Below are 55,524 nucleotides of genomic sequence, written 5' to 3'. Positions count from 1 at the left end.
ATCGTTGAATTGACCGATGGCGGCGTTGACTACAGCTTTGAGTGCATCGGCAACGTCAACCTGATGCGCGCGGCCCTCGAGTGCTGCCATAAAGGCTGGGGCGAGTCGGTGATCATCGGCGTGGCGCCGTCGGGTCAGGAAATCGCTACCCGTCCATTCCAGCTGGTGACCGGTCGGGTCTGGCGCGGTTCGGCATTCGGTGGCGTGCGTGGCCGTACCGAGCTGCCTAGCTATGTGGAAAAAGCCCAGAACGGCGAAATCCCTCTGGATACTTTCATTACCCACACCATGGGCCTGGAAGATATCAACAAGGCATTCGACCTGATGCACGAAGGCAAAAGCATTCGTTCTGTCATTCACTTCTAAGAGCAGCGGCTAGCTACAAGCGGCAAGCTGCAAGTGGGGATGACCGATTGCAGCTTGAAGCTCGTAGCTTGAAGCTGGGAGTCCACGACCATGTCTTTGGAAAATATTTCCTGCCAGAAAAGCTTCGGCGGCTGGCAGAAGCGCTACAAGCATCGCTCCGACGTGCTCGGCTGCGACATGGTGTTTGCCGTCTATCTGCCACCGCAGGCAGAGCAGGGCGAGAAGCTGCCGGTGCTGTATTGGCTGTCAGGCCTGACCTGTACCGATGAAAACTTCATGCAGAAGGCTGGCGTGCAGCGCATTGCCGCTGAGCTTGGCATCATCATCGTCGCTCCTGACACCAGCCCACGCGGGCCGGATGTGCCCGGTGATCCGGATAACGCCTGGGACTTCGGTCTCGGTGCCGGTTTCTACCTGAACGCTACGGCACAGCCTTGGGCCAAGCATTACCGCATGCATGATTATGTGGTCAGCGAGCTGCCGGCCCTGGTCGAGGCGCATTTCCCTGCATCCGATGTGCGTGGCGTCAGCGGTCATTCCATGGGCGGCCACGGTGCTCTGGTCTGCGCGTTGCGCAATCCGGGCCGCTACAAGTCGGTGTCAGCGTTTTCGCCGATCAGCAATCCGATGGATTGCCCGTGGGGGCAAAAGGCTTTCTCCCGTTATCTGGGTGAAGACCGTGCCCGCTGGCGCGAATGGGATGCCAGTGTGCTGATCAGCGAAGCGACGGAAAAACTGCCGATCCTCGTCGATCAGGGCGATCGTGACGACTTCCTGGCCAATCAGCTCAAGCCTGAGGCGCTGGTCCAGGCGGCGAAAGCGGCAGAGCATCCACTGACCTTGAGAATGCAGCCGGGTTACGACCACAGCTATTTCTTCATCGCCAGTTTCATGGAAGATCATCTGCGACATCACGCACTCGCCTTGAAAGCCTAATAAGTAGGTAGAATCACGCCCTGACTTTTTTCAGGGCGTTTTTTTATGCGTATTGGCCATGGCTACGATGTGCACCGTTTCGCCGAGGGCGACTTCATTACCCTGGGCGGCGTGCGCATTGCACACAGGTTCGGCCTGCTGGCCCATTCTGATGGCGATGTGCTGTTGCATGCCTTGAGCGATGCCCTGCTCGGCGCCGCTGCGCTGGGTGATATCGGCAAGCATTTCCCCGATACCGATCCCCAATTCAAGGGTGCCGACAGCCGAGTGCTGCTGCGCCATGTGCTGGGCCTGATCCATGCCAAGGGCTGGAAGGTCGGCAATGTCGACGCCACCATCGTCGCCCAGGCGCCGAAAATGGCCCCGCATATCGATTCGATGCGCGCCTTGATTGCCGCGGATCTTCAAGTTGAGCTCGATCAAGTGAACGTAAAAGCCACCACCACGGAAAAGCTCGGCTTCACCGGCCGCGAAGAAGGCATTGCCGTGCACGCTGTTGCCCTGTTGCTGCGCCCATGACTGAACTCGAACTGCTGGGCCCGCGTGCCTATGGCCAATCCCTGGGCAGCGCCGTGCTCAAAGCCACAGCTGAAGACTTTCAGGTTGATGAAGTGCTGGATATCCCGTTGTCCGGCGACGGTGAGCACCTTTGGCTGTGGGTCGAGAAGCGCGGCCTGAATACCGAAGAGGCCGCCCGGCGCCTGGCCCGTGCTGCCGGTGTGCAATTGCGCACAGTCAGCTACGCGGGGCTCAAGGACCGTCAGGCTCTGACCCGGCAATGGTTCAGCATTCAGTTGCCCGGCAAGGCCGATCCGGACCTGAGCGGTGCGCAAAACGACACGCTGAAGATCCTCAAGAGTGGTCGGCACAAGCGCAAGTTGCAGCGCGGCGCCCATGCCGCCAACGGCTTCACCCTGCGCCTGACCGGTCTTGCGGCAGACAAGGCCGCCCTGGACCTGCGCCTGCAGGCTATCGCCGCTCAGGGCATCCCCAATTACTTCGGCGCCCAGCGCTTCGGCTTTGACGGCGGTAACCTCGGCGAGGCTCGCGATTATGCCGCCCGCCAGGCCCTGCCGGAGCAGCGGAATGTGCGTTCGCGCCTGCTTTCTACCGCACGCAGCTACGTATTCAACCAGGTCCTGGCGGCACGGGTTGCCGACGGCAGCTGGCAGCGCGCCCAGGTTGGCGATCTGTTGGCATTTACCGACAGCCGCAGTTTTTTTCCTGCCGGTGAAGCCGAATGCAGCGACCCGCGCCTGACCATTCTCGACTTGCACCCGACCGGGCCGCAGTGGGGTCAAGGCCCTTCGCCAGCTCAGGGCGTCACCGCCGAGCTGGAAAACAGCGTCGCCCAACGTGAGTCAGTGCTTTGCGATTGGCTGATCAGGGCGGGAATGGAACACGAACGTCGCATCCTGCGGCTGCCCATTGGCCGGTTGACGTGGCATTATCCCGAGTCTGACATTCTGCAACTGGAATTCGTCCTTCCGGCCGGATGCTTCGCCACCGTACTGGTGCGTGAACTCGTCGATCTGGTGCCGGTTGGGCAGACGGACAGCCCATGCGTATTCTGATTTCAAATGATGATGGGGTAATGGCCCCCGGTCTTGCTGCGCTGCATTCGGCGTTGGCGGATTACTGTGAGTGCGTGATTGTCGCGCCTGATCAGGACCGAAGCGGCGCCAGCAGCTCACTGACCCTGGACCGGCCATTGCACCCGCATGTGCTGAGCAACGGTTATATCAGCGTCAACGGCTCGCCCACCGACTGCGTGCACTTGGGCCTCAATGGCCTGTTGGAGCAGGAGCCGGACATGGTGGTCTCGGGCATCAACCTGGGCGCTAACCTGGGGGATGACGTGCTGTATTCCGGCACCGTCGGCGCGGCGCTGGAAGGACGCTTCCTGGAGCGGCCGTCCTTTGCCTTTTCATTTCTGTCGCGTCAGCCCGATAACCTGGCGACGGCGGCGCATTACGCCCGCCTACTGGTCGAGGCCCATGAACAACTGGACCTGCCGCCGCGCACGGTATTGAACGTCAATATTCCGAATCTGCCGCTCGAGAACATTCGCGGCATACAACTGACCCGTCTAGGCCATCGCGCCCGTGCGGCAGCCCCGGTCAAGGTGGTCGACCCCCGCGGTCGCGCCGGTTACTGGATCGCCGCCGCCGGAGATGCCGAAGACGGCGGGGCAGGCACGGACTTTCACGCAGTCATGCAGGGCTTCGTCTCGATTACGCCCTTGCAGCTTGATCGTACCTATCAAGGAGGCTTCAGCAGCCTGAACCGTTGGCTGGAGGGGCTGGGTTGATGTCACGCGAGCAAGATGATCTGTTACGACGCGGGATTGGCATGACCTCCCAGCGCACCCGTGAGCGTTTGATCCAGCGCTTGTACGAGGAGGGGTTGTCCAACGCCCAGGTACTGGAGGTGATTCGCAAGACACCGCGCCACCTGTTCGTCGATGAGGCCCTGGCGCATCGGGCCTACGAAGACACGGCGCTGCCGATCGGCCATAACCAGACCATTTCCCAACCGTATATGGTGGCGCGCATGAGCGAGCTGCTGTTGGCGGCAGGGCCGCTGGACAAGGTGCTGGAGATCGGCACCGGTTCGGGCTACCAGACCGCGGTGCTGGCGCAGTTGGTCGAGCGAGTGTTCTCGGTGGAGCGAATCAAGGTTTTGCAGGATCGCGCCAAAGAGCGTCTGATCGAGCTGAATTTACGTAACGTAGTGTTTCGCTGGGGCGATGGCTGGGAAGGCTGGCCTGCGCTGGCACCGTACAACGGCATCATTGTCACGGCAGTGGCCACGGATGTGCCACAGGCCTTGCTCGATCAACTGGCCCCGGGTGGGCGACTGGTCATACCGGTCGGCTCCGGAGAGGTACAGCAACTGATGCTGATCATTCGTGAAGAGAACGGTTTTTCCCGACACGTGCTGGGGGCTGTCCGTTTCGTGCCTTTGCTCAATGGCCCCCTGGCCTGAGCTTTTGCATCGCCGCTGAATTCTGTCAGGCACTGCGGGTCTATCTCCTGTCTTTCTCTGGTACAGGAACCCGGTAGGTGTTTACTCAGTGCGGCGCGCGAATTTTGACATCGTTTAGCAATAACTGCCTGCCGTTAATACGGCACAATAGGCACCTTTCAAATTCAGTCACCGGTAAAGGGAGTGGCGGGTGAGTCGCACAGTCATTCGGCAGCGTATGTCTTCAATAAGTTTTCAGCGGCTGATGATTGGCATTGCCCTCAGTATCCTGTTGGTAGGCTGTTCCAGCAGTCCGTCGGGCGGTGTGCGGGTGGTCGATCGCAATGGCAGCGCGGCGACGCCTCAGCGCCCTGCGGTGACCACCGGGCAATACGTGGTCAAGCGGGGCGATACGCTGTTCTCCATCGCCTTCCGCTACGGTTGGGACTACAAGGCCCTGGCTGCACGTAACCAGATTCCCGAGCCCTATACCATTCATCCGGGACGCACGATTCGCTTCGACGGTGTTTCCAGCCAGCCGTCCGCGTCGACACCTGTAGCGGTTGTCGGCACGCCGACCGCACCGCCGCGTTCGGGCACCACGACGAGCACCACCACCAGCCCTTCGGGCTCGCTCAAGACCACGGTTATCTCCAAGCCGGTCGGGGTTGTACCGGTGGTAATACCGCCTTCCGGCGGCGCTCCGGCCGATGATGGTGGACGTTCTCCAAGTGGCTGGACCTGGCCGTCGGCCGGTGTTTTGATCGGTAAATTCTCTTCAAACGGTAGTTTGAATAAAGGAATTGATATCGCCGGGGATTTGGGACAGCCTGTTTTAGCTGCGTCTGATGGTTCGGTTGTTTACGCCGGGAGTGGCTTGCGGGGCTACGGCGAATTGGTAATCATCAAACACAGCGATACCTACGTCAGTGCCTATGGTCATAACCGTAGGCTGTTGGTACGGGAGGGGCAACAGGTCAAGGCTGGGCAGACAATTGCCGAGATGGGTTCAACTGGAACTGACCGGGTGAAGCTGCATTTTGAGATTCGCCGCCAGGGTAAGCCAGTCGATCCGCTGCAATTCTTGCCACGTCGTTGATTGTTGCCAGCCTGTTCCTTGCGTAGAGGGACAGGCTCACGCATTGCCACGGAAATCAGGCGATGCTGGAGCTTGAGGTCGAACTCACCAAAGGACTAAAAAATGGCTCTCATCAACGAAGCGCCGGAGTTTGACATAGATGATGAGGTTCTCCTGATGGAGGCCGGCATCATTCTGGAACCCGCACCGAAGGAAAAGCAGAAACCTGCTTCCTCGGCTCGGGCCAAGGCCAAAAACTCCACCGCACTCAAGCAGCACAAGTACATTGATTACACCCGGGCGCTTGATGCGACTCAGTTGTATCTCAATGAAATTGGTTTCTCTCCTCTGCTCTCCCCGGAAGAAGAAGTGCACTTTGCGCGGTTGTCGCAAAGTGGTGATCCGGCCGGGCGCAAACGCATGATTGAAAGCAATCTGCGGCTGGTGGTGAAAATTGCCAGGCGCTATGTCAATCGTGGGTTGTCATTGCTCGACCTGATCGAGGAGGGCAATCTGGGCCTGATCCGGGCTGTCGAGAAATTTGACCCTGAACGTGGGTTCCGCTTCTCGACCTATGCCACCTGGTGGATTCGCCAGACCATCGAACGCGCCATCATGAATCAGACCCGCACCATTCGTCTGCCGATTCATGTGGTCAAAGAGCTCAATGTCTATCTGCGTGCCGCTCGCGAGCTGACGCAGAAACTCGACCACGAGCCTTCCCCTGAAGAAATCGCCAACCTGCTCGAGAAACCGGTCTGTGAGGTCAAGCGCATGCTTGGTCTCAATGAGCGTGTGTCTTCGGTCGATGTGTCCCTTGGGCCGGACTCGGACAAGACGCTGCTCGACACCTTGACCGACGACCGGCCTACGGACCCCTGTGAGCTGCTGCAGGACGATGATCTGTCCCAGAGCATTGACCAGTGGCTGTCGGAGCTGACCGACAAGCAGCGTGAGGTTGTAGTACGCCGCTTTGGCCTGCGCGGGCATGAGAGCAGTACACTGGAGGATGTAGGGCTGGAAATCGGTTTGACCCGTGAGCGGGTCAGGCAGATCCAGGTTGAGGGTCTCAAGCGCTTGCGTGAGATCCTCGAAAAGAACGGCTTGTCGAGTGAGTCGCTGTTTCAATAAAGGCGTTCACTCTTTACAGTTTTAGACGCACACAAGAACACTCCGCATGGGGTGTTTTTGTTTTTCTGGTCTATGGCGACTCACCGGAAAAATATGATGATATTAATAAGATGGTTCATTTAAGAAGGTCGGGATTATTCATGTCAGCCTTTACTTACGAGGGCTGTAAGCTTTTGGCTGAGTGTCTTGAGGTTATTACGATCGTGATGCGTAAATTAATTTTAACTTATTGATTTGCAAGAATTATAAAATGATATGTGCGTTACATAAAGTATGGTTTTTACCCGTCCGCATAGTTGCTCTCTGCTGAGAAATCACTAATATCAGAACTGTGCCAAGGGATAGGCACAGGCCGTCAAGGATGACAGTCAAGGACATCGCAGGATGCGATTCATCAGGATGATGAAAAGGATTAAAGGGACTAGGGAAAAATGTGGGCGGTTCACTCCGCCCCTTCTCTCTTTCGGGAGATCGCTTGCAGAGGATCTCCCGAATACAAAAAAGGCCCGTTTTACGGGCCTTTTTTCATGGCGACGCCAATCAGCGTTCCAGGTCGGCAATCTTGCCTGGCTTGCCATCCCATTGCGCGGCATCGGGCAGCATTTCTTTCTTTTCAGTGATGTTGGGCCAGATATCAGCCAGTTCGGCGTTGAGCTCGATGAAGTTCTCCATGCCCGCAGGTATTTCATCTTCGGAGAAGATCGCGTTGGCAGGGCATTCAGGCTCGCAGAGCGCACAATCGATGCACTCGTCCGGGTGAATCACCAGGAAGTTCGGGCCTTCGTAGAAGCAGTCCACCGGACAGACTTCTACGCAGTCGGTGTACTTGCACTTGATGCAGTTGTCGGTGACGACGAAGGTCATTTCTAATTCTCTCCTCAGGCGGCGGCAGCAAGCCCCTACGGATGGGGCTGCTAGATTCGGGAGTCCCCGTACCGTATGAAAAACAGGCTTTTGGCCAGCGCTATTGCGCCACACCCTTGGTTCGCCCGCTCATCACGCGGCTTGGATCATCTGCTCAGCCAGGCTAAAAGCTGTCAGCTTCCCAAACCGCGCGGGATTCTAACAGCTTGTAACCGGTTGCGTCACAGGCGAGTTTGTAATGTGTACAACAACTCTAGTGCCTGACGCGGCGTGAGGTCGTCGAGTTTGACCTTGCTCAAGTCCTCCAGCACCGGGTGCGGCAGGCTGGCGAACAGATCGCTTTGTTGCGGAACTGCCGGTTTCCCTGGCTTGGCTTTCGGCTGCTCGTGGGGCAGGCTGGTGGTTTCCAGGCGTTGCAGATGTTCCTTGGCGCGACCGATGACCCGGGTTGGAACCCCCGCAAGCTGTGCCACGGCCAAGCCGTAGCTCTGGCTGGCCGGGCCCGGCAGTACCCGGTGCAGGAAGACGATACGTTCGTTGTGTTCGGTGGCATTGAGATGGACGTTGGCCACCAGGGGCTCGCTTTCCGGCAGAACCGTTAGCTCGAAATAGTGAGTTGCGAACAAGGTATAGGCCCGCAACTGGGCGAGACATTCCGCCGCAGCCCAGGCCAGGGACAAACCGTCAAAGGTACTGGTGCCGCGGCCGACTTCGTCCATCAGCACCAGGCTTTTATCCGTGGCATTGTGCAGGATATTGGCGGTTTCACTCATTTCCACCATGAAGGTCGAACGCCCGCCGGCCAGATCGTCACTGGAGCCGATACGGGTGAAGATGCGATCCACCAGTGACAGCTCGCAACTGGCGGCCGGAACGAAGCTGCCGATATGGGCAAGCAATACGATCAGAGCGGTCTGGCGCATGTAGGTGGATTTACCGCCCATGTTGGGACCTGTGATCACCAACATGCGGGTGCTGTCGTCCAGGGCCAGATCATTGGCCACGAAAGGCGTGGTCAGGACCTGCTCGACTACCGGATGACGGCCCTGGTCGATGCGCATGCACGGCTCGTCGACGAAGTGCGGGCAATTGAGATCCAGGTTCAGGGCGCGTTCGGCCAGGTTGGCCAGTACATCCAGCTCGGCCAGGGCGCCTGCTGTGTCCTGTAAGGGCGCCAGATGGCCGATCAGGTCTTCCAGCAATGCTTCGTAAAGCATTTTCTCCCGGGCCAGAGCACGGCTCTTGGCGGACAGTGCCTTGTCTTCGAACTCCTTCAGCTCAGGGGTAATGAAGCGCTCCGCGCCTTTGAGGGTCTGGCGGCGGATGTAATCAGCAGGTGCTTGTTCGGCCTGCTTGCTCGGCAGCTCGATGAAATAGCCGTGGATGCGGTTGTAGCCGACTTTCAGGTTAGCCAGGCCGGTGCGGGCCTTTTCCCGGGTTTCCAGGTCGATCAGGAACTGTCCGGCGTTTTCGCTCAGGGACTGCAGATCGTCCAGTTCGGCGTCGTAGCCGGTTTTCAGCACGCCACCATCGCGAATCACCGCAGGCGGGTTGTCGATGATCGCGCGTTGCAGCAGGTCCGCCAATTCCGGATAGGTGCTGGTGGTGGCCGCCAGTTGTTGCAAATGCGGGGCGTCCAGTTCGGTCATGCCCACTTGCAGCACGGGCAGGGCACTTAGGGCATCGCGCAGGCGCGCCAGGTCCCGGGGCCGGGCATTGCGCAGGCCGATCCTGGCAAGGATCCGCTCGATATCGCCAATTTCCTTGAGCTGCGGTTGCAGCTTTTCGAAGCGGTAGCTTTCCAGCAGGCAGCGGATCGAACTCTGCCGCGCCAGCAGGATGTTCAGGTCGCGCAAAGGACGGTTCAACCAACGGGTCAGCAGGCGCGTGCCCATGGCGGTCTGGCAACGATCCATCACCGATTGCAGAGTGTTGTCGCGGCCACCGGCCAGGTTGGTGTCCAGTTCCAGGTTACGGCGGCTGGCGCCATCGAGGATGACGGTATCGTCCATGCGCTCGTGGCGCAGGCTGCGCAAGTGCGGCAGGGCAGTGCGCTGGGTTTCCTTGGCATAGGCCAGCAAGCAGCCGGCAGCACCGATAGCCAGGGTCAGATTTTCGCAGCCGAAGCCTTTCAGGTCCTGGGTGGCGAATTGCTGGCAAAGACTTTTATGGGCCGAGTCACGCTCGAAGTCCCAGGGCGCACGACGCCGTGAGCCGCGACGTTTCTCGGCGGGCAAACCCTGAGGCCAGTCATCCGGGATCAACAGCTCGACCGGATTGGTCCGCTCCAGTTCGGCCAGCAGGTTCTCCCAGCCCTTGATTTCCTGGACGCTGAAATGTCCGCTATTAATATCCAGCACGGCCAGGCCGAACAGGCGCTCGTCACCCAGTACGGCGGCGATCAGGTTGTCGCGACGTTCGTCGAGCAATGCTTCATCGCTGACGGTGCCGGGCGTGATGATACGTACTACCTGGCGTTCAACCGGGCCTTTGCTGGTTGCAGGGTCGCCGATCTGCTCGCAGATCACCACAGACTCGCCGAGCTTGACCAGCTTGGCCAGGTAGCCTTCGGCGGCGTGGTAGGGAATGCCGCACATGGGGATGCTCTGCCCGGCGGACTGGCCACGCGCGGTCAGGGTGATATCCAGCAATTTGGCGGCTTTCTTCGCGTCTTCGTAGAAAATTTCGTAGAAGTCGCCCATGCGATAGAACATCAACTGATCAGGATGCTGATTCTTCAGCCGCCAGTATTGCTGCATCATGGGGGTGTGCGACGAAAGATCAGAAATAGCTTTATTCATCAGAGGCTTATGAGTTTTCGTTAGAAGGGGGAGGCAAATTTTTCGGACAGGCCAGGCGACTCCATCCGTAGGATGAGTCCGGGTGGTCCGATTGCGATGGGCGCAAGATTACCATGCACGTCTGGCCTGCGCAGGCCCGGTTATGCGTTGGCTTTTTTCATGACCGAAGTTTTCGTCGGCGTCCAATCGGTTGCGTGTCTGTATAGACTCCGGACTGTTGTTGATTATCGAGTCTGCCATCGAAAAGGAGCTTTTATGGCCAAGGTAAACAAACGGGGAAGGGATTCCGTCACTGGGCGCTTCATTACAATTGAAGAAGCCAAGAGCAGGCCCAGGGAAACTACGGTCGTGACGATCAGGAAGCCATGTCCGAAAGGCCAGGGCAAACAAAGCAAGACCGAAGAGCCGTAGTTGCGCTTCGACGGGCGGCTGCTTCTGCGGCCGCCTCTCTGTAACGATCAGTGTCTATATGAGGACAAGAGCGTGGATGAACTTACCCAGCTTGCCGCCGACCTCGGCAAGCGCTTGCAGGCTTTGCAGCATCAGGTGAGCACGGCCGAGTCCTGCACCGGTGGCGGTATCGCCGAGGCGATCACCCGTATTCCCGGTAGCTCTGCCTGGTTCGAAGCGGGTTATGTCACCTATTCCAATGCCCAGAAGACTCGCCAGCTGCAGGTGCCGCAGGCACTGTTTGGCCGCGTCGGCGCCGTCAGTCGGGAAGTGGTAGAGGCGATGGTCGAGGGTGCGCAACACCAAAGCGGCGCCCATTTTGCCGTAGCCGTCAGTGGCGTGGCCGGGCCCGACGGCGGCTCGGCGGACAAGCCGGTCGGCACCGTCTGGATATGCTGGGGCGCGGGCGAGCAGATGGTTGCCCGGCGCCATCAGTTCGACGGCGATCGCGATGAGGTCCGCCGACAAACGGTAAAGGCCGCGCTAGAGGGCCTGATACAACTCTCTGACGGAGAAATCCCGATTCAGGGGTAGGCGCGCGCTCGGCGCTGTGGAATAATACTGTCTACTTATACAGGTATTGCGGCCGCTTCGGCCCTTCAATGAATTTGATTACGTGAGGACTTCAATGGACGACAACAAGAAGAAAGCCTTGGCTGCGGCCTTGGGTCAGATCGAGCGTCAATTCGGCAAAGGTGCCGTAATGCGCATGGGTGACCATGATCGCCAGGCGATCCCTTCTATTTCCACCGGTTCCCTCGGGCTGGACATCGCTCTGGGCATCGGCGGCTTGCCAAAAGGCCGGATCGTCGAAATCTACGGTCCGGAATCTTCCGGTAAAACCACGCTGACCCTGTCGGTCATCGCCCAGGCCCAGAAAATGGGTGCCACCTGCGCTTTCGTCGATGCCGAGCACGCACTGGACCCGGAGTACGCCGGCAAGCTTGGCGTCAACGTCGACGACCTGCTGGTTTCCCAGCCGGACACTGGTGAGCAGGCCCTGGAAATCACCGACATGCTGGTGCGCTCCAATGCCATCGACGTGATCGTCGTCGACTCCGTGGCGGCCCTGGTGCCCAAGGCCGAGATCGAAGGCGAGATGGGCGACATGCACGTGGGCCTGCAGGCTCGCCTGATGTCCCAGGCGCTGCGCAAGATCACTGGTAACATCAAGAACGCCAACTGCCTGGTGATCTTCATCAACCAGATTCGTATGAAGATCGGCGTGATGTTCGGTAGCCCGGAAACCACCACCGGTGGTAACGCCCTGAAATTCTACGCCTCTGTACGTCTGGACATCCGTCGTACCGGCGCGGTGAAGGAAGGCGACGAAGTAGTAGGCAGCGAAACCCGCGTCAAGATCGTCAAGAACAAGGTGGCCCCGCCATTCCGTCAGGCCGAGTTCCAGATCCTCTACGGCAAGGGCATCTACCTGAATGGCGAGATCATCGACCTGGCCGTACTGCACGGTTTCGTCGAGAAGTCCGGCGCCTGGTACAGCTACCAGGGCAGCAAGATCGGTCAGGGCAAGGCCAATTCGGCCAAGTTTCTGGCGGATAACCCGGAAATCGGTGCAGCCCTCGAGAAGCAGATTCGCGACAAGTTGCTGACCCCTGGTGTTGACACCAAGGCTGAAGGTTCGCGTCCTGCTGCTGTCGTGGCTGACGATGTGGCTGAAGTCGAAGCTGATTCCGACTTCTGATAGCCGCCATGTCCGCCGTGCTCGATACACCTGTCGCCGTACGGCGTACTGCCATGGACCTGCTCGCGCGACGCGAGCACGGTCGAGTCGAGCTGACGCGAAAATTGCGTCAGCGCGGCGCCACCGATGAACTCATCACACCCGCTCTCGATCGTCTGACCGAGGAAGGGCTCCTTTCCGAATCCCGCTATCTCGAAAGTTTCGTCTCTTACCGTGCCCGTTCCGGCTACGGCCCTATGCGTATCCGCGAAGAACTGGGCCAACGCGGCCTGCAACGTGCCGATATTGAATTGGCATTGCGCGAGTGCGGCATCGATTGGCGCGAGCAGATGCAGGAAACCTGGCAGCGTAAATTCGCCGGGCAATTACCTGTAGATGCGAAGGAACGGGCTCGACAAGGGCGCTTCCTGAGTTATCGGGGTTTTTCCATGGAGATGATCGGCCGCTTGCTAAGCGGTCGAGACGGCGACGATTAGTTTTCAATCGTTGAGAAGAGGTTCGCGGCTTTCGGGCTGCGTCTGCTGCGGACCCTCGACCCAGTTCTCTGGCAGGTTGATGTAGTCCACCAGTTCGCGCAGACGTCCATTACCGCGCCCATTGAAGGCAAAGGCCAGGCGGCTTAGATGGCTGAACTGCGCCTCGTCGTGCTCTTCGCCTTGATAGGCATGCTGATGAAAGTCGTCGCTCAGGCGCAGGTCGGCAAAGGCCTCCTGTATATGTGCCAGCGCGCTGTCGTTAAGCGGGTGGTGCATGCGGATCACGAACTGATTCTTCAACCAGCGGGTCGAGTGGAAGTTGCTATAGAAACGGTTGATCTCCTCGACTGCTTCGTCGCTGCTGTAGACCAGGCGCATCAACTTCGTGTCGGCGGGCAGGATGTAATGATTGTCCTGCAGTTGGTTCTGGAAGAAATCCAGAGCGCCTTGCCAGAAGCGGCCACCCGGTACATCGAGCAAGACGACCGGCACCAGCGGGCTTTTGCCGGTCTGGATCAGGGTCAGGACTTCCAGTGCTTCGTCCAGGGTGCCGAAGCCGCCAGGGCAGAGCACCAGGGCATCGGCTTCCTTGACGAAGAACAGCTTGCGGGTGAAGAAGAAGTGGAAAGGCAGCAAATGCTCGCTGCCATCGATAATCGCGTTGGCATGCTGTTCGAAAGGCAGGGTGATGTTGAAGCCCAGGCTGTGTTCACGACCCGCGCCTTCATGGGCAGCTGCCATGATGCCGCCACCGCCACCGGTAATCACCATCAGGTCGGCGCTCGCCAGTTGCGCTCCGAGTTCACGGGCCAGGGCATACAACGGATGTTCCAGAGGCGTACGGGCCGAGCCGAATACCGTGACCTTGCGACGGCCCTTGAAGCGCTCCAGTACCCGGAAAGCGTTATCCAGTTCGCGCAGGGTCTGCAGGGTTATCTTGGCGTTCCAGCGATTGCGATCGTCCTGGGCCATGCGCAGGACGGTCAGCATCATGTCGCGATACAGCGGCAGATTTGGACTGTCGGTCGAAACCTGCTGCAACAGCTCGTCGACCTTGGTGATGACATCGATCCCTTCGTCCTGGAAATGGCGAGACAAGACATCACTGGGTTTGTACGGCATTCAAACTCTCCTTGAGCAGCATCGTCCTTCGATTCTGCCGTGTCCCTATCCTAAGTCAAAATGAAAGGCGCATGTAGTCGGGGAGAGTGATGTCAGATTGTTACTTTTTAACCTGGCAATCGCTGGCCTTGAAGGTCTGCACGATGACGCCGCGATTGGTCTTGTACTCGGTGAATGAGTACTTGAGCGTCGCGCCCTTGTCCATCAACTGGCGGAAGCCGGTGTTGTGGCACACGCTGGTGCCGAGTTGATAGCGCACAGCGTCAGGGTTGGCGCGCATCTGCTGGGCCTGACTTTCGCGCACGCTCAGGTGGTTGACCAGTTCCTTGCCGTTGACGGTGTAGCCCTGATCGAGAATGTCTTCGTTGATGGCACGCGGAGTACCAACGCTGCTTTCCTTCGCGACTTTTTCCAGCATCTGGCTCAGTTCGTAGTCCTGCTTGGAGGCGGCCTGGGCGCAGAATGGGGTGATGAGCAGCAAGGTGAGAGTCGGGGCGATGAGGCGCAGCATTAAAATCTCCTGATTCGATGGGCCTGATTCGATGGTTGGCCGTTGGACCGGTGAGCCGGTCTTGCGTTCACCGTCGGCGCTGTAGCAATGGCGCCGCAGTATACAGGACCGGACGTCTATTCAGGCGGCGGAGGGGCGGGCTCTGATAAACTGCACGGCTTTCCTCCTGCCGAGTTCTTGCTGTGTTCATGCTCCCCCGTCGCTGGCGTCGTGTGTAATGACCCATGCCGTTTCCCGCCTGCGCGATGAGCGCCTGGCCCGTAGCACCAAACCCTTCGTCGCGCGCGGTTCGCGGGCGCCGCGCTGCCCCGATTGCCGGGTGATTTTCAGCTATTGCCTGTGTGCCTGGCGGCCTAGTGTCGAGGCGAATTCGGCCATGTGCCTGCTGATGTACGACACCGAGCCGCTAAAGCCGACCAATACCGGCTGGCTGATTGCCGATGTGATCAAGGATACCTACGCCTTTGGCTGGTCGCGCCTTGAAGTCGATCCGGAGCTGCTGGCGTTGCTCGATGACCCGCAATGGCAGCCATATATCGTCTTTCCTGGCGAGTTCGTTGCCAAGGAACGGGTGGTTACCCAAGTCCGTTGCGATGATGGCAAGCGCCCACTGTTTATTCTGCTGGACGCGACCTGGACCGAAGCCCGCAAGATGTTTCGCAAGAGTCCGTACCTTGAGCGTTTCCCGGTGCTGAGCCTTGAGCCGGAGCAGATTTCCCGCTATCGCCTGCGTCGCTCTCGGCGTGACGATCATTTCTGCACCGCAGAAGTCGCCGCGTTGTGCCTGGAACTGGCGGACGACAGTCAGGCCAGCAGTGTGCTCGACGCCTATCTGGATGTGTTCAGCGCCCATTACCTTGGTGCGAAGTTTCAGAACCCGATTGATCCGGACGATACCGCCCATACCCAGCTCAAGGCTTTTCTATAAAAGCTATTGTGGGACCAGCTTTAGCCGGGAGGGCTATCTAGCAGCTAAAGCCGCTCCTACGAGATCTGCCAGGAGAGGATCCCCCTAGTGGCTCTATAATGGTACATAGCGCCACACCCGCATTTGTCTGTAAGACCTATCGCTAACAGGCATCAGGTTTAGCTGCTTGACCACCCCGGCTTCGCTGGGCATGCTTGGCGCCGCTCAGGCGCTGGTCGTCGGGATTCGCTGCGCTGGCAGCCACGGCGCATAGTGAACTGCCAATATTCACGGATGCCCCGATGAGTGCTCGAACGGATCGACGCTCACCTATAGAAGAACAGGATCAAGAAATGACCTATGAAATCCTGATAGCCGATGACCACCCGCTGTTTCGCAGTGCCCTGCATCAAGCCCTCAGTATCGGTCTGGGCCCCGGCGCACGCCTGGTCGAGGCGGATAGCATCGCCCAACTGGAAACCCATCTTACTGCCAAGGCCGACTGGGATCTGGTACTGCTGGATCTGAACATGCCAGGCGCCTACGGATTCTCCGGGCTGGTGTTACTGCGCGGGCAATATCCGCAAATTCCCGTGGTCATGGTCTCAGCGCAGGAGGAAGCGTCCATCGTCGTTCGCTCCCGTGAGTTCGGCGCCAGCGGTTTCATTCCAAAATCAAGCTCCCTGGAAACCATTCAGCAAGCGGTACGCACCGTGCTGGATGGCGATGTCTGGTGGCCGCCACAGGTCAATGAGCCGGTCAGTGTTTCGGCTGACGCCAAGGCCGCGAGTGCCGGGTTGGCTAGCCTGACACCCCAACAGTTCCGCGTCCTGACCATGGTCTGTGAGGGCCTGTTGAACAAGCAGATCGCTTACGAGCTGAGCGTTTCGGAAGCGACGATCAAGGCCCACGTGACGGCGATTTTCCGCAAGCTTGGGGTACGCACCCGGACTCAGGCCGCACTGCTGCTGCAACAATTGGAATCGATTTCCGCCGGGTAAACCGGGCAAAACTGCTGATCTTTCACGCTTTTTTGACTCATTTTGAATTAGCTTTCTTTTCTTTTTATAAGCAGTTGCCCACCTATGTCTCCTTTCAAAGGCCAGACCGGCCTGAAGCGTATCCTCAATGCCGCAGGTTATTCCGTTGATGGTCTGAAAGCCGCATTCAAAGGCGAAGCTGCCTTTCGCCAGTTGGTGTTGCTCAATGTGATCCTGATTCCGTTGTCGTTTCTGTTCCACGTCAGTCGTGGCGAGCGGGCGATCTTGATCGCGGTGTGCCTGCTGGCGTTGATCGTTGAGTTGCTGAACTCGGCGGTGGAAGCGGCAATCGACCGGATTTCCCTGGACCTGCATCCGCTGTCCAAGAATGCCAAGGACATGGGCAGCGCCGCGCAGTTCGTGGCGCTGAGCATGATTGGCGTAGTCTGGGCATTAATCCTGCTGGGTTAGTACACGCTCGGCAGGACAATCTCATCGCTGCGCTGCACGCCCTCAGTGAACGAGCGGCACAGTTCGAGAAACTCGCGGATGGCCGAAGTCTGGTACTTCTGTTTGTGCCAGATGAAGTAGAACTGTCGCACCAGATCCAGCTCCGGCGTTTCTACGGCCACAAGACTGCCGCGGCGAAAGGCATCGCGCAGGGCCAGGCGGGAAATACAGCCGATGCCCAGACCCGACTCCACCGCGCGCTTGATCGCCTCGGTGTGTTCCAGCTCCAGTCTTACGTTCAACGCATTGCGATGATGGCGCATGGCCTGGTCGAAGGTCAGGCGCGTGCCGGAGCCCTGTTCGCGCAGGATCCAGGCCTCCCGGGTCAATTCGTCCATGGTCGCCTGTCCGCGCTTGGCCAACGGATGCTGGGGTGCGCAGAACACTACCAGTTCGTCTTCGACCCAGGTTTGCACTTCGATATCCGGATGGCTGCAGTCGCCTTCGATCAGACCCAGATCAATTTCGTAGTGCGCCACTTGTTGCACGATATGAGCCGTATTCTGTACATGCAGCTTGACCTGGCTTTCCGGGTGGCGCTGCATGAAACTGCCGATCAGCAACGTCGCCAGATAATTGCCGATGGTCAGGGTCGCACCTACTGCCAGCGAGCCGAAACCGGACTTGCCGTTGAGCAGGTCTTCGATTTCCTTGGCCTGGTCGAGCAACGCCACAGCCTGAGGCAGCAGTTGTCGCCCGGTGGCGTTGAGGCTCAGGCGTTTGCCGGCGCGGTCGAACAGCTGGCAGCTGGATTGGCGTTCCAGTTCGGTAATAGAGGTGCTGGCCGCCGATTGCGAAAGGGCCAATTGCACAGCAGCGCGCGAAACGCTCTCCTGCTGGGCGACGGCGACGAAAACCTGGAGTTGACGCAAAGTAAATCGCATATCTATATAACCGATAACCTATATCTTGATAATCCATTTAACAGATATTGTGTCTGCCACTAGAATGTCGCGCAATAGCGCTTTCACATCAGGCGCAGGCGATATTTTCAGGAGTCTCCACTTACATGAGCAACATGAACCACGAGCGTGTCCTCAGCGTCCACCACTGGAATGACACCCTCTTCAGTTTCAAGTGCACCCGTGATCCAGGTCTGCGCTTCGAGAACGGTCAGTTCGTCATGATCGGTCTGCAGCAGCCTAACGGGCGCCCGCTCATGCGTGCCTACTCGATCGCCAGCCCGAACTGGGAAGAGCATCTGGAATTCTTCAGCATCAAGGTGCCGGACGGTCCGCTGACTTCGCAGTTGCAGCACCTCAAGGAAGGCGACGAGATCATTATCAGCAAGAAGCCTACGGGCACGCTGGTTCTCGACGACCTCAAGCCGGGCAAGCATCTGTACCTGCTCAGCACCGGTACGGGCCTGGCGCCGTTCATGAGTGTGATCCAGGATCCGGAAACCTACGAGCGTTTCGAGAAAGTGATTCTCTGCCACGGCGTACGCTACGTGAACGAAGTCGCCTACCGCGAGTTCATCACCGAGCATCTGCCGCAGAACGAATTCTTCGGCGAGTCGCTGCGTGACAAGCTGATTTACTACCCCACCGTGACCCGTGAGCCTTTCGAGAATCAGGGCCGCCTGACCGACCTGATGCGCAGCGGCAAGCTGTTCACTGATATCGGCCTGCCGCCGATCAACCCGCAGGACGACCGCGCCATGCTGTGCGGCAGCCCGAGCATGCTCGACGAAACCAGCGAAGTGCTCAACAGCTTCGGCCTGACCGTTTCGCCGCGTATGCGCGAGCCGGGGGATTACCTGATCGAGCGTGCTTTCGTCGAGAAGTAAGCTTCGGCGATTGGCCAGCACATCCAACACCCCGCGAGAGCTGAGCTTTCGCGGGGTGTTTTGTTTGTGGGACCGGCTTTCGCCGGGAATTCGCTTTCCCGGCTAAAGCCGGTCCCACAAGAGGGGCGCATGCATCAACCTGCCGCTGGCACAACCTCCAACACCCTTATCAGACCGATCTCGGGGTAATGCCAACGCACATCCAGATCCCAGAACTGTGCGCCGTAGCGACGCTCAGGCGGCGGTATCTGGTAGGCCGGACGCGGATCCTGGGCCAGGCATTGCTCGATCAGCTCCACCAGCGGTTCTGCCAGACGTTGGCCGTGCTCGCGGGCCTGAATCAGCGCGTCGTCCGCCCATTGCACCGCAATCAGCTGCGGCGGTGCACTGGCCATCAGGTTACTGGCGTTATCGATGCAGTCGGCATAGGGCACATAAGGCTTGATATCCAGCACGGGCGTGCCGTCGAGCAGGTCGATGCCGGACAGCCACAGGCGCCCGGGCTCGACTTTTTCCAGGCGGACCACGGACTGGCCGATGCCATTGGGCCTGTGGGTCGCCCGAGTGGCAAAGACGCCCATGGACTGATTGCCGCCCAGGCGCGGCGGGCGCACTTTGAGCCGTGGCTTGTCTTCCAGGGCCTGATGAAACAGGAACAGCAGCCAGACATGGCTGACCTGCTCAAGACCCTGTACCGCCTCGCCCTGATCGAAAGGCGCAACCAGTTCCAGTACGCCCCGCGCGGCGGGAGCCAGCTGTGGCTGGCGGGGGATGGCGAACTTCTCCTTGAAGCAGGAGCGCACGAACCCCACCGGCGTGACGTTGTAGCTCATGGACGGCTCAGGCACGTACGCGCAGGGTCAGGCCCTTGAGGAAGTTGCGCAGCAACTGGTCGCCGCACGGGCGGTAGTTGTTGTGGCCGACCTTGCGGAACAGCGCGCTCAGTTCAGGCTTGGAAACCGGGAATTGCGCGGCGCTGAGGATGGCATGCATGTCGTCTTCTTTCAGTTCAAAGGCGACCCGCAGCTTTTTCAGGACGATGTTGTTGGTGATCGGCAGCTCGATGGGCTGCGCCGGACGGCTTTCGTCCTTGCCGCGCTTGAAGAACACCAAACCGTCGAGAAAGTGGGCCATGATTTCATCGCTGCAATCCTGATAGCCTTCTTCTTCGTCCTTTTTCATAAAGGCGATCACGTCGGTCTTGCTGATTTCCAGGCCGCCGAGTGCGGTGATCTCGGCCACTTTGCCGTCACTGATATCCAGCATGTAGCGCACGCTGCGCAAAACGTCGTTGTTCATCATGGTGCTTGAATCCTGATCAGGTGCTGATGACGCGGCAACAGGTCGTGCCGCATCAGCGAAATTAAGAGAGGGTGCGGGGCCTTAGAACTTTTCCTTGGCCGTCATATAGCGCCACTGGCCTTCCGGCAGCTTGCCCATGGACACGCCGCCAATGCGGATGCGGCGCATCCACACGACTTTCAGGCCGACGGCGGTGCACAGCTGCACGATGACCCCCGGCTGCGGGTTCTTCATGGCGAAGCGCAGACGGTTTTCGTTCTGCCAGCTGGCTTTGACGGCGGGCAGTTCCTTGCCCTTGTAGGTCAGGCCGTGGTTCAGGCGGTTAAGGCCGTGATCGACCATGTCGCCGGATACCTCAACCACGTATTCCTGTTCGATCTTGCTGCGATCGTCGGTGAGCTTGCGCAGGATCTTCCAGTCCTGGCTGAACACCGTCAGGCCGCTGGCATCGTCCTGCAGCGATGAAGACGATTCCAGGCGCAGAAAGTGGCCGCGCAGCGGACGTTTGCCGAAGCTGTGTTCCTCCGACAGGGTGCCGGCCGTGATCGACCCCAGGGCAGCGTCCAGAGACAGCTGCGCCGGTTTGTGCAGGATCAGGGTGACCGGCTCGGGTGCGTCGGCCCGGGCCTGGGCGCTCAGCTCGACGATTTGCGTATCGACCTTGAACTGCGGCTCATCGATGACCTGGCCATCCACGGTGACCCAGCCGCCTTCGATAAACAGTTCGGCCTCGCGGCGCGAGCAGCCGACCAGTTCGATAAGGCGTTTGGATAGGCGAATGGGGTCTGTCATGAAAAAAAGCCGTTGCTTGGAGAAGAGGGCGCACATTGTACCTGTGCGGGCCGGGTTAATCGCTTACTCATTGAAATCAACGCTGACAATCAGGGTTCGCGGGCAAGCCTCGCCCCAGCGGTGTGTGTTTTGATCATTCGTCATCCTCCAGACGCATGCGCAGGATCGGAAAGGGCTGACCCAGGCCGTCCTCTTCGGTACGCCCGACCACCTCGAAGCCCTGCTTGAGGTAGAACCCCACGGCCTGAGTGTTCTGTTCGTTGACGTCCAGTTCCCGGGCGTCGAAGTTTTCCAGGGCATAGTCCAGCAACAGTTTGCCCAGGCCCTGGCCACGATATTCGGGGCCGAGAAAAAGCATTTCCAGTTTGCCCAGGCTGGCCCCGGCGAAACCGCTGATCTTCTGGTTCGGGCCGCGGATGCAGAAAAGGCTGACGGCGTCCAGATACTGGGTCAGCAGCAGGTGCTTGAGAATCTCGATGTAGGAATCGGGCAGGAAATCATGGGTGGCGCGAACCGATTCCTCCCAGACTTCGATGATTTGCGGGTAGTCGCCGGGCTTGGGCATGAAGATGCATTGCGGCTGCAACATGTCGACGGATTCCCTGTTGGCTGATTTCGATTATCTGAGCAAGTCTGGACCGCTCGCGTCAGGGTGCAAATTTTTGCCAAAAAAAAGCCCCGCCCTTGTGCAAGGGCGGGGCTTTGTTCACGGGATTGACGACTTAGATCGTCTCAGCCCACAGGTCGTACTCGTCGGCATCGGTGACGCGGCACATGACCTTGTCGCCCGGCTTGAGGTCCTTGTCGCTGTCGATGAACACGTTACCGTCGATTTCCGGAGCATCGAAGAAGCAACGGCCAACCGCGCCCTGTTCGTCGACTTCGTCGATCAGCACTTCGATTTCCTTGCCAATCTTCATTTGCAGACGGGCCGCGCTGATGGCCTGTTGATGGGCCATGAAGCGGTCCCAGCGATCCTGCTTGACGTCATCGGGCACGATGGCCGCATCCAGCAGGTTCGCTGGCGCGCCTTCGACCGGCGAATACTGGAAGCAGCCGACGCGATCCAGCTGTGCTTCGGTCAGCCAGTCCAGCAGGTACTGGAAATCTTCTTCGGTTTCGCCGGGGAAGCCGACGATGAAGGTCGAGCGGATGATCAGGTCCGGGCATTGCTCGCGCCAGTTCTTGATCCGCGCCAGGGTCTTGTCTTCGAACGCCGGGCGCTTCATCAGCTTGAGGATGCGCGGGCTGGCGTGCTGGAACGGGATGTCCAGGTACGGCAGGATTTTTCCTGCGGCCATCAGCGGGATCAGCTCGTCGACGTGCGGGTACGGATACACGTAGTGCAGGCGTACCCAGACGCCCAGGGAACTGAGAGCCTGGCACAGTTCGGTCATGCGCGTCTTGACCGGCGCGCCATTCCAGAAACCGGTGCGGTATTTGACGTCAACGCCGTAAGCGCTGGTGTCCTGGGAGATCACCAACAGCTCCTTGACCCCGGCCTTGACCAGACGCTGGGCTTCGTCCAGAACATCGCCCACCGGACGGCTGACCAGCTTGCCGCGCATCGAAGGGATGATGCAGAAGCTGCAACTGTGGTTGCAGCCTTCGGAAATCTTCAGGTAGGCGTAGTGACGCGGGGTCAGCTTGACGCCTTGTGGCGGCACCAGGTCGATCAGCGGGTTGTGATCGAGCTTGGGCGGCGCGGCGTCGTGTACGGCGTTGACCACCTGCTCGTACTGCTGCGGACCGGTTACGGCCAGCACGCTAGGGTGCACGTTGCGGATCACGCTCTCGTCGACGCCCATGCAGCCGGTGACGATGACCTTGCCGTTTTCGGCGATGGCTTCGCCGATCACTTCAAGGGACTCGGCCTTGGCGCTGTCGATGAAGCCGCAGGTGTTGACGACTACGACGTCGGCGTCCTGGTAGGTCGGTACGACTTCGTAGCCTTCCATGCGCAGCTGGGTCAGGATGCGTTCGGAATCAACCAGAGCCTTTGGGCATCCGAGTGAAACGAACCCGACCTTGGGGGCGGATGGCGTGGTGACGGTGGACATGGCGAACCTCGGCGATAGTTAGTGCCTGGGCAGGTGGCCGAGGGCACTGGCTGGGCGCTTGGCGCGCCTCTGATCAAAAAGTGCGCAATTCTAGCGACGAGTCTGTCGATTGACCAGCGTTATGCAGAGAATTACGACGAGTGCTGCGCTATGCTTCGCGGCGTTACGTCGTGTCACAAAAAAACAGAGCGTTAACGGCGATGATTGCAGCGTTGCGCAGCTCACAAGGCGGCGTTTCATGTCTTGGAGTTCGAGTCTTGGTTTCAGGAGTGGTAAATGAGTCAAGCAAGTAGTCAGGCTGAGACCGGACATCATTCGGCAAAACCACTGAGTTTGCTGATCGCGGCAGTGGGGGTGGTTTACGGCGATATCGGCACCAGCCCCCTGTATACCCTAAAGGAAGTCTTCAACGGCGGTTACGGCGTCAGTGTCAGTCATGATGGAGTTCTGGGCATCCTGTCGCTGATTTTCTGGTCGCTGATCTGGGTGGTTTCCTTCAAGTACATGGCCTTTGTCCTGCGCGCTGATAACCAGGGCGAGGGCGGAATCATGGCGCTGACGGCGCTGGCGCGACGGGCGTCGGCGAAATATCCGAAATTGCAGGCCACCATGGTGGTGTTCGGGCTGTTCGGTGCGGCGCTGTTCTACGGCGACAGCATGATCACCCCGGCTATCTCAGTGTTGTCGGCGATCGAGGGTATGGAACTGGCCTTTGATGGTCTTGAGCATTGGGTCGTGCCGATTTCTCTGGTCGTACTGGTCGGACTGTTCCTGATCCAGCGCCACGGTACGGCGCGCATTGGCGTGCTGTTCGGTCCGATCATGGTCACCTGGTTTCTGGTCCTTGGCGCTCTGGGCGTGTGGGGCATCAGCCAGCAGCCTGAAGTGATCCATGCGGTCAATCCACTCTGGGCCTTTCGCTTCTTTGTCGAGCATCCGGGGATCGGCGTGGCGATTCTCGGCGCCGTGGTCCTGGCGTTGACCGGTGCCGAAGCCCTGTATGCCGACATGGGTCACTTCGGTCGCCGGCCGATTTCCCGTGCCTGGTTCATCCTCGTGCTGCCTGCACTGGTCTTGAACTACTTCGGTCAGGGCGCCCTGGTACTGCAGGACCCGGAAGCGATCCGCAACCCGTTCTACCTGCTGGCGCCCAGCTGGGCGCTGTTGCCACTGATCGGCCTGTCGACTCTGGCGACCATCATTGCCTCCCAGGCGGTGATCTCCGGCGCGTTTTCCATGACCCTGCAGGCGATCCAGTTGGGTTATATCCCGCGCATGTACATCCAGCACACCTCCAGTGACGCCCAGGGCCAGATCTACATAGGCGCAGTGAACTGGTCGCTGATGGTTGGCGTGATCCTGCTGGTGCTGGGTTTCGAGTCTTCGGGCGCGTTGGCCTCGGCTTACGGCGTGGCGGTGACCGGGACAATGCTCTGCACGACCATTCTGGTGTCGTCGGTGATGTTGATGCTGTGGAAATGGCCGCCAATCCTGGCGGTGCCGGTGTTGTTGGGCTGCCTGTTGGTGGATGGCCTGTTCTTCGCCGCCAACGTGCCAAAAGTGGTGCAGGGCGGGGCGTTCCCGGTGCTGGCCGGTATCGTGCTGTTTGTCCTGATGACCACCTGGAAGCGCGGCAAACAGTTGCTGAGCGAGCGGATTTCCGAAGGTGGCCTGCCCCTGCCGATTTTCATCAGCAGTATTCGCGTACAGCCGCCATTCCGCGCCCAGGGGACTGCGGTGTTCCTGACCGCCCGCTCCGACGCCGTGCCTCATGCGCTGTTGCACAACATGCTGCATAACCAAGTGTTGCACGAGCAGGTGGTGCTGCTGACGGTGGTTTATGAAGACTCGCCACGGGTGCCGGCGCAGCGGCGTTTCGAGGTCGAGGCCTATGGCGAAGGTTTCTACCGGGTGATCCTGCACTTTGGCTTTATCGACGAGCCGGACGTGCCGGCCGCGTTGAAGCTGTGCCACCTGGATGAGCTGGACTTCAGTCCGATGCGTACCACCTACTTCCTCAGCCGCGAGACCATTGTCTCGTCCAAGCTGGTAGGCATGGCGCGCTGGCGTGAAGGGCTGTTCGCCTTCATGCTCAAGAACGCCAACGGTAATCTGCGCTTCTTCAAGCTGCCGTACAACCGGGTGATCGAGCTGGGTACCCAGGTCGAGATGTAGTTCCCAAGGCAATAAAAAGCCCCCGTAGCTGTGAAGCAGCGGGGGCTTTTTTAATGCTGCTATCTCCTGTGGGACCGGCTTTAGCCGGGAGGGCGGTATTCAATACGATGAATATGTATCGACTGTCCCCGCGCCTTCCCGGCTAAAGCCGGTCCCACAAGAGGTGTCCTTCAAGCTGCCTTACTCCGTTGCCGGGGTTTCTGCCGGTGCAGGTGCTGCCGCCTTTGCCTGCCACTTGTTGATCACGGCGATCAGGCGCTTGGCCAGAGCCGGGTAGTTCTCGTCGAAGTGATGGCCGCCGGGCAGTTGCAGCTTCTCGCCCACTGCTGTCTTGTCGGTGCAGCCGCTTTCATCCTTCTCCTCGATGCCGTAGACGCACAGCACCTTGTCGCCAGGCAGTTTGGCCATTTCCTCGCCGGTGGTGGCTTCCTTGCCTGCACTGCCCAGCCAGCCACCGACGTGGATCTCGAAGCTGCCGGTACGGGCGAAGGCCAGCAGGATAATGCCGGCGATACGGTTCTGGTCGTCGGCAGGCAGGCGGTTGTAGATCGCCGGCATCACGTCGGCACCGAAGGAGTACCCGGCGAGGATGAAGCGCTTGGCGCCCCATTTTTGCCGGTAGTGGGCCATCACTTCAGTCAGGTCCGCTGCGGTCTGTTCCGGGGTCTTGTGTTCCCAGTAATAACGCAGGGTGTCGATACCGACTACGGGATAGCCCATGCCGGCCATATCCCCGGCCACCACTTTGTCCAGGTCGCGCCAGCCGCCATCGCCGGACATGAACAGGGTCACGGTGTCGGAGTTCGGGCCTGCGGCGGCCGGCACTTCCACGGTAGGGACGCCCAGGCCGCCGCTGTCGTTCTCGCCGACCAGCTTGTGGCGCAGTTCGGTGTTCAGCACTTGCGGCAGTTTGATGTCGTAGTCGCTGATACTGGTATCGGCATTGGGTTGGTCGCGAACGAATGCGGCCGGGACATCATCGGGCTGATCGTTCCAGGCCACCATCCAGTGACCGTGAGGCGCCTTTTGCGGCAAGGGTGTGTCGCAGATCACTGGTGGCGTTTCATCGGGCTCCAGCGGCTTGACCGGCTCTGTTGAAGGCACCTCGACGACGAAGCCGACCGAGATGGCCTCGGCCTTATCGTTGTTCTGCGAGGCCAGCCAGCGCCACGCCAGGGTAGCGCCCGGGCCGATACCGGCAACCACGTCGGGTGCGCCCTGCATCTGCGTCAGGGCTTCCTGGAAGGTCTTTTGCTGCAGGACGCAGTTGTCCTTGGGCAGGATCACCTGAATGATCTGCGCCGAGGCGTCCTTGCTCAGTGCCTGCAGTTGTTTGTCCGAGAGAAAGTCGTCAGTGGTCACAGCCAGGGCGACCTGGGTCTTGACCCGGGTCGCAGGCGTGGCGGTAGTCAGGGCCGAACCATCGGAAAGGGTGGTGCGTGTCAGTACCGCTGGAGGGGCAGGGCGATTCCACAGCCAGAAGCCCAGTGCCACTACGAGAATAACCAGGGCTGCAAGCAAAAATCGCCAGTAGCGTTGAATCATCAGCGTTTCACCAATCCAGTCAGGCCGCCCGCAATCAGGGCGGCGGTGTCAGCCAGTGCCACGAGAGGATCGAGTCCTGCCGGCACGGCCATATAACGAGGTTCCCAGTCAGGCTGGAATTTGTCTTTGAAGCGGCGCAGCCCCTGGAAGTTGTACAGCTGTTCGCCACGGCGGAAGACCATCGAGCCGAGACGCTGAGTCAGGGGCGCACCACGTCGTGGCTGCAAGCCGGATAAGGGCACCATGCCCAAGCTGAAGCGTCCATAACCGTTTTGTTTGTAGTGCAATATCAGGCCGACCATCATGAATTCCATGGTCAGCTTCGGCGCCTCGGGATGCGCACGCATCAGGTCGAGGCTGGCCAGATCCTTGCGCGAGGTCTCCAGCAGGTTGGCGAAAGCCACAGGCTTGCCTTCGAAACGAATGATCGCCACGCGGAAATATTGCAGATACTCGGGGCTGAAACGGCCCAGGGAGAAGCCTTTCTCGCGTACGTTCTTGCCGGTGAGCCAGGCATCGGAAATGATCTTCAGCTCTTCCAGCGGGGCCTGGCCCGGTTCGTGGATTTCCAGGGACAGGCCATCACGGCCGCCGCGGTTCCAGGTGTAGCGCAGGTCCTTCATCTCCTTGCCCTTGGCGTCGATATCGAAGCGAAGCAGGTCAACCCGCGCCTCTTCGCCGAGCTTGATCGCGGTCAGGCCGATGTCCATGTAGAACGGCAGATTTTCCGCGCGAACCTGATAGAACACCGGACGGGCATGGTGCACGTCGCACAGGTCGCGGAACTGCCAGATCAGTTCGGCGCGCTGTTGGGTCGGGCCAATAGGGTCGTACAGGGCCACCAGACTGCGGCCACGGTGCGCGTACATCAAAAAGGCATTACCGCTGGGGTGCAGCAGGATCGCCTTGTCACCGGTCAGGGCCAGGCCACCGTCAGGCTGGGCCGAGGCCTTGACGATCTCGGCGGCCTTGGCCAGTTCGGCGGCGTCAGGCAGCTTGATCACCGGGCGCGCGGTACGCAGCAGCCAGGTCAGGGACACAATCACCAGCAACACCGCACTGCCCAGCGCCGAGCGCAGGGCTCTAGGGGCGTCAGCGTCGAGCGTGAACTGCCACCACAGCTGATGGCTGTAGGGGACGTCCTGATAGGCGAACAGCAGCAGCCAGATGGATGCACCGACCACGCAGACGCTGGCCATCAGGTACAGGCCGGAGAAAGGCAGTTCAAGCAGGCGGCTGGGGCGATAGAACGACCGGCGGAACACGGCCAGCAGACAGGCAGTGATCACCAGCATGCTGGCTTCTTCCCAGTCGAAGCCCTTGAGCATCGACAGTACGGCGCCGGCAACGAGCAGACCGAGGGTCAGCATCCAGGCCGCTGACAGGCGCCGACGCAGGCCCTGGGCCAGCAGCAGGCAGAGCACACCAACCAGACTGGCGACAAAGTGCGAGGCATCGATCAGGCGGTGCGGAATCATGAAGCCGACGTATTCAAGGCGTGTGTCGATTTCCGGCGTGGAGCCTGAGAACAGCAACACTACGCCGGAAAGGAATACCAGCAGGGCCAGGATCGGCGCCGCCAGACCGGACGCCACGCGCATCGCCTGACGGGTCGGCAGCAAGCGCTGAGCTTCGTTGAACAGCAGGACCAGACACGCCACCAACAGTGGCAGCACCACGTAAATCAGGCGATACAGCAGCAGCGCTGCGGCCAGAGGCGCGGCACCGAGTTCGTTGGCGAAGGCGGCCAGCAGAATGGCCTCGAACACCCCCACCCCACCGGGCACATGGCTCAGTACACCAGCAGCCAGAGCCAGCAGGTAGACCAACAGGAACGCGGCGAACGGCGGCGACTGTGGCAACAGCAGATACAGCACGGTGGCGGCTGCGGCGACATCCAGAGCAGTGATGACCAACTGCATCAGGGTCAGGCGCGTGCTCGGCAGACGCAGAGTACGACGACCGATGCGCACCAACAGGTTGTGAGGGATGGTCTGTTCAGGCAGGCGCCGACGATAAAGCATGACCGCCGCCAGCGTGCCCAGCAGCAGGACCGCGATAGCGATGGCAGCAAGCACGTCGACCGGCAGATGCAGCGCCAGGGAGGCGTCGGACAGGTCAGCGAGCATGGCCAAGGCGGCCAGGGGCGGCAACGCACTGCCCAGGGACAGGCTGGCGAACAGAGTCATGCGGGCGACTTCTATTGCGCCCAGGCCGTGCCGCGAGTACAGCCGGTAACGTACCGAACCGCCCGAGAGCATCGACAGACCGACGGCGTTACCAATGGCGAAAGCGGTGAAGCCGCCCAACACCAAGGTTTTGGCCGGTAACTGTACATTGGCATAACGACTGGCCGAGAGTTCATAACCCAGCAGGATGACGAAGCCGACGACCGTGGCCAGCACCGCACCGCCCAAAGAGGGCAGGGGGACGCTCAACAGCGAATCGTGCAGGGCGTCGAGGTCCATTTCTATCAGCATGTGCCGACAGGCGATCAGAGCGATGGCGAACAGCAGGAGCGTGACGCCCAGCCCGATGGGTTGGCGATACTTGCTCAATAGATCGAGCCAGTGCAGACGGGGAGACGTAATCGGTGGGTTCGCCGCTACTGCTTCTTCATTGAAATCTGACGGGTTATCGCGCATCAATCACTCCTTGGATCGTGCGCGACAGGATGGAGGTATACAGCCAACTTACCAATCCCTACGCAAAGAATATTTCGAGATGTTAGCGCGTCAACGTCTAACGAGCGAATGGAGCGGATACGTTTTCACGTTCGAGCAGTATCGTGACTGCTGGTAAAAAAATTATCGGCAGGATGTGCAAAAACTGTCGCCCTTGGAAATATTACGATACAAGCATGGCGTTCAGGTTTCACAGGGTTTGCCAAAGTGCCTTCTCTGACAAGCATTTAGCGCTGCTGTTCAGCCACCTTTCGACCGGGCAAAAAAAAAGCCACTCTTTCGAGTAGCCTTTCTTTATGTTTGGTTGCGGGAGCCGGATTTGAACCGACGACCTTCGGGTTATGAGCCCGACGAGCTACCAGACTGCTCCATCCCGCGTCTGTGTGGCGGCATTCTACAGCCGAACGGCGAGCTGTCAACCGTTAATGCAAAAAGCCTGCAAATTAGCGGATGAATCGTTCTCATTGGCTAAGTGGCGGTTTGCAAAGATCTTTTTGCAGCCGCTATTCGCTCCCACATGCCGCTCCTGAGTGAGAATTCGGACATGCAAAACAAAAAAGGCCACTCTTTCGAGTAGCCTTTTTGATGTTTGGTTGCGGGAGCCGGATTTGAACCGACGACCTTCGGGTTATGAGCCCGACGAGCTACCAGACTGCTCCATCCCGCGTCTGTGTGGCGGCATTCTACAGAGGAACGCCGGGCTGTCAATTCTTATTTCGGAAAAAGGCTTTTTCTTCAAGTGCTTAGCTCTCCAGCAAAAAGCCCGTAAACGCTGTTAGGGCTTGCCGGGCGGGCCTCATAGCGGTTTGTGCCGTGTCATTCGGCGGGTTGTCGATCGGCGATAAGTGGCACATTTCCATGTGAATGAGATACTGGCGACCATTCCCCTCATACCCATGGCCTCGATGACGCAGCGCAAAATCATTCATGTCGACTGTGACTGCTTCTATGCAGCCATCGAGATGCGCGACGACCCGAGTCTGGCGGCCAAGCCACTGGCCGTGGGCGGCTCGGCGGACCGCCGGGGCGTCATTGCCACCTGCAACTACGAAGCGCGGGCCTTTGGCGTGCGCTCGGCCATGTCATCCCGGCATGCCTTGAAGCTGTGTCCGGACCTGACCATCGTCAAGCCGCGTATGGATGCCTATAAAGAAGCATCCAAGGAAATCCAGACGATCTTTCGTGACTACACCGATCTGATCGAGCCGTTGTCCCTGGATGAGGCTTATCTGGATGTGTCTGATGCCAGTCATTTCTCCGGCAGTGCGACGCGCATTGCCCAGGATATCCGTCGGCGGGTCTCCAACCAGTTGCATATCACTGTGTCGGCCGGGGTCGCGCCCAACAAGTTTCTGGCCAAGATCGCCAGTGACTGGAAAAAACCCAACGGCCTGTTTGTCATTACCCCTGATCAGGTCGAGGACTTCGTTGCCGAATTGCCGGTGAGCAAGCTGCACGGCGTTGGCAAGGTCACCGCCGACAAGCTCGGACGCCTGGGCATTATCAGCTGCACGGACTTGCGCGGCTGGAACAAGCTGGCGCTGGTGCGGGAATTTGGCAGTTTTGGTGAAAGGTTGTGGGGGTTGGCACGTGGGATTGATGAGCGGCCGGTGCAGAACGACAGTCGCCGTCAGTCCGTGAGCGTGGAAAATACCTACGACACGGATTTACCTGATCTGGCGAGTTGTCTGGAAAAGCTCCCGGCCCTATTGGAAACCCTCGAGGTGCGTATGGAGCGCATCGCTGATCATTACCGACCGGGTAAACCCTTCGTTAAAGTGAAATTCCACGATTTTACCCAGACCACCCTGGAGCAGTCGGGAGCAGGGCGGGACTTGGGCAGTTATGAGCACTTGCTCAGCCAGGCGTTTGCCCGGGGCGGCAAGCCGGTGCGGCTGTTGGGGATTGGCGTGCGTCTGCACGATTTGCGTGCGGCCCATGAACAGCTGGAGTTGTTTACCCGTTAGAGACGGCTGCTCGGTTGTGGGACCGGCTTTAGCCGGGAGGGCGTCATTTGAATCACACAAATGTAGCGGACGTACCGGCCCCTTCCCGGCTGAAGCCGGTCCCACAGGGATCATTCCAATTCAGATAATTGCGCATTTGCAGCAGGCGCAACCCATTTGCGCCTACCAGGCTAATTGGGCAACGCCACCAAACGCCCTGCATCCCTGGCCAGGGACTTGATCAGCTCATGCTGCAACTGCGGATCGTTGCGGGTCATGTCGATCAGGCTTTGTTCCAATTCGCTGGCCTGTTCTTCCAGCCCCAACTCGGAAAGGCGTTTGACCCGGTGCACCCACTGACTGACTTCGTCATCTTCCAGGTCGTCGTAGATCAGGGCATGCGCCTCCAGCAGCTTGCCGCGCAAGGTGCTGCTGATGGGCAGAGTGGCATCGCCGTGGGTGTTGTCCTGATCATCTTCGACGCTGACATACAGGCGCGTCACACGGCTCAGGTCTTGCTCGGCGAACGGGCTGTCCAGCAGGTTCAGGCGCAGCACACCGTTACGGTCCGTGCTCAGCTCATGGGTTTCGCTACCGGCCTTGACCAGTACCGGGCGCTCGTTCCACGGCAGATTGGACTTTTCGATCCGCGAATCGCGCTGTACTTCATCGATACCGGCCAGGTTCTGCTGGGCGCGGCCGTGGGAGGGCGCGTTCATGAATGGGTTGAGCCCGGCCAGACCGTAGTTGAGCCAATCCTTGGTCATGCTGTCCGGCAGGTGGCCGAAGGCAACTACATTGGCAATATTGGCGCCGATACCTGCGACCACGGCTACCGCACCCAGGGGAATCTCGTAGATTTCACGCCAGGGTTGATAGGGGGTATAGCGGTCATAGTGACGGGTTACATCGAATTCTTTGACTTCAAAAGTCTTGAACTCATGGATGCGCACGCGACGTTGCGGCAGCTCGAGGGTCTGGGGCTCGCCCATATCCACTTGCAGCACGTGTTCGGTGAGTTTGCGCTCGACGCGCTCTTCGTGCTCGCTGCGCTGTGACATCTGGTTGGCACAACCGCTCATGAGCAGAGTGCCGCAGAGTATCGCGCCACCGAGGCAGGGGGGGCTTCGCTTGAACATGAGATCTCTTGAGGCGGATAAAACGTGTCGTTCAGGTTGGCCGCCGCACTCGATCTGACGGCTGCGGCGGCCTTTCACATCAGGCTATCAGCGCTTGATGTGACCCTTGATGAACGACAGTACTTCAGCGATAGGCAGAGCCTGTGCTTCGGACGCGGTACGGCTCTTGTACTCGATGGTGCCTTCGGCCAGGCCGCGGTCGCTGACCACGATGCGGTGCGGGATGCCGATCAGCTCCATGTCGGCAAACTTGTTGCCCGGGCTGGTTTTCTTGTCGCGATCATCCAGCAGCACGTCGAAACCGGCCGCCTTGAGGTCGGCGTAGAGTTTGTCGGTAGCCTCGCGAACGGCATCAGTCTCATAGCGCAGGGGTACCAGGGCGATATGGAAAGGCGCCAGGGCGTCATTCCAGATAATGCCGTTGGCATCGCTGTTCTGCTCGATGGCTGCGGCAACGACGCGGGAAACACCAATGCCATAGCAACCCATGGACAGGTTGACCGGCTTGCCGTTCTCGCCCAGCACCTGGCACTTCATCGCGTCGCTGTACTTGGTGCCCAGCTGGAAGATGTGACCGACTTCGATGCCGCGCTTGATTTCCAGCGTGCCTTTGCCGTCCGGGCTTGGGTCGCCGGAGACGACGTTGCGCAGGTCGGCAACGACCGGCACGGGCAGGTCGCGCTCCCAGTTGACGCCGAAGTAGTGCTTGTCATCGATGTTGGCGCCGACACCAAAGTCGCTCATCAAGGCAACCGAGCGGTCGATGATGCACGGCAGTGGCAGGTTCAGCGGGCCAAGGGAGCCTGCACCGGCGCCGATGGCGTCGCGCAGTTCGGCTTCGCTGGCCATGACCAGCGGGCTGGCAACGCCTTCCTGCTTGGCGGCCTTGATCTCGTTGAGCTCGTGGTCGCCACGGATGATCAGGGCGATCAGCTTGCCTTCTTCGGCAGCATGAACCACCAGGGTCTTGACGGTCTTTTCGATCGGCAAGTTGTAGCCTTCGACCAGTTGGGCGATGGTCTTGGCGTTCGGGGTATCGACCAGTGTCAGCTCTTGCGTCGGTGCAGGGCGGGAAGTTTCCCGTGGCACGGCTTCGGCTTTCTCGATGTTCGCTGCGTACTCGGAGCCATTGCTGAAGACGATATCGTCTTCGCCGGACTCGGCCAATACGTGGAACTCATGGGAGCCGGCGCCGCCGATAGAGCCGTTATCGGCTTCGACCGGACGGAATTTCAGGCCCAGGCGGGTGAAGACGTTGCAGTACGCCAGGTGCATGCGATCGTAGGTTTGTTGCAACGAGGCATGGTCGGCGTGGAAGGAGTAGGCGTCCTTCATGACAAATTCGCGGCCGCGCATCAGGCCGAAACGCGGGCGGATTTCGTCGCGGAATTTAGTCTGGATCTGGTACAGGTTGATTGGCAGCTGCTTGTAGCTGTTCAGCTCGTTACGAGCCAGGTCGGTGATCACTTCTTCATGGGTCGGGCCCAGGCAGAAGTCGCGCTGATGACGGTCGGTCAGGCGCATCAGTTCAGGGCCGTACTGTTCCCAGCGACCTGATTCCTGCCACAGTTCGGCAGGCTGGATACCCGGCATCAATACTTCCAGTGCCCCAGCAGCGTCCATTTCTTCACGAACGACAGCTTCGACCTTGCGCAATACACGCAAGCCCATGGGCAGCCAGGTGTAGAGGCCGGAAGCGAGTTTGCGGATCATGCCGGCACGCAGCATCAGCTGGTGACTGACCACTACCGCATCGGAAGGCGTTTCTTTCTGTGTGGCGAGCAAATATTGACTGGTGCGCATGGTAGGCCGTTGTCGGTTGCTGAACTAGAAATGACCGGTGATTGTACGGGGATGATTTATCCCCGTACAGGGCAAGGGCTCTGTCGAGGGCTTTACCCCATAAATGAAGAAGCCCGGCATGAGCCGGGCTTCTTGTGCAACGAGAGACTGAGCAGCGATTACAAGATCGAGATCGGGTAGTCGACAATCAGACGGAACTCGTTGATATCGCCTTCGCCTTCGTCGGTGTTGGCACGGTGCCAAGCTTGACGGATGCGGAAGGACAGGTCTTTAGCCGGGCCGCTCTGGAGCACGTATTTGGCTTCCAGGTTGGTCTCGTGGTGGCTGCCATCTTTGCCGTACAGACCGGTGTAGGTGCTGTTGCTCGGCGTGTGGGTACCGTCGATGTCAGTACCGCTGACGTAGCGGGTCATGAAGCTCAGACCTGGTACGCCGTACGGAGCCATGCTCAGGTCGTAGCGAGCTTGCCACGATCTTTCGCCAGGGGCGTTGAAGTCGGAGTACTGGATGGAGTTAGCCAGGAAGATCGAGTCGCCACCGCGGTTGTTGTCGCCAATACCGATGTAGTCGAACGGCGTGTCACCGTTGATCTTCTGGAAAGCCAGGGTCAGGGTGTGTGCTGCCAGGAAGGAGTAGGCAACCGAACCCGAGTAGGCGGTGTTGTTGATAGTACCGGCTTTGGCGCTACCAGTGTCGTCTGTGCGATAGATGTTGAAATCGAACGCCAGGGACTGGTCGCTGGTCAGCGGCAGTGCGTAGTTCACGTTACCGTAGTACTGGTTCCAGACGTCTTCCAGCTTGGCGCCGTAGAACGCAACACCCAGGTTGTCGGTGATGGCGTATTTGCCACCAGCGTAGTCAGCCGATTTGGCCTGAACACCGGCGTAGGTAGCCCAGATAGTGCCGTTACGGTTGGTTTCGTCCTGGCTGGTACCCGAGTAGAAGTGACCGGCTTCAGCATCGAGGCCTTTCAGTTCGCTGGTCTGCAGGCTGATACCGCTGGCGGTCTGAGGCAGAATGCGGGAGCCGCCCACTGCGAAGACTGGGCTGGTAGGCTGCATGTCACCGATTTTCAGCTCGGTTTTCGAGATGCGGAACTTAACGTTGCCACCGGCTTTGCCGAAGCTGTCTTCGTTGCGACCGCGGCTGTCGGTGCTCAGGTTACCCGAACCTGAGTACTTGTCGGAGCCGTCAAGTTTAATTGCGAAATAGCCGAACGCTTCAACACCAACACCAACGGTGCCTTGGGTGTAACCGGAGCTGAAATTGCCCCAGAAGCCTTGAGTCCAGTCTTTATCGTCTACTGCGCCGTTTTTCTTGTCACGGTTGTAGTAGTAGTTACGGGCTTTCAGGTTCAGGCTGCTGCCTTCAATGAAACCTTTGGCTTCGGACTGGTCGCTGACGAAGGCTGCTGCCGTTGCCAGTTGGGTGCCGGCCGTAGCAGCTGTTACTGCCAGGGCGATTGCGCTCCACTTCATCACTCTCATCGTGATTTGCTCCTTTGGTTTTTAAGAAGAGTTACCGCCATCCCACCTGTTTTTTTATCTGGGACAGCTCTTTCTTTTTTGTGTCGGCGAAACTTATATCACGCTGACCATGGTGGCGATAGTTACCAACCTATCCTTGCAAAATCTTTACGGCGGTGTCGCAAATCCGCTCTGTCCATGTCGCAATTGCATAGCATCCATTACCAATTTGTGGCGCCGTACAACTACAAACGGTCCCGGCATACCGTCTCCTCTACGGAGGCTGGATGCTCCTTCCGCAAGGAGCGCTGCGAGCCTTGTGAGTGATGAAGCAACAACCGTGCTCAAAGTTCCGTTTGATGGGAAAAAATTGTGAAAAAACTCGGCTTCACTTTCTGATTGGTCTGTATCTTTATGTTTTATAAGGTTTTTATTTTTTAACAAAAAACCATGATTCGTGCTTGCTGGATCGTTTTTTTGATGTTCCAGCGCTGAAGGTGTTACCTGCTACCGGTTCGATTGAGTAAATGACGGATAAGTGACGTTGCCCTGTGCCGTAGAGTGAGTCGTTTTGGTGCGTTGCTGCGCACCGCCGCCTGATGTTGGAACCTGGCATTTGTCCCTCATAGAAGAAAACACCTGCTTTGTTCCAGATTCATGACACGGGAGTCAGGTTTTCGCCCTTTTCCGACGATTAGGGGCATTATCTGACCAAGAGGTGTAACAATTCGCTCAGTCGAAAGGGTGACTGTGTGTGACTCCAAGTGGTGCGCTCCGGCTTTTTTTGTGCCGGATTGGTGCGGCATGGGCGCGGCCGCACCAAGCCATGGTTTGCCCGGGTCCGGCTGTGAAACTCGCTAATCCCGAGTATCCTGCCCGGTATTAAAGGGCGACTGTTACTTGCCCTTGTCCTACAATTTAAATCCTAACCCCATGATCAGGAGTCATACGTGTTTGTTCTGGATTCGCGGTTGCAACAAGACACTTTGCCCGTCGGGGACTTCGCCCTGTGCCGCTTATTGTTATCCAATGACTCGAACTACCCATGGTTCATCCTGGTGCCGCGTCGGGACTCTATCAGTGAAGTATTCGAGCTGAGTGCTCAGGATCAATTGCAGTTGTGGCAGGAAACCAGTGACCTGGCTGGCGCGCTCAAAGAGCTGTTCCAGGCTGACAAAATGAATGTGGCGGCGTTGGGTAACGTTGTCAGTCAATTGCATATGCATGTCATCGTTCGTCATCGCGATGACTGCGCCTGGCCTGCACCGGTCTGGGGCAAGCATCCCGCCAGGCCCTATACAGCCGAGCAGGTTGTGCATCTGCGTGAACGCTTGCGAACTGCGCTGGGCGAACGTTTTCGTTTCGAGGAGTGATGAACATGGATCTCGAAGCACGGGTTACCGAATTGGAAAGCCGTCTGGCTTTCCAGGACGACACGATTCAGGCGCTCAATGATGTGCTGGTCAGCCAGCAGCGAGCTCTGGACCGGCTGCAATTGCAGATTTCGGCGATGCTCAAGCGTCAGGAGGAGATGGGCAGTCAGTTTGAGACCTTCGAGCAGGATGCGCCGCCGCCTCATTACTGAGTGTCAGGCTGATTTCGGGCATAAAAAAACGCGCGACCCTCTGCCAGGGGCGCGCGTTTTTTTGGGGAAGTTAGCGGCGCGGCAAGGCGGCGATAACGTCCTCGGCCTGCAGGCCTTTGTCACGGTTCATTACGGAAAACTCCACGCGCTGGCCTTCGACCAGTACGCGATGACCTTCGCCGCGAATGGCGCGAAAGTGGACGAAGATATCGTCGCCGGAGTCTCGGGAGATAAAGCCGAAGCCCTTGGAGGTGTTAAACCATTTCACGGTACCGGTATCGCGTTGGCCCGCCTCGTGGCTTTGTGGGGAGGAAGAAGGAGACGATTTGTAGAAGCTCACGGCCAGGTGCAGGGATACAGCCACCAATGCTGCGATCAGCCCCATGATAATGGCGGGCAGACCGGCGATGTTTTCCAGTGGCACGAGCAGGGTCATGGTTTGCAGCACTACAGCCAGGACCAGCAGGGCGCTGACCAGGTTTTGCAGTTGGTGACGTGTACCTCTGTTCCAGTAGGGGATCACGGGTGCCAGTACCAGATTGAGCAGGCCGAAGAAGGCCAGGTAAAGCGCGTCGGGTTTATCCAGGTAGGAAGACAAAGCTTCGCTACGCAGGGCGGGGATGAGGGAAAGCAGCAGGGCTGCGGCTCCCGTTAGCAGGTGAACTATTTTCAACATTTTAATTAACTCACATTTAAGGCGGATCACAAGGAAATAGCCGACTGCTCCCGGTACGCTTCTGAAAAAATTGAGGCGTGCAGCACGGGAAACGGTTCGGCCTATGGGCTACTTCAGCGGTAGCATCACGTCGTCTATTTAACAGCAAAGCCGAAAGCGACTCAAATCAGCCATTTTCGCTCAAGGCACGCGGATATCCAGACGCTCGCATCGAGAAAAAGTGCCCTGGGCTGTTGTATAGATGCTGCGGTTGTTGGCGAAATGCCAGGCCACCGGCTGTATGGTCTGTGGCTCAGAGGCAGGCCGTCTGTCAGTTCGTTCGCTGTCGCTGGCGGCGGGGTGGGGCAATGTGAGGCTGCGCCTGGGCGCTTCTCTTGCTACAGTGGCGGCCGCAACGAACTGAATAACGCCATCATACTAAGGGGATGACGCATGGGAATCGATATTGGTATCAGCGAAGAAGACCGCAAGTCGATTGTCGACGGGCTTTCACATTTGCTCGCGGATACTTATGTACTTTACCTCAAGACGCATAACTTTCACTGGAACGTCAGTGGTCCGATGTTTCGTACGCTGCACTTGATGTTCGAAGAGCAATATAACGAGCTGGCCCTGGCGGTTGACTCGATTGCCGAGCGTATTCGTGCTCTGGGCTTCCCTGCACCTGGGACTTATTCGACTTATGCCCGTTTGTCTTCGATTAAAGAAGAGGAAGGCGTGCCAAAAGCCGAAGATATGATCAGGAGTCTGGTTCAGGGGCAGGAAGCTGTTACGCGCACGGCGCGCAGTCTTTTTCCGTTGCTCGATAAAGTCAGCGACGAGCCGACTGCCGACTTGTTGACTCAGCGCATGCAGGTCCATGAAAAAACCGCATGGATGTTGCGTTCGATGCTTGAGCCGAAGTAAGCGCTTTGACGAGTGGCACATTCAGTGTCACTCGTCTGTCGTTGTTTTCCCTTCTTGAAGTAGTCCCTTTCTTTTTTTCACGATTTTGTCGTGTTCCTGCTGCTTCGCTGCCTTGCAGCCCTGGGTTGCGGCCCTGCATGAGCGAACGCCAGGTCTGTATATAAATATTAAATACCACTTTTTATTTTTCTTCGTTATTTGTTTTCAAATATGTCGCCATTCCTCTGACTGCTGTGGCGAAGTCCTACAGAGTGAGTACATGTATCCTGCTGGAAGTTAAAAAGATATTCGGGCTAGATAGGCATGGCATTTATTTATTTTCAAATGTTTCTGTTTGTTGTCCGAATTGATTTTTACAAGAGGAGTAGCATCATGGCACGAGGAGTCGAACGTGACTTCAAGGACGTGGCGCGACAGGCACTGGTCAACGATGATCCGTTTGTCGAAGAGTTCAATATGCATCTTGCACAGCCGCATTCGAAGTCGGTACGTCTTAATGGTCTGGCCACTTGTTTGCGTCTGGAGCAGGTGTACTGGAACATTCTTGCGGCTATTGCCCATGCAAATAGTTGTTCAGTTAATGCGGTGCTTTCCTACATCGATAGGGAAGTCCACCTGCGGTATGGTGGGGTGAAAAACTTCAGTGGCCTGATCAGGGTCGTATGCGTGGCGCATCTTTTAAAGGGTGATCAGCCGGATCTGCATGAAGCACAGGCCTGAACCGCCACTTTTTTCCGCAGGCTCGCATTCGGCGGGCCTGTAAGGCTCGTGCCCCTTGCTGCATCAATAGCGGTACAGGGTGCGCGGGCAACTTATCGTATTGCAATCGGTTCATGCGGCTGCACAGGCTCGATTAACCCTATATAATCCCCCGCCTTGCCGAGCGGGGCAGGACTCAGCGCGAACAGGGCCGAAGGTGATCCTCAACTGGCTTGGGCCGCGTCCCAGTACTTCTGCACCATCGAGTGCTGGCCAAGAGTGAAAGCCCCACCGAATTTCGAATGACGAGAAGCGAACACCATCATGATGCGCAGCCATTATTGCGGCCAACTGAACGAGAGCCTGGAAGGTCAGGAAATTACCCTTTGCGGATGGGTCCACCGCCGTCGCGACCACGGGGGAGTCATTTTCCTTGATATCCGTGATCGTGAAGGCCTGGCTCAGGTGGTTTTCGATCCGGATCGTGCCGACACCTTCGCGGCTGCCGACCGCGTGCGCGGCGAATACGTCGTCAAGATCACCGGTAAAGTGCGTGCCCGTCCAGCTGGCGCGGTCAACGCGAACATGGCGTCTGGTGCCATCGAAGTCCTGGGTTACGACCTGGAAGTGCTGAATGAGTCGGAAACCCCGCCATTCCCGCTGAACGAATACTCTGATGTCGGCGAAGAAACCCGCCTGCGCTATCGTTTCATCGATCTGCGCCGTCCGGAAATGGCCGAGAAGCTGCGCCTGCGTTCGCGCATCACCAGCAGCATTCGTGGCTATCTGGACGAGAACGGTTTCCTCGATGTGGAAACGCCGATCCTGACCCGCGCTACGCCGGAAGGCGCTCGCGACTATCTGGTGCCGAGCCGCACGCACCCAGGCAGCTTCTTCGCCCTGCCGCAATCGCCACAGTTGTTCAAGCAACTGCTGATGGTGGCCGGCTTCGACCGTTACTACCAGATCGCCAAATGCTTCCGCGACGAAGACCTGCGTGCCGACCGCCAGCCGGAATTCACCCAGATCGACATCGAGACCAGCTTCCTCAACGAGGAAGACATCATCGGCCTGACCGAGAAGATGATTCGCAAGCTGTTCAAGGAAGTGCTGGACCTGGAGTTCGGTGAATTCCCGCACATGACCTTCGAAGAAGCCATGCGTCGCTACGGTTCCGACAAGCCGGACCTGCGTAACCCGCTGGAACTGGTCGACGTTGCCGATCAACTGACCGGTGTCGAGTTCAAGGTATTCAGCGGTCCGGCCAACGATCCGAAGGGCCGTGTTGCCGCACTGCGTGTGCCGGGTGCCGCAAGCATGCCGCGCAGCCAGATCGACGACTACACCAAGTTCGTCAGCATCTACGGTGCCAAGGGCCTGGCCTACATCAAGGTCAACGAGCGCGCCAAGGGTGTTGAGGGGCTGCAGTCGCCGATCGTCAAGTTCATCCCGGAAGACAACCTCAAGGTCATCCTGGATCGCGTTGGCGCCGTCGATGGCGACCTCGTGTTCTTCGGTGCCGACAAGTTCAAGATCGTCAGCGAAGCGCTGGGCGCACTGCGCATCAAGGTCGGTAACGACCTGAAACTGCACACCTGCGAGTGGGCCCCGATGTGGGTCGTCGACTTCCCGATGTTCGAAGAAAACGACGACGGCAGCTTCACCGCGTTGCACCACCCCTTCACGGCGCCCAAGTGCACCCCTGAAGAGCTGGAAGCCAACCCGGCGACAGCCCTGTCCCGTGCCTACGACATGGTCCTCAATGGCACCGAGCTGGGTGGCGGTTCGATCCGTATCCATCGCAAGGACATGCAACAGGCGGTCTTCCGTCTGCTGGGTATCGCCGAAGACGAGCAGCAGGAGAAGTTCGGCTTCCTGCTCGACGCTCTGAAGTACGGTGCTCCGCCCCATGGCGGCCTGGCCTTCGGTCTGGACCGTCTGGTCATGCTGATGACCGGCGCCCAGTCGATTCGTGAAGTCATTGCCTTCCCGAAAACCCAGAGTGCTGCCGATGTCATGACCCAGGCCCCAGGCGTCGTCGATGCCAAGGCCCTGCGTGAACTGCACATCCGTTTGCGCGAACAGCCTAAAGCGGCTGAGTAACACCTCTCAGGCCGCACCGTTGCATCAGTTGATGTGATCGTGCGGCCCGATTGCACCCACACAGGGGTGCCCGATTGAGTTGAAGCTTCTTGCCAGAGCTGTACAGGGCAGGGGGTGAGCGTGTTTCAAGAAGAATTCGGAGCGAGATATGGCAGGTCATTCTAAGTGGGCGAACATCAAGCACCGCAAAGAGCGTCAGGATGCCAAGAAAGGCAAGATCTTCACCAAGTGGATTCGTGAACTGACGGTCGCTGCCCGTCAGGGTGGCGGTGATCCGGGCTCCAACCCGCGCCTGCGCCTGGCGCTGGACAAGGCCCTGAGTGCCAACATGACCCGCGACACCATTGACCGTGCCGTTGCCCGCGGCGTCGGCGCCGATGATGGAAACGATGTCGAAGAGCTGGGTTACGAGGGCTACGGTCCTGGCGGCGTAGCGATCATGGTCGAGACCATGACGGATAACCGCAACCGTACCGCTGCCGCCGTGCGTCATGCTTTCACCAAGTGTGGTGGCAACCTGGGCACCGACGGTTCGGTGGCCTACCTTTTCGATCGCAAGGGGCAGATTTCCTTCGCTCCGGGCGTCGATGAAGATGCGTTGATGGAAGCGGCCATGGAGGCCGATGCCGACGACGTGGTCAGCCATGAAGACGGCTCGATTGACGTCTTTACCTCCTTTGCCGGGTTCTACGCTGTGCGCAACGCTCTGGATGCTGCCGGTTTCAAGGCGGCGGACGCGGAAATTGTCATGTTGCCGACTACCAGTGCCACCCTCGATCTGGACGGCGCGGAAAAGGTCATCAAGCTGATCGATATGCTTGAAGACCTGGATGATGTGCAGAATGTCTATTCCAATGCCGATATTCCAGACGATGTGATGGAGCAGCTTGGCTGAGTCCTATCGTTAAGCAGGTGGTGCACGGCAGAAGCCGGAGCGACGAAGTGGTGATGTTCAGGCCGCTATCGACCTCCGGCTTCTGCCTTTATGCTTGGCTTATCGGCAAGCGGGACTTCTCAATGCAGCAGGCGTTATGACTCTTATTCTAGGTATCGACCCCGGTTCGCGGATCACTGGTTATGGTGTGGTCCGTGATACCGGTCGGGGCTGTGTCTACGTGGCATCCGGCTGCATCCGCACCGGTAGCGGCGAGTTGCACGAGCGCTTGCAGATTGTCTATCGCGGCGTGCGCGAGGTGATTCAGACCTACGGGCCGGTGACCATGGGCATCGAAAAGGTGTTCATGGCGCGCAATGCTGACTCGGCCCTCAAGCTTGGGCAGGCGCGGGGCGCGGCCATCGTGGCCGGCGCCGAGGAGTCGCTGGAAATCGCCGAATACACCGCGACCCAGGTCAAACAGGCGGTGGCGGGCACCGGCGGGGCCAACAAAGAGCAGGTGATGATGATGGTGATGCACCTGCTCAAGCTGACCCAGAAGCCACAGATCGACGCTTCCGATGCCCTGGCCATCGCCCTGTGTCATGCTCACACCCGTTCCAGCCTGATTCCCCATGGCCTGGCCACTGCGCGCAGCCGCGGCGGTCGCCTGCGGCTCTGATGGCAGCACGGGCACTCTTTAGCGCCGCTCCTGTCAATGAGCGTGCAAATGAAAGGATCTGTTAAGTGATTGGACGCCTGCGCGGTTTTCTGGCTGAGAAACAGCCGCCGCATTTGGTACTGGACGTGAATGGCGTCGGCTATGAGCTGGAAGTGCCGATGACCACCCTCTATCGTTTGCCCCATGTGGGCGAGCCTGTGACCCTGCACACCCATCTGGTGGTGCGCGAGGATGCTCATCTGCTTTACGGATTTGCCGAAAAGCGCGAGCGCGAGCTGTTTCGCGAGCTGATCCGCCTCAATGGCGTCGGCCCCAAGCTGGCCCTGGCCTTGATGTCGGGGTTGGAGGTGGATGAACTGGTGCGTTGCGTTCAGGCTCAGGACACCTCGGCCCTGACGAGAATTCCAGGGGTTGGCAAGAAGACTGCCGAGCGTTTGCTGGTCGAGCTCAAGGACCGTTTCAAGGCTTGGGAAACCATGCCGGGAACCTTTACTCTGGTTTCTCCGGGGCCCAATGCGCCTGAACCGGTGGCGTCGGCTGAGTCCGATGCGGTCAGCGCGCTGATTTCCCTGGGCTACAAGCCTCAGGAAGCGAGCAAGGCGGTTTCCGCCATCAAGGAAAAAGATTTGAGCAGTGCTGATTTGATTCGACGTGCCTTGAAGGGAATGGCTTAAGTGATTGACGCTGACCGCCTGATAACCGCCACCGGCGGCCGGGACCGTGACGAACAACTGGACCGTGCAATTCGCCCGCTGAGCCTGGCCGACTATATTGGCCAGCCTACCGTGCGCGAGCAGATGGAGCTGTTCATTCAGGCAGCCCGTGGCCGCAACGAGGCTCTGGATCACACGCTGATCTTCGGCCCGCCGGGGCTGGGCAAAACCACCCTGGCCAATATCATCGCCCAGGAAATGAACGTCTCGATCAAAAGCACCTCCGGCCCGGTACTCGAGCGGCCGGGTGATCTTGCGGCGATCCTGACCAATCTCGAACCCCATGACGTGCTGTTCATCGACGAAATCCACCGCCTGTCGCCCATCGTTGAAGAGGTCCTGTACCCGGCGATGGAGGACTTCCAGCTCGACATCATGATCGGCGAAGGCCCGGCGGCCCGCTCGATCAAGCTCGACCTGCCGCCGTTTACCCTGGTGGGGGCGACGACCCGCGCGGGCATGCTGACCAACCCATTGCGAGATCGTTTCGGTATTGTTCAGCGTCTGGAGTTCTACAATATCGACGACCTGACCACCATCGTCATGCGCTCCGGCGGCATTCTAGGCCTGCCGATCGAGGTCGAGGGCGCTTTCGAGATTGCACGCCGTGCCCGGGGCACGCCACGTATCGCCAACCGCTTGTTGCGTCGGGTGCGGGATTTTGCCCAGGTGCGCGGCACCGGCCACATCACTCGGGCAATCGCCGATCAGGCGCTGAACCTGCTGGATGTGGATGAGCACGGTTTTGATCACCAGGACAGGCGCCTGTTGCTGACCATGATCGAGAAGTTCGACGGCGGCCCGGTGGGGGTGGACAGCCTGGCGGCGGCCATCAGCGAAGAGCGTCACACCATTGAAGATGTGCTGGAACCCTATTTGATCCAGCAAGGCTATATCATGCGCACACCGCGCGGTCGGGTCGTGACTCGGCACGCCTACCTGCATTTCGGGTTGAATGTTCCGGCGCGAATGGGCGAAATGCCAGCTTCCTCGAATTTTGTCGAAGAAGCTGACGATTAAAACTGAAAAATCGCTGATTTATTCGGCGTTTGCGTGGTCAGACTGCCTGACGCGCCTGTCTTGCAGGCATAAACCTGCAAAACGATGAAAAACAGTTGCCTGGGCGGATTGGCAACCTGAGGAGTAAGCACTAGAGTATGCGCGCGCAAAACGGGGTTCAGTCGTTCGCACATCGCTGTCGCGTTTATTACGAAGACACCGATGCAGGCGGCATCGTCTACTACGTCAATTATTTGAAATTCATGGAGCGGGCTCGCACCGAGCGACTGCGAGAATTGGGTTTTGCCCAATCCTCGATGGCGCAGGAGGGCCTGTTATTTGTCGTGCACTCCAGCGAGGCACGTTATCACCAGCCAGCACGGCTGGATGACGAACTGCTGGTGAGTGCCGAAGTGATCGAATTGAACCGTGCCAGCCTGCGATTTCGTCAACAGGTCAGGCGGGCAACGGACGATGTACTGCTCTGCGAAGGGCAGTTTTTGGTGGCGTGTGTGCGCGCCGATAGTTTGAAGCCCCGGGCCATTCCCGAAGCCTTGCGTGCGGCCTTTGCCGACCAGGGTGGCGCGGGTACACATTTAGAGCAGGAGATAAAGCGTGGAAGCTAACGTCGTCGACCATACCTCCATGTGGAGTTTGGTCAGCAATGCCAGCGTGGTCGTTCAGTTGGTAATGCTGATTCTGGTGGCTGCCTCAGTCACCTCATGGATCATGATTTTTCAGCGCAGCAGCCTGTTGCGCGCCGGTCGACGTGCCCTGGACAGCTTCGAGGAGCGTTTCTGGTCCGGTATCGATCTGTCCAAGCTGTACCGCCAGGCGGGCAGCAACCCGGATCCTGATTCGGGTGTGGAGCAAATCTTCCGTGCCGGCTTCAAGGAATTCTCGCGTCTGCGCCAGCAGCCGGGTGTTGACCCTGATGCAGTGATGGAAGGTGTGGCCCGCGCCATGCGCGTCGCCATCTCCCGCGAAGAAGAGAAGCTCGAGCAGAGCCTGCCATTCCTCGCCACCGTTGGCTCGACCAGTCCTTATGTCGGCCTGTTCGGTACGGTCTGGGGCATCATGAACTCCTTCCGCGGCCTGGCCACGGCGCAACAGGCCACTCTGGCCACCGTTGCACCGGGTATTGCCGAGGCATTGATCGCAACTGCAATCGGCCTGTTCGCAGCGATTCCTGCGGTCATCGCCTACAACCGCTTTGCCGCTCGTGGCGAAACCCTGATCAGTCGTTACTACACCTTTGCCGACGAGTTCCAGGCCATCCTGCACCGTAAAGTGCATACCAGCGAAGAATGAGCAGGTAATTCCTAATGGCTTTAATCGCTCGCGGTCGTCGCACCAAACGCAAGCCAACTGCGGAAATGAACGTAGTGCCCTACATCGACGTGATGTTGGTACTGCTGGTCATCTTCATGGTCACGGCTCCCATGATCAACCAGGGCGTGAAAGTCGACCTGCCGAAAGTCTCAAGCGAGGCTTTGCCGCAGGACAACAACAATCAGGTCCTGACCATTTCGATCAAGGCTGACAAGACCTACTACTGGAACCTTGGCAGTGAAGTCGATACCGACAAGCAGATGGACAAGGCGATGACCCTGCCACAACTGACCGACGCGGTGACCAAGATCATCGCTGCCGGCCGTGAAGCAGGCAAGCAGACCCAAGTGTTCATCCGTGGCGACAAGTCCGTTGATTACGGCTCAGTGATGGGCACGATGGGCGGACTGCAGAAAGCAGGGGTCGGGAATGTTGGTTTGATTACTGAGGCCCCCTGATGCAGCCAATTCGAGAGCCGTCCGCCTCGGAAAGCTACTTCTGGCCTACAGTCTGGGCAGTGGCCCTGCACATCCTGATTTTCGGCCTGCTCTTCGTCAGTTTTGCCATGACGCCCGAGCTGCCGGAAGCCAAGCCCATCGTTCAGGCCACGTTGTACCAGCTCAAGTCCAAGAGCCAGGCAACCAACCAGACCAACCAGAAGATTGCCGGCGAGGCAAAAAAAGCCGCTGCGCGACAGACTGAAGTCGAACAGCTGGAACAGAAGAAAATCGAGCAGCAGAAGCAGGAAGCTGTAAAGGCTGCGGAACAAAAGAAAGAAGAAGCTGCTCAAAAAGCCGAAGAACAGAAAGCCGCTGACGACGCCAAGAAGGCCGAGCAGAAGGCGGAAGAGGCGAAGAAGGCCGATGACGCTAAAAAAGCCGATGAAGCCAAGAAGGCCGCTGATGCCGCCAAAAAGGCAGAAGAGAAACAATTGGCTGATATAGCCAAGAAGAAGGCTGAAGACGAGGCGAAGAAAAAAGCCGAGGAAGACGCCAAGAAAGCAGCTGCCGAGGAAGCCAAGCGACAGGCAGCCGAAGACGCGAAAAAAGCGGCAGCCGAAGACGCCAAGAAAAAGGCAACCGAGGACGCCAAGAAGAAAGCGACGGAAGACGCGAAGAAAAAAGCGGCTGCCGATTCGGCCAAGAAGGCGCAGGAAGCGGCGCGCAAGGCCAACGAAGACAAGAAGGCACAGGCTCTGGCTGATCTATTGTCCGACAAACCGCAACGTCAACAAGCCCTGGCAGATGAGCAGGGTGACGAAACGGCGGGTAATTTCGATGACCTGATCCGCTCGCGAGCGGCTGAAGGTTGGGCGCGTCCGCCGTCTGCTCGCAAGGGTATGACTGTGGTCCTGCAAATCGCCATGTTGCCTGATGGCACTGTGACTTCGGTCAGCGTGTCCAAGTCCAGTGGTGACGGTCCGTTCGACAGCTCGGCTGTGGCGGCGGTCAAGAACATTGGGCGTCTGACAGAGATGCAAGGGTTGAAAGCTTCGGATTTCGCACCTTATCGTTCATTCAAGATGACATTCACACCTGAGGATTTAGCCTTGTGATTAACCTTCTTCGAGGACTGCTTGTCGTTCTCTGCTTTGCATCGGGAATGGTCAATGCAGAGGAAAAGAACATCATGGTCACCAGCGGCAGTGACCGAGCCACGCCAATCGCTGTCGTGCCGTTTGGCTGGCAGGGTGGCACCGTGCTGCCGGAAGACATGGCAGCCATCGTCAGTAACGACCTGTACAACTCCGGTTACTACTCGCCGATTCCAAAGCAGAACATGATCGGCCTGCCAACCCAGGCCAGCGAAGTCATTTTCCGTGACTGGAAAGCACTCGGTGCGCAGTACGTGATGGTGGGCAGCATCGTTCCTGCCGGCGGTCGCCTGCAGGTGAATTACGCCCTGTTCAACGTTGCCACCGAACAGCAGGTTCTGGCCGGCAACGTATCGGGGACCAACGACCAGTTGCGTGACATGGCGCACTATATTGCCGACCAGTCGTTCCAGAAACTGACCGGCATTAAAGGTGCGTTCTCCACTCGCATGCTGTATGTCACGGCTGAACGCTTCTCCGAAGCCAACACCCGTTACACCCTGCAGCGTTCGGACTACGACGGCGCCCGTGCGGTGACCCTGTTGCAGTCTCGCGAGCCGATCCTGTCGCCGCGCTTCGCGCCGGATGGCAAGCGTATCGCCTACGTATCGTTCGAGCAGAAGCGTCCGCGCATTTTCATTCAGCATATCGATACCGGTCGTCGCGAACAGATCACCAACTTCGAAGGCCTGAACGGTGCTCCAGCCTGGTCGCCCGATGGCAACAAGCTGGCGTTCGTTCTGTCCAAAGACGGTAACCCGGAAATCTATGTGATGGACCTGGGCTCGCGTGCGATTACCCGCGTCACCAATGATTCGTCGATCGACACCGAACCTTTCTTCGGCAAGGACGGTTCGACGATCTACTTCACCTCGGACCGTGGTGGCAAGCCGCAGGTCTATAGGACTAATATCAATGGCGGTGGTGCCGAACGCGTGACGTTCATCGGCAACTACAATGCCAACCCGAAATTGTCAGCGGATGAAAAGACGCTGGTGATGATCCACCGTCAGGACGGCTTCACTAATTTCAAGGTGGCAGTGCAGGATATGGCACGCGGTAGCGTGAAAATCCTCACAGATAGCAACCTTGATGAGTCGCCTACTGTCGCGCCCAACGGCACCATGGTAATCTACGCCACCCGCCAGCAAGGCCGGGGAGTCTTGATGCTCGTGTCCATTAATGGACGCGTTAGAGTTCCACTTCCTACCGCTCAAGGCGAAGTCAGAGAACCATCCTGGTCCCCTTATCTGAACTGACGCGGCGGCTGCACGATTTTGCTTAACACACTGGGGTTCATTAGGAGTTTCACGATGGAAATGCTGAAGTTTGGTAAATTTGCTGCGCTGGCTCTGGCCATGGCTGTAGCTGTTGGTTGCTCGTCGAAGGGCGGTGACAACGCCGGTCAAGGCGCAGCTGTAGATCCAAACGCTGGTTACAACGCCAACAATGGCGCTGTTGATGGCAGCCTGAGCGAAGAAGCTGCTCTGCGCGCAATCACCACTTTCTACTTCGAATACGACAGTTCGGACCTGAAGCCAGAAGCCATGCGCTCCCTGGACGTTCACGCCAAGGACCTGAAAGCTAACGGCGCTCGCGTTGTTCTGGAAGGTAACACCGACGAACGTGGTACTCGTGAGTACAACATGGCACTGGGCGAGCGTCGTGCGAAAGCCGTTCAACGCTACCTGGTTCTGCAAGGCGTGTCGCCAGCTCAGCTGGAACTGGTTTCCTACGGTGAAGAGCGTCCAGTTGCTACCGGCAACGACGAGCAATCCTGGGCTCAAAACCGTCGCGTCGAACTGCGTAAGTAATTTGACATGCGAACGTGCCGTCGTGCTCTAACCGTTTTGGCCCTCACCCTTCCACTTGTTGCGATGGGTGCGGTTCCTGTGGTCGATGACAATTCTGGCTCTGCTAGTAGCAGTTATCCGCCAGCTGGTTATGGCACGTCCGGCGCCTATGCCGGGGGAGGGGTTACGGCCCCTGCCTCGGCACAGGGTCAGCTGTTCATGCAGCTGCAACAAATGCAGGACGAAATCGCGCGTTTGCGCGGTGTTGTCGAGGTCCAGCAAAACGATATCCAGCGCATGAAGCAAGAAGCACTGGAGCGTTATCAGGAACTCGATCAACGCATCGGCTCAGGCACTGCTCCGGCAGCACCGGCCAATAATTCCCAACCCGCTGGCGGCGATATCAACGCCGGCGGTACACCTGCGGCCCCAGCGGCCCAGGCTCCGGCAGCAAGCGCTGAACCTGCCGATCCGGCCAAGGAAAAGCTCTATTACGATGCTGCCTTCGACCTGATCAAGGCCAAGGATTTCGACAAGGCCAGTCAGGCGTTCAACGCTTTCCTGCGCAAGTACCCAAACAGCCAGTACGCGGGCAACGCCCAATACTGGTTGGGTGAAGTCAACCTGGCCAAGGGCGACCTGCAAGGTGCCGGTCAGGCTTTCGCCAAGGTCAGCCAGTTGTATCCAAAGCATCAGAAAGTGCCTGATTCACTGTATAAGCTGGCCGACGTCGAGCGTCGCCTGGGTCATACCGACAAGGTCAAAGGCATCCTGCAGCAGGTTGTCGCCCAGTATCCTGGCACTTCGGCCGCTCAACTGGCCCAGCGCGATCTGCAACGTCTGTGACGTTCTGACCCCGCGTTCAAGAAAAGCCGCGCCTGTCGCGGCTTTTTTCGTTTAGAATCTCGCACCGAAATTCTGCTGTTAAATACGCTTGTGCGGATTCTGCGATTGCAGGGTGTGCGCAAGTGCTGACGGAGGCGGACGGCCTGTTTAGCTGTTACGCCCGTGGCCCCTATGCAAGACACATTACGTATCACCGAAGTTTTTTACTCGCTTCAGGGTGAAACACGTACAGCCGGCCTGCCCACTGTATTTGTTCGCCTCACCGGCTGCCCGTTGCGCTGCCAGTACTGCGACAGCGCCTACGCTTTCAGCGGCGGCAGTATCATGACCCTGGACTCCATCGTCGAGCAGGTCGCGGGTTATCGTCCCCGTTATGTCTGCGTGACCGGCGGTGAGCCACTGGCCCAGCCCAACGTCATTGCCCTGCTCAAGCGTCTTTGTGACGCCGGCTACGAGGTTTCCCTGGAAACCAGTGGTGCATTGGATATTTCGGCGGTCGACCCCCGTGTCAGCCGTGTGCTCGACCTGAAAACACCGGGTTCCAAGGAAGTCGCGCGCAATCGCTATGAAAATATCGAGTTGCTGACGCCAAACGATCAGGTCAAGTTCGTGCTCTGCTCCCGTGAAGACTACGATTGGGCGGTGTCCAAGCTGATTCAGTACGGCCTTGAGCGCCGGGCGGGTGAGGTGCTGTTTTCCCCCAGCCATCACGAGCTCAACGCCCGGGACCTGGCCGACTGGATCGTCGCCGACAACCTGCCGGTACGCCTGCAAATGCAGCTGCATAAACTTCTCTGGAACGATGAGCCGGGGCGCTGAAATGAGTGAGATGACCATGACCGAAAAAAGAGCCGTGATTCTGTTGTCCGGTGGCCTGGACTCCGCCACTGTCGTCGCCATGGCCCGCGCCGAAGGCTATGCCTGCTACACCATGAGCTTCGATTACGGCCAGCGCCACCGCGCCGAACTCGACGCCGCTGCTCGCGTTGCCCGTGATCTGGGCGCAGTCGAGCACAAGGTGATCGGCCTGGACCTCAACGGCATTGGCGGCTCGGCCCTGACCGACAGCTCCATCGCCGTACCGGAAACGCCCACCGAAGGCATCCCGGTCACCTACGTACCGGCGCGCAACACGGTATTCCTGTCCCTGGCCCTGGGCTGGGCAGAAGTATTGGGCGCGCGGGATATCTTTATTGGCGTCAACGCCGTGGACTATTCGGGCTACCCCGACTGCCGTCCCGAGTTCGTCGAGTCGTTCGAGCGCATGGCTAACCTGGCGACCAAGGCCGGCGTAGAAGGCAATGGCTTCACCATCCGCGCGCCCCTGCAGAACCTCAGCAAGGCCGATATCGTCAAAGCGGGTACCCAGTTGGGCGTGGATTACAGCCTGACCGTTTCCTGCTACCAGGCCGATGATCAGGGCCGTGCCTGCGGCAAATGCGACAGCTGCCGCCTGCGCGCCGAAGGCTTCGCCAGCGCCGGTTTTGCCGACCCTACGAAATATTTTTAAAATAATTCGAATTTTGTGTTGAATTACTCATAGAAATCAGTAATATACGCGCCACGCAACAGAGGGTCGTTAGCTCAGTTGGTAGAGCAGTTGGCTTTTAACCAATTGGTCGTAGGTTCGAATCCCACACGACCCACCATTTTGAAAATCCGGAAGGTCCACGAAAGTGCGAATTTCCGGATTTTTTTTGCGTTCAAAAAATGGCTAGCGAAAAACCCATCAAAATCTAGAGCGAACCGACTGGCAGCCGTCTGCCGTGAAACATAGCGTCGGCTCACGCGTATTGGACGCTTTTCCTTGAGCGTCAGGATCACTGTGAATGGCAGAGCAGTCCTTAGTTGTCGCGACTGACGAACTGCAGGCGGTTCTCCGGTGTAATCAGTTTGAACGGCACCCAGATCACCGGTGAATCCAACACTTCACCGCGGGCCATGCGCAGAGCGGCTTCGACCGCGCCGTTGGCTTGGCCAACGGCGTCCTGGAACACACTCACTGCCATCTTGCCGTCGGCCATCAGCTTCAGGCCGTCGGGTGTGCCATCAATGCCGCCGACCCAATAGTCCTTGGCATTCTTGCCGGCTTTTTCCAGGCCCATGATCGCACCAATCGCCATCTCATCGTTATTGGCCGCGACAATCGAAAAATCCACGCCCTGCTTTACCCATTCGATGATGATGGTCGCCGCCTGGCTGCGTTCCCAGTTGCCGACCTTTTTCTGTACGACCTTCATGTTCGGGTACTTGGCGACGACTTTTTCCACGTCTTCGGTGCGCATCAAGGAGGACTTGTTGCTCGGGTCGCCAACCAGGATCACCACGTTACCCTTGTAGTTGGCGCGGCGGGCCAACTCCTCCATTTGCAGAGTGCCTGATTCCAGCTCATCGGACCCGACAAAAGCGGTCTGCGCCGGCCATTTATCGGGGGCGGGATTACGGTTGACGAACACCAGCGGGATTTTCGCGGCCGTTGCCAGGCGCATCATTTCCGCGGCGCTCTTGCCATTGACCATCGCGACCACGATGGCGTCGACCTTCGAATTGACCAGGTTGCGGAACTGACGCATCTGCAAGTCGACGTTGTTTTCGCCGTTTTCCATGAAGAGGTCGGCTTGCAGCACGGCGGCGTGCTTCTGCACACCATTGCGCAGGATGCTCTGAAAGTTATCGTCGTATTTGGCCATGCCCACGCCCAGCAGCGGCGTGGCAGCCTGGGTCAGACCGGTGACACAAAGACTGGCACTCAGGGCAAGCGTTAACCATTGTTTCATGTCGATTCTCCCGAGCGTCAAACGCTGAAATGATGGAGCAGCTCGCGCTGCACTTTGGCCATGTCGGACAGGCCTTGGCTGCTGCTGGCGCTGCGCTCGGCACCTTCTGCCGTTTGCTGGGCCGAATCGTTGATTTGAGTCACCATTCGGCTGGTTTCCTGCACCGTGGCGCTTTGCTCTTCGGTGGCCGCCGCGATCTGCAGGTTCATGTCACGGATCGTTCCCACGGCGTCGCCCATCGCCACCAGCAATTCATCGGCGCCAGTTGCCAGGGTCACGCAGTGGTTGGATTGCACTTGGCTTTCGTTCATGACCTGAACCACTGAATGAATCTTGCCCTGCATCTGGCCGATCATCTCCTGGATCTCGCTGGTCGACGCCTGAGTGCGACTGGCCAGGGAGCGGACTTCGTCGGCCACCACCGCAAAGCCCCTGCCCTGTTCACCGGCTCGGGCCGCCTCGATGGCAGCGTTGAGGGCAAGCAGGTTGGTTTGCTCGGCGATGGTGCGAATCGCGTCGACAATCCCGTCGATTTTCTGACCGTACTTTTGCAGTTCGTCAGTAACCACGGTGGCCTTGTTCACCTGCTCGGCCTGATGGCGGATGTGGGTGATGGTCTCTGCCACGCGCTGCTGCACCTTGTGGGTCAGGGCGTTGGTATCGTCCACCGCGCTGCGAGTGTCATTGGCACGCCGTGCAACCTCCTCTACGGTACTTTCCATCTCGGTCATAGCGGAGGCCGCAGAGTGCAGCCGGTCTTTCTGCTCATCCACTACACGGGTGGTCTGCTCGCTCACCAGCGCGTTATCGCTTGCCGACTGCGCCAGGTTGTCGGCAGAGTCGATCAGCTGGCGAAAGGTGACCTGCAGAGCCTGCGTCAACTCGTTCAGGTAGCCGCCCAATTCACCGAACTCATCGCGGCGGCGGACATCAAAGCGCACCCGCATATCGCCTCCGGTCAACTGCTTCAAGACTTCTCGAAACGCTTTCAAGGGGCGCCGCAGGCTGAAGGCGACCCACGTGCCGATCACGACTGCCGCGATTACGGCCAGCACGCAGGCAATCAGCAGCAGGCTGAGGCTGGTGCTGATGGTGGCGTCGGCATCGGTCTTGGCGGCGCTGGCCACCTCAACCGACTGACTGCCAAACTGACCGATCTTGTCCAGGGTTGCCAGCAAGCGGGTTTCTGCGGCTTGGCGTTGTTGGCCAACCTGATCGGCGAGCGTTGCTTCCTGCTGATAGGCCCGGTACAAACCGTCATTGCCGGTCAAGTCGTTGAGCAAGCGGTTGACCATGACACCGACGATGCGGCCCACCCTTTCATCTGCGGCAATAAGCGCCTGCAAACGGGAACTGATCACTTCGTCCTGCAGGTTGAGAAGGCGCTGCAAAGTGACAATATCCGGTGTGGTGCCGTTCGCAGCCAGGCTGTCGTAGGATTTATTAACTTCCAGCAGCAGTTTCTCTGCGGCAGTGACGTGCTCATCGGCTCCGGCACTGCGTTCGCGGACGATGTAGTCACGCAGGTAGCTGGTCAGCTGCACTGCCTGGCTGTTGCTGTAACTTTGCAGAATGCGGGTCTGGGCCACCTGCGCCACATGCTGGCCGTGGGTGGTCATCAGCGTCTGCGCCTGCTCGGCGTACGCACCGCTGAGCACGCGCTGTTGGGCCAGGTTTTCGCGCATTGACGCGCGATCACCCAAGTAGGCGGGAATACTCTCGAGCAACTGATTGAAGCGCCCCAAGCTGTCGTTGAACGGCTGTTTGCCGTCGTCGATCTGCTTGGGGTCATTGCTGATCAGCACAGTCTGCAGTGCCTGGTTGGCCCGCAGGATATGCACGTAAAGCTCGCTGGCAGCACGGCTCAACGGCGCCGACTGGCTGGTGATGATCATCAAGCGGTCACTGATCGAATGGGTGCTCTGGTAGCTGATACCTGCCATGGCGAGCAATAAAACCACCAACACGGCAAACCCACCAATCACCCGTTGCAGAATGGTCATAGTCGTCCTCTTTATTATTGTTTTCGCAGTCAAGAACAGCTATGTAGCAGGCACACAGCCGGGGCTTTGGTCTGATTGATTAGATATCGGCGTACACATAGAAAGCTGTAGGTCTGGCCTGACGATTTCATTGAGGCCGAGGCAGCATCGTCGGGCAAGGGGGGGCTGATCCTGTTGCTCTGCGGTACGCCGAGATAAATGACATTCAATTGATAATCCGCAAGGCCCTCGAAAGTGCGAGTTTTCCGGATTTTTTTGCGTTCAAAAAAGTTGTGAAGGCTTATGCTTCGGTGTCGCCGCTCACCGAGATTAACTTATGCCCATCCCTCTGTTGGTTGTCATTGCACTCGATCCCGAGCATCTGGCCCGTCTCGAGGCTGGGGGCTTCGAGCTTCATGTTGCAGTCAACAATCCCAAGCTGATCGAAGCGGTGGGGCCTG

At 58.6% G+C, this 55,524-nt stretch carries 54 protein-coding genes, 3 tRNA genes and 2 pseudogenes (2 of these 59 cut by a window edge); 37 read left to right on the top strand and 22 right to left on the bottom strand.

The annotated features are described in order from the left end of the window. The 8 genes from AC1Z24_RS24465 to rpoS form a co-directional block, all read left to right on the top strand. Positions 1–366: the final stretch of an S-(hydroxymethyl)glutathione dehydrogenase/class III alcohol dehydrogenase gene (locus tag AC1Z24_RS24465; protein WP_483743048.1), read on the top strand. The gene continues 747 nt to the left of window position 1, outside the view; only the last 366 of its 1,113 coding nucleotides appear in the window; the start codon falls outside the window, past its left edge; its stop codon occupies positions 364–366. 90 nt (positions 367–456) lie between these two features. After that, on the top strand, positions 457–1,302 hold the full coding sequence (gene fghA / locus AC1Z24_RS24460) for an S-formylglutathione hydrolase (RefSeq protein ID WP_259109879.1): 846 nt from the start codon (positions 457–459) through the stop codon (positions 1,300–1,302). A 45-nt stretch (positions 1,303–1,347) separates the two neighbouring features. Further along, positions 1,348–1,821 carry a 2-C-methyl-D-erythritol 2,4-cyclodiphosphate synthase gene (gene ispF, locus AC1Z24_RS24455; RefSeq protein ID WP_259109877.1) on the top strand — a complete coding sequence of 158 codons (474 nt, stop codon included), beginning with the start codon at positions 1,348–1,350 and terminating at the stop codon, positions 1,819–1,821. Next, positions 1,818–2,876 carry a tRNA pseudouridine(13) synthase TruD gene (truD, locus tag AC1Z24_RS24450; RefSeq protein WP_483743047.1) on the top strand — a complete coding sequence of 353 codons (1,059 nt, stop codon included), beginning with the start codon at positions 1,818–1,820 and terminating at the stop codon, positions 2,874–2,876. The genes ispF and truD overlap by 4 nt, the downstream gene beginning before the upstream one ends. Beyond that, positions 2,864–3,613 (top strand): 5'/3'-nucleotidase SurE, encoded by a 750-nt coding sequence (surE, locus tag AC1Z24_RS24445; RefSeq protein ID WP_483743046.1) that lies wholly within the window; start codon positions 2,864–2,866, stop codon positions 3,611–3,613. Before truD ends, surE begins: the two co-directional genes overlap by 13 nt. 41 nt (positions 3,614–3,654) lie before the next feature. Next, positions 3,655–4,290, top strand: coding sequence for a protein-L-isoaspartate(D-aspartate) O-methyltransferase (locus AC1Z24_RS24440; protein ID WP_483746706.1), 636 nt, complete (start codon positions 3,655–3,657; stop codon positions 4,288–4,290). Positions 4,291–4,480: 190 nt separating this feature from the next. Next, positions 4,481–5,368, top strand: coding sequence for a peptidoglycan DD-metalloendopeptidase family protein (locus AC1Z24_RS24435; RefSeq protein WP_483743045.1), 888 nt, complete (start codon positions 4,481–4,483; stop codon positions 5,366–5,368). Between the two features lie 102 nt (positions 5,369–5,470). Next, positions 5,471–6,478: an RNA polymerase sigma factor RpoS gene (rpoS, locus tag AC1Z24_RS24430; RefSeq protein ID WP_483743044.1), complete on the top strand. Its 1,008-nt coding sequence runs from the start codon at positions 5,471–5,473 to the stop codon at positions 6,476–6,478. Between the two features lie 540 nt (positions 6,479–7,018). On the opposite strand, the gene fdxA is transcribed toward rpoS, so the two are convergent. Together fdxA and mutS are read right to left on the bottom strand one after the other, a co-directional pair. Next, positions 7,019–7,342, bottom strand: a complete 324-nt coding sequence (gene fdxA, locus AC1Z24_RS24425) for a ferredoxin FdxA (protein ID WP_259109866.1) — start codon at positions 7,340–7,342, stop codon at positions 7,019–7,021. Between the two features lie 221 nt (positions 7,343–7,563). Then, positions 7,564–10,131, bottom strand: a complete 2,568-nt coding sequence (gene mutS, locus AC1Z24_RS24420; protein ID WP_483746705.1) for a DNA mismatch repair protein MutS — start codon at positions 10,129–10,131, stop codon at positions 7,564–7,566. Positions 10,132–10,626: 495 nt separating this feature from the next. On the opposite strand from mutS, the gene AC1Z24_RS24415 reads away from it, so the two are divergent. From AC1Z24_RS24415 to recX, 3 genes are all read left to right on the top strand, one after another. Further along, positions 10,627–11,127, top strand: coding sequence for a CinA family protein (locus AC1Z24_RS24415; protein WP_483743043.1), 501 nt, complete (start codon positions 10,627–10,629; stop codon positions 11,125–11,127). Between the two features lie 94 nt (positions 11,128–11,221). Beyond that, positions 11,222–12,295, top strand: a complete 1,074-nt coding sequence (gene recA / locus AC1Z24_RS24410) for a recombinase RecA (protein ID WP_413301536.1) — start codon at positions 11,222–11,224, stop codon at positions 12,293–12,295. An 8-nt stretch (positions 12,296–12,303) separates the two neighbouring features. Continuing rightward, positions 12,304–12,771 carry a recombination regulator RecX gene (gene recX / locus AC1Z24_RS24405; RefSeq protein WP_483743042.1) on the top strand — a complete coding sequence of 156 codons (468 nt, stop codon included), beginning with the start codon at positions 12,304–12,306 and terminating at the stop codon, positions 12,769–12,771. Positions 12,772–12,774: 3 nt separating this feature from the next. Here the strand turns inward: recX and AC1Z24_RS24400 are convergent, their stop codons facing one another. Together AC1Z24_RS24400 and AC1Z24_RS24395 are read right to left on the bottom strand one after the other, a co-directional pair. Beyond that, complete coding sequence (locus AC1Z24_RS24400) at positions 12,775–13,893, bottom strand: LOG family protein (protein WP_483743041.1); 1,119 nt, start codon at positions 13,891–13,893, stop codon at positions 12,775–12,777. Between the two features lie 100 nt (positions 13,894–13,993). Then, positions 13,994–14,404, bottom strand: coding sequence for a quorum-sensing-regulated virulence factor family protein (locus tag AC1Z24_RS24395; protein ID WP_483743040.1), 411 nt, complete (start codon positions 14,402–14,404; stop codon positions 13,994–13,996). Positions 14,405–14,621: 217 nt separating this feature from the next. Between AC1Z24_RS24395 and AC1Z24_RS24390 the strand changes: the two genes are divergently transcribed. The 3 genes from AC1Z24_RS24390 (at position 14,622) to AC1Z24_RS24380 (ending at position 16,762) form a co-directional block, all read left to right on the top strand. After that, entirely contained in the window at positions 14,622–15,332 is a 711-nt protein-coding gene (locus tag AC1Z24_RS24390; protein WP_483743039.1) for a tRNA-uridine aminocarboxypropyltransferase, read from the top strand. A gap of 332 nt (positions 15,333–15,664) precedes the next feature. Beyond that, positions 15,665–16,312 carry a response regulator transcription factor ErdR gene (gene erdR / locus AC1Z24_RS24385; protein ID WP_259109851.1) on the top strand — a complete coding sequence of 216 codons (648 nt, stop codon included), beginning with the start codon at positions 15,665–15,667 and terminating at the stop codon, positions 16,310–16,312. 84 nt (positions 16,313–16,396) lie between these two features. Continuing rightward, positions 16,397–16,762: a diacylglycerol kinase gene (locus AC1Z24_RS24380; protein WP_259109848.1), complete on the top strand. Its 366-nt coding sequence runs from the start codon at positions 16,397–16,399 to the stop codon at positions 16,760–16,762. Here the strand turns inward: AC1Z24_RS24380 and AC1Z24_RS24375 are convergent. Further along, positions 16,759–17,685, bottom strand: a complete 927-nt coding sequence (locus AC1Z24_RS24375; protein ID WP_483743038.1) for a LysR family transcriptional regulator — start codon at positions 17,683–17,685, stop codon at positions 16,759–16,761. The genes AC1Z24_RS24380 and AC1Z24_RS24375 overlap by 4 nt on opposite strands. Positions 17,686–17,810: 125 nt before the next feature. On the opposite strand from AC1Z24_RS24375, the gene fpr reads away from it, so the two are divergent. Further along, the gene (fpr, locus tag AC1Z24_RS24370) at positions 17,811–18,590 is read left to right on the top strand and encodes a ferredoxin-NADP reductase (protein WP_259109844.1); all 780 of its coding nucleotides are present in this window, start codon (positions 17,811–17,813) and stop codon (positions 18,588–18,590) included. Positions 18,591–18,724: 134 nt separating this feature from the next. Here the strand turns inward: fpr and tsaA are convergent, their stop codons facing one another. The 5 genes from tsaA to rimO form a co-directional block, all read right to left on the bottom strand. Beyond that, a complete protein-coding gene (gene tsaA / locus AC1Z24_RS24365) occupies positions 18,725–19,423 on the bottom strand; it encodes a tRNA (N6-threonylcarbamoyladenosine(37)-N6)-methyltransferase TrmO (RefSeq protein WP_483743037.1) in 699 nt (232 codons plus the stop codon). Positions 19,424–19,430: 7 nt separating this feature from the next. Then, positions 19,431–19,892, bottom strand: coding sequence for a YehS family protein (locus tag AC1Z24_RS24360; RefSeq protein WP_259109840.1), 462 nt, complete (start codon positions 19,890–19,892; stop codon positions 19,431–19,433). 81 nt (positions 19,893–19,973) lie between these two features. Then, positions 19,974–20,684 carry an rRNA pseudouridine synthase gene (locus AC1Z24_RS24355; RefSeq protein ID WP_259109839.1) on the bottom strand — a complete coding sequence of 237 codons (711 nt, stop codon included), beginning with the start codon at positions 20,682–20,684 and terminating at the stop codon, positions 19,974–19,976. Positions 20,685–20,817: 133 nt separating this feature from the next. Beyond that, positions 20,818–21,273: a GNAT family N-acetyltransferase gene (locus AC1Z24_RS24350; RefSeq protein WP_483743036.1), complete on the bottom strand. Its 456-nt coding sequence runs from the start codon at positions 21,271–21,273 to the stop codon at positions 20,818–20,820. 133 nt (positions 21,274–21,406) lie between these two features. Continuing rightward, entirely contained in the window at positions 21,407–22,744 is a 1,338-nt protein-coding gene (gene rimO / locus AC1Z24_RS24345) for a 30S ribosomal protein S12 methylthiotransferase RimO (protein WP_483743035.1), read from the bottom strand. Between the two features lie 276 nt (positions 22,745–23,020). Between rimO and AC1Z24_RS24340 the strand changes: the two genes are divergently transcribed. Further along, positions 23,021–24,919, top strand: coding sequence for a potassium transporter Kup (locus tag AC1Z24_RS24340; protein WP_483743034.1), 1,899 nt, complete (start codon positions 23,021–23,023; stop codon positions 24,917–24,919). A gap of 180 nt (positions 24,920–25,099) precedes the next feature. Here the strand turns inward: AC1Z24_RS24340 and AC1Z24_RS24335 are convergent, their stop codons facing one another. The 4 genes from AC1Z24_RS24335 to AC1Z24_RS24320 form a co-directional block, all read right to left on the bottom strand. After that, the gene (locus tag AC1Z24_RS24335) at positions 25,100–26,464 is read right to left on the bottom strand and encodes a virulence factor family protein (protein WP_483743033.1); all 1,365 of its coding nucleotides are present in this window, start codon (positions 26,462–26,464) and stop codon (positions 25,100–25,102) included. Continuing rightward, positions 26,464–29,109, bottom strand: coding sequence for a bifunctional lysylphosphatidylglycerol flippase/synthetase MprF (gene mprF / locus AC1Z24_RS24330; protein WP_483743032.1), 2,646 nt, complete (start codon positions 29,107–29,109; stop codon positions 26,464–26,466). Before mprF ends, AC1Z24_RS24335 begins: the two co-directional genes overlap by 1 nt. 340 nt (positions 29,110–29,449) lie before the next feature. Next, positions 29,450–29,526 (bottom strand) — tRNA-Met (locus tag AC1Z24_RS24325). Positions 29,527–29,738: 212 nt separating this feature from the next. Further along, a tRNA-Met gene (locus AC1Z24_RS24320) sits at positions 29,739–29,815 on the bottom strand. Between the two features lie 238 nt (positions 29,816–30,053). Between AC1Z24_RS24320 and dinB the strand changes: the two genes are divergently transcribed. Continuing rightward, entirely contained in the window at positions 30,054–31,115 is a 1,062-nt protein-coding gene (gene dinB, locus AC1Z24_RS24315; protein WP_483746704.1) for a DNA polymerase IV, read from the top strand. A 170-nt stretch (positions 31,116–31,285) separates the two neighbouring features. On the opposite strand, the gene AC1Z24_RS24310 is transcribed toward dinB, so the two are convergent. From AC1Z24_RS24310 to AC1Z24_RS24300, 3 genes are all read right to left on the bottom strand, one after another. Next, on the bottom strand, positions 31,286–32,233 hold the full coding sequence (locus AC1Z24_RS24310; RefSeq protein ID WP_483743031.1) for a hypothetical protein: 948 nt from the start codon (positions 32,231–32,233) through the stop codon (positions 31,286–31,288). Positions 32,234–32,320: 87 nt separating this feature from the next. Next, a complete protein-coding gene (locus AC1Z24_RS24305) occupies positions 32,321–34,036 on the bottom strand; it encodes a proline--tRNA ligase (RefSeq protein WP_483743030.1) in 1,716 nt (571 codons plus the stop codon). A gap of 158 nt (positions 34,037–34,194) precedes the next feature. Further along, on the bottom strand, positions 34,195–35,523 hold the full coding sequence (locus AC1Z24_RS24300; protein WP_483743029.1) for an OprD family porin: 1,329 nt from the start codon (positions 35,521–35,523) through the stop codon (positions 34,195–34,197). Between the two features lie 929 nt (positions 35,524–36,452). Between AC1Z24_RS24300 and AC1Z24_RS24295 the strand changes: the two genes are divergently transcribed. Both AC1Z24_RS24295 and AC1Z24_RS24290 read left to right on the top strand, forming a co-directional pair. Next, positions 36,453–36,875: an HIT domain-containing protein gene (locus AC1Z24_RS24295; protein WP_483743028.1), complete on the top strand. Its 423-nt coding sequence runs from the start codon at positions 36,453–36,455 to the stop codon at positions 36,873–36,875. A 5-nt stretch (positions 36,876–36,880) separates the two neighbouring features. After that, on the top strand, positions 36,881–37,087 hold the full coding sequence (locus tag AC1Z24_RS24290; protein WP_259109724.1) for a SlyX family protein: 207 nt from the start codon (positions 36,881–36,883) through the stop codon (positions 37,085–37,087). Between the two features lie 70 nt (positions 37,088–37,157). On the opposite strand, the gene AC1Z24_RS24285 is transcribed toward AC1Z24_RS24290, so the two are convergent. Beyond that, positions 37,158–37,355 carry a cold shock domain-containing protein gene (locus tag AC1Z24_RS24285; protein WP_238591726.1) on the bottom strand — a complete coding sequence of 66 codons (198 nt, stop codon included), beginning with the start codon at positions 37,353–37,355 and terminating at the stop codon, positions 37,158–37,160. A gap of 132 nt (positions 37,356–37,487) precedes the next feature. Next, positions 37,488–37,763: pseudogene (locus AC1Z24_RS24280) on the bottom strand (cold shock domain-containing protein membrane protein); the annotation flags it as partial. Positions 37,764–38,195: 432 nt separating this feature from the next. On the opposite strand from AC1Z24_RS24280, the gene AC1Z24_RS24275 reads away from it, so the two are divergent. The 17 genes from AC1Z24_RS24275 to AC1Z24_RS24195 all read left to right on the top strand — a co-directional run bounded on the left by AC1Z24_RS24275 (position 38,196) and on the right by AC1Z24_RS24195 (position 51,953). Then, a complete protein-coding gene (locus tag AC1Z24_RS24275; protein ID WP_259109721.1) occupies positions 38,196–38,669 on the top strand; it encodes a Dps family protein in 474 nt (157 codons plus the stop codon). 372 nt (positions 38,670–39,041) lie between these two features. Continuing rightward, on the top strand, positions 39,042–39,389 hold the full coding sequence (locus tag AC1Z24_RS24270) for a ribbon-helix-helix domain-containing protein (RefSeq protein WP_259109716.1): 348 nt from the start codon (positions 39,042–39,044) through the stop codon (positions 39,387–39,389). A 303-nt stretch (positions 39,390–39,692) separates the two neighbouring features. Continuing rightward, positions 39,693–41,471 carry an aspartate--tRNA ligase gene (gene aspS, locus AC1Z24_RS24265; protein ID WP_483743027.1) on the top strand — a complete coding sequence of 593 codons (1,779 nt, stop codon included), beginning with the start codon at positions 39,693–39,695 and terminating at the stop codon, positions 41,469–41,471. 148 nt (positions 41,472–41,619) lie between these two features. Next, positions 41,620–42,366, top strand: coding sequence for a YebC/PmpR family DNA-binding transcriptional regulator (locus AC1Z24_RS24260; protein WP_483743026.1), 747 nt, complete (start codon positions 41,620–41,622; stop codon positions 42,364–42,366). Positions 42,367–42,502: 136 nt separating this feature from the next. Then, entirely contained in the window at positions 42,503–43,027 is a 525-nt protein-coding gene (gene ruvC, locus AC1Z24_RS24255; protein ID WP_259109709.1) for a crossover junction endodeoxyribonuclease RuvC, read from the top strand. A gap of 65 nt (positions 43,028–43,092) precedes the next feature. Beyond that, on the top strand, positions 43,093–43,701 hold the full coding sequence (gene ruvA / locus AC1Z24_RS24250; RefSeq protein ID WP_259109706.1) for a Holliday junction branch migration protein RuvA: 609 nt from the start codon (positions 43,093–43,095) through the stop codon (positions 43,699–43,701). Beyond that, a complete protein-coding gene (gene ruvB / locus AC1Z24_RS24245) occupies positions 43,702–44,760 on the top strand; it encodes a Holliday junction branch migration DNA helicase RuvB (protein WP_483743025.1) in 1,059 nt (352 codons plus the stop codon). It abuts the gene before it with no gap. 137 nt (positions 44,761–44,897) lie between these two features. Beyond that, positions 44,898–45,365 (top strand): tol-pal system-associated acyl-CoA thioesterase, encoded by a 468-nt coding sequence (gene ybgC, locus AC1Z24_RS24240; protein WP_483743024.1) that lies wholly within the window; start codon positions 44,898–44,900, stop codon positions 45,363–45,365. Continuing rightward, a complete protein-coding gene (tolQ, locus tag AC1Z24_RS24235; protein ID WP_259109698.1) occupies positions 45,355–46,050 on the top strand; it encodes a protein TolQ in 696 nt (231 codons plus the stop codon). The genes ybgC and tolQ overlap by 11 nt, the downstream gene beginning before the upstream one ends. A gap of 23 nt (positions 46,051–46,073) precedes the next feature. Beyond that, positions 46,074–46,529, top strand: coding sequence for a protein TolR (tolR, locus tag AC1Z24_RS24230; protein WP_259109948.1), 456 nt, complete (start codon positions 46,074–46,076; stop codon positions 46,527–46,529). After that, the gene (gene tolA, locus AC1Z24_RS24225) at positions 46,529–47,626 is read left to right on the top strand and encodes a cell envelope integrity protein TolA (protein WP_259109697.1); all 1,098 of its coding nucleotides are present in this window, start codon (positions 46,529–46,531) and stop codon (positions 47,624–47,626) included. The genes tolR and tolA overlap by 1 nt, the downstream gene beginning before the upstream one ends. 47 nt (positions 47,627–47,673) lie before the next feature. Next, on the top strand, positions 47,674–48,924 hold the full coding sequence (gene tolB / locus AC1Z24_RS24220; protein ID WP_483743023.1) for a Tol-Pal system beta propeller repeat protein TolB: 1,251 nt from the start codon (positions 47,674–47,676) through the stop codon (positions 48,922–48,924). A 54-nt stretch (positions 48,925–48,978) separates the two neighbouring features. After that, complete coding sequence (pal, locus tag AC1Z24_RS24215; protein ID WP_259109695.1) at positions 48,979–49,479, top strand: peptidoglycan-associated lipoprotein Pal; 501 nt, start codon at positions 48,979–48,981, stop codon at positions 49,477–49,479. Positions 49,480–49,485: 6 nt separating this feature from the next. After that, entirely contained in the window at positions 49,486–50,304 is an 819-nt protein-coding gene (ybgF, locus tag AC1Z24_RS24210; protein WP_259109694.1) for a tol-pal system protein YbgF, read from the top strand. Positions 50,305–50,475: 171 nt separating this feature from the next. Continuing rightward, the gene (gene queE, locus AC1Z24_RS24205; protein WP_483743022.1) at positions 50,476–51,123 is read left to right on the top strand and encodes a 7-carboxy-7-deazaguanine synthase QueE; all 648 of its coding nucleotides are present in this window, start codon (positions 50,476–50,478) and stop codon (positions 51,121–51,123) included. Between the two features lie 16 nt (positions 51,124–51,139). Continuing rightward, positions 51,140–51,814 carry a 7-cyano-7-deazaguanine synthase QueC gene (gene queC / locus AC1Z24_RS24200; protein WP_483743021.1) on the top strand — a complete coding sequence of 225 codons (675 nt, stop codon included), beginning with the start codon at positions 51,140–51,142 and terminating at the stop codon, positions 51,812–51,814. Positions 51,815–51,877: 63 nt separating this feature from the next. Next, a tRNA-Lys gene (locus AC1Z24_RS24195) sits at positions 51,878–51,953 on the top strand. A gap of 195 nt (positions 51,954–52,148) precedes the next feature. Here the strand turns inward: AC1Z24_RS24195 and AC1Z24_RS24190 are convergent. The 3 genes and pseudogenes from AC1Z24_RS24190 to AC1Z24_RS24180 all read right to left on the bottom strand — a co-directional run. Then, positions 52,149–53,081: a substrate-binding domain-containing protein gene (locus AC1Z24_RS24190; RefSeq protein ID WP_483743020.1), complete on the bottom strand. Its 933-nt coding sequence runs from the start codon at positions 53,079–53,081 to the stop codon at positions 52,149–52,151. Positions 53,082–53,098: 17 nt separating this feature from the next. Next, complete coding sequence (locus AC1Z24_RS24185; protein ID WP_483746703.1) at positions 53,099–53,803, bottom strand: methyl-accepting chemotaxis protein; 705 nt, start codon at positions 53,801–53,803, stop codon at positions 53,099–53,101. A 201-nt stretch (positions 53,804–54,004) separates the two neighbouring features. After that, positions 54,005–54,376: pseudogene (locus AC1Z24_RS24180) on the bottom strand (methyl-accepting chemotaxis protein); the annotation flags it as partial. 1,024 nt (positions 54,377–55,400) lie between these two features. Between AC1Z24_RS24180 and AC1Z24_RS24175 the strand changes: the two are divergent. After that, a protein-coding gene (locus tag AC1Z24_RS24175) for a 2-hydroxyacid dehydrogenase (RefSeq protein ID WP_483743019.1) crosses the window boundary here: on the top strand, positions 55,401–55,524 show its start. 809 nt of this gene lie beyond the right edge of the window; the window shows 124 of its 933 coding nt (coding positions 1–124); its start codon is at positions 55,401–55,403; its stop codon lies beyond the right edge, outside the window.

The sequence above is a fragment of the Pseudomonas sp. JL23 genome (assembly GCF_056933585.1).
The sequence above is the reverse complement of the archived record's forward strand: the minus strand, read 5'-3'. Positions and strand labels throughout refer to the sequence as shown.

Excerpts from the sequence above, each read along its gene's own strand:
- fghA (WP_259109879.1), top strand. The coding sequence starts at position 457 with ATGTCTTTGGAAAATATTTCCTGCCAGAAAAGCTTCGGCGGCTGGCAG.
- ispF (WP_259109877.1), top strand. The coding sequence starts at position 1,348 with ATGCGTATTGGCCATGGCTACGATGTGCACCGTTTCGCCGAGGGCGAC.
- truD (WP_483743047.1), top strand. The coding sequence starts at position 1,818 with ATGACTGAACTCGAACTGCTGGGCCCGCGTGCCTATGGCCAATCCCTG.
- surE (WP_483743046.1), top strand. The coding sequence starts at position 2,864 with ATGCGTATTCTGATTTCAAATGATGATGGGGTAATGGCCCCCGGTCTT.
- AC1Z24_RS24440 (WP_483746706.1), top strand. The coding sequence starts at position 3,655 with ATGACCTCCCAGCGCACCCGTGAGCGTTTGATCCAGCGCTTGTACGAG.
- rpoS (WP_483743044.1), top strand. The coding sequence starts at position 5,471 with ATGGCTCTCATCAACGAAGCGCCGGAGTTTGACATAGATGATGAGGTT.
- fdxA (WP_259109866.1), bottom strand. The coding sequence starts at position 7,342 with ATGACCTTCGTCGTCACCGACAACTGCATCAAGTGCAAGTACACCGAC.
- recA (WP_413301536.1), top strand. The coding sequence starts at position 11,222 with ATGGACGACAACAAGAAGAAAGCCTTGGCTGCGGCCTTGGGTCAGATC.
- recX (WP_483743042.1), top strand. The coding sequence starts at position 12,304 with ATGTCCGCCGTGCTCGATACACCTGTCGCCGTACGGCGTACTGCCATG.
- AC1Z24_RS24400 (WP_483743041.1), bottom strand. The coding sequence starts at position 13,893 with ATGCCGTACAAACCCAGTGATGTCTTGTCTCGCCATTTCCAGGACGAA.
- AC1Z24_RS24395 (WP_483743040.1), bottom strand. The coding sequence starts at position 14,404 with ATGCTGCGCCTCATCGCCCCGACTCTCACCTTGCTGCTCATCACCCCA.
- AC1Z24_RS24390 (WP_483743039.1), top strand. The coding sequence starts at position 14,622 with ATGACCCATGCCGTTTCCCGCCTGCGCGATGAGCGCCTGGCCCGTAGC.
- erdR (WP_259109851.1), top strand. The coding sequence starts at position 15,665 with ATGACCTATGAAATCCTGATAGCCGATGACCACCCGCTGTTTCGCAGT.
- AC1Z24_RS24380 (WP_259109848.1), top strand. The coding sequence starts at position 16,397 with ATGTCTCCTTTCAAAGGCCAGACCGGCCTGAAGCGTATCCTCAATGCC.
- AC1Z24_RS24375 (WP_483743038.1), bottom strand. The coding sequence starts at position 17,685 with ATGCGATTTACTTTGCGTCAACTCCAGGTTTTCGTCGCCGTCGCCCAG.
- fpr (WP_259109844.1), top strand. The coding sequence starts at position 17,811 with ATGAGCAACATGAACCACGAGCGTGTCCTCAGCGTCCACCACTGGAAT.
- tsaA (WP_483743037.1), bottom strand. The coding sequence starts at position 19,423 with ATGAGCTACAACGTCACGCCGGTGGGGTTCGTGCGCTCCTGCTTCAAG.
- AC1Z24_RS24360 (WP_259109840.1), bottom strand. The coding sequence starts at position 19,892 with ATGATGAACAACGACGTTTTGCGCAGCGTGCGCTACATGCTGGATATC.
- AC1Z24_RS24355 (WP_259109839.1), bottom strand. The coding sequence starts at position 20,684 with ATGACAGACCCCATTCGCCTATCCAAACGCCTTATCGAACTGGTCGGC.
- AC1Z24_RS24350 (WP_483743036.1), bottom strand. The coding sequence starts at position 21,273 with ATGTTGCAGCCGCAATGCATCTTCATGCCCAAGCCCGGCGACTACCCG.
- rimO (WP_483743035.1), bottom strand. The coding sequence starts at position 22,744 with ATGTCCACCGTCACCACGCCATCCGCCCCCAAGGTCGGGTTCGTTTCA.
- AC1Z24_RS24340 (WP_483743034.1), top strand. The coding sequence starts at position 23,021 with ATGAGTCAAGCAAGTAGTCAGGCTGAGACCGGACATCATTCGGCAAAA.
- AC1Z24_RS24335 (WP_483743033.1), bottom strand. The coding sequence starts at position 26,464 with ATGATTCAACGCTACTGGCGATTTTTGCTTGCAGCCCTGGTTATTCTC.
- mprF (WP_483743032.1), bottom strand. The coding sequence starts at position 29,109 with ATGCGCGATAACCCGTCAGATTTCAATGAAGAAGCAGTAGCGGCGAAC.
- dinB (WP_483746704.1), top strand. The coding sequence starts at position 30,054 with ATGACGCAGCGCAAAATCATTCATGTCGACTGTGACTGCTTCTATGCA.
- AC1Z24_RS24310 (WP_483743031.1), bottom strand. The coding sequence starts at position 32,233 with ATGTTCAAGCGAAGCCCCCCCTGCCTCGGTGGCGCGATACTCTGCGGC.
- AC1Z24_RS24305 (WP_483743030.1), bottom strand. The coding sequence starts at position 34,036 with ATGCGCACCAGTCAATATTTGCTCGCCACACAGAAAGAAACGCCTTCC.
- AC1Z24_RS24300 (WP_483743029.1), bottom strand. The coding sequence starts at position 35,523 with ATGAGAGTGATGAAGTGGAGCGCAATCGCCCTGGCAGTAACAGCTGCT.
- AC1Z24_RS24290 (WP_259109724.1), top strand. The coding sequence starts at position 36,881 with ATGGATCTCGAAGCACGGGTTACCGAATTGGAAAGCCGTCTGGCTTTC.
- AC1Z24_RS24275 (WP_259109721.1), top strand. The coding sequence starts at position 38,196 with ATGGGAATCGATATTGGTATCAGCGAAGAAGACCGCAAGTCGATTGTC.
- AC1Z24_RS24270 (WP_259109716.1), top strand. The coding sequence starts at position 39,042 with ATGGCACGAGGAGTCGAACGTGACTTCAAGGACGTGGCGCGACAGGCA.
- aspS (WP_483743027.1), top strand. The coding sequence starts at position 39,693 with ATGATGCGCAGCCATTATTGCGGCCAACTGAACGAGAGCCTGGAAGGT.
- AC1Z24_RS24260 (WP_483743026.1), top strand. The coding sequence starts at position 41,620 with ATGGCAGGTCATTCTAAGTGGGCGAACATCAAGCACCGCAAAGAGCGT.
- ruvC (WP_259109709.1), top strand. The coding sequence starts at position 42,503 with ATGACTCTTATTCTAGGTATCGACCCCGGTTCGCGGATCACTGGTTAT.
- ybgC (WP_483743024.1), top strand. The coding sequence starts at position 44,898 with ATGCGCGCGCAAAACGGGGTTCAGTCGTTCGCACATCGCTGTCGCGTT.
- tolA (WP_259109697.1), top strand. The coding sequence starts at position 46,529 with ATGCAGCCAATTCGAGAGCCGTCCGCCTCGGAAAGCTACTTCTGGCCT.
- tolB (WP_483743023.1), top strand. The coding sequence starts at position 47,674 with ATGGTCAATGCAGAGGAAAAGAACATCATGGTCACCAGCGGCAGTGAC.
- pal (WP_259109695.1), top strand. The coding sequence starts at position 48,979 with ATGGAAATGCTGAAGTTTGGTAAATTTGCTGCGCTGGCTCTGGCCATG.
- ybgF (WP_259109694.1), top strand. The coding sequence starts at position 49,486 with ATGCGAACGTGCCGTCGTGCTCTAACCGTTTTGGCCCTCACCCTTCCA.
- queE (WP_483743022.1), top strand. The coding sequence starts at position 50,476 with ATGCAAGACACATTACGTATCACCGAAGTTTTTTACTCGCTTCAGGGT.
- queC (WP_483743021.1), top strand. The coding sequence starts at position 51,140 with ATGACCGAAAAAAGAGCCGTGATTCTGTTGTCCGGTGGCCTGGACTCC.
- AC1Z24_RS24190 (WP_483743020.1), bottom strand. The coding sequence starts at position 53,081 with ATGAAACAATGGTTAACGCTTGCCCTGAGTGCCAGTCTTTGTGTCACC.
- AC1Z24_RS24185 (WP_483746703.1), bottom strand. The coding sequence starts at position 53,803 with ATGGAAAGTACCGTAGAGGAGGTTGCACGGCGTGCCAATGACACTCGC.